General features: G+C 66.3%; 57 protein-coding genes (2 of these 57 running past the window's edge). 28 read left to right on the top strand and 29 right to left on the bottom strand.

Annotation, left to right across the window (positions count from 1 at the left end):
• Both LGY53_RS09205 and LGY53_RS09200 read right to left on the bottom strand, forming a co-directional pair.
• Window positions 1–599, bottom strand: partial view of a lipase family protein gene (locus tag LGY53_RS09205; protein ID WP_225726197.1) — the beginning only. The gene continues 682 nt to the left of window position 1, outside the view; only the first 599 of its 1,281 coding nucleotides appear in the window; its start codon is at window positions 597–599; its stop codon lies off the left edge, out of view.
• Window positions 600–698: 99 nt separating this feature from the next.
• Complete coding sequence (locus LGY53_RS09200; protein ID WP_225726196.1) at window positions 699–2,243, bottom strand: ATP-dependent DNA ligase; 1,545 nt, start codon at window positions 2,241–2,243, stop codon at window positions 699–701.
• A 94-nt stretch (window positions 2,244–2,337) separates the two neighbouring features.
• Here LGY53_RS09200 and ramB point away from each other — a divergent pair, with 94 nt between their 5' ends.
• A complete protein-coding gene (gene ramB / locus LGY53_RS09195) occupies window positions 2,338–3,744 on the top strand; it encodes an acetate metabolism transcriptional regulator RamB (protein ID WP_225726195.1) in 1,407 nt (468 codons plus the stop codon).
• Window positions 3,745–3,916: 172 nt separating this feature from the next.
• The gene (locus tag LGY53_RS09190) at window positions 3,917–4,558 is read left to right on the top strand and encodes a hypothetical protein (protein WP_225726194.1); all 642 of its coding nucleotides are present in this window, start codon (window positions 3,917–3,919) and stop codon (window positions 4,556–4,558) included.
• A 163-nt stretch (window positions 4,559–4,721) separates the two neighbouring features.
• Here LGY53_RS09190 and LGY53_RS09185 read toward each other — a convergent pair whose 3' ends face one another.
• On the bottom strand, window positions 4,722–5,954 hold the full coding sequence (locus LGY53_RS09185) for an MFS transporter (RefSeq protein ID WP_225726193.1): 1,233 nt from the start codon (window positions 5,952–5,954) through the stop codon (window positions 4,722–4,724).
• 74 nt (window positions 5,955–6,028) lie between these two features.
• On the opposite strand from LGY53_RS09185, the gene LGY53_RS09180 reads away from it, so the two are divergent.
• A complete protein-coding gene (locus tag LGY53_RS09180) occupies window positions 6,029–6,901 on the top strand; it encodes a TetR/AcrR family transcriptional regulator (RefSeq protein WP_225726192.1) in 873 nt (290 codons plus the stop codon).
• A gap of 14 nt (window positions 6,902–6,915) precedes the next feature.
• Here the strand turns inward: LGY53_RS09180 and LGY53_RS09175 are convergent, their stop codons facing one another.
• Together LGY53_RS09175 and LGY53_RS09170 are read right to left on the bottom strand one after the other, a co-directional pair.
• Window positions 6,916–8,745 (bottom strand): acyl-CoA dehydrogenase, encoded by a 1,830-nt coding sequence (locus tag LGY53_RS09175; protein ID WP_225726191.1) that lies wholly within the window; start codon window positions 8,743–8,745, stop codon window positions 6,916–6,918.
• 93 nt (window positions 8,746–8,838) lie between these two features.
• Window positions 8,839–9,729 carry a nuclease-related domain-containing protein gene (locus LGY53_RS09170; protein ID WP_225726190.1) on the bottom strand — a complete coding sequence of 297 codons (891 nt, stop codon included), beginning with the start codon at window positions 9,727–9,729 and terminating at the stop codon, window positions 8,839–8,841.
• 316 nt (window positions 9,730–10,045) lie between these two features.
• Between LGY53_RS09170 and LGY53_RS09165 the strand changes: the two genes are divergently transcribed.
• On the top strand, window positions 10,046–10,591 hold the full coding sequence (locus tag LGY53_RS09165) for a carboxymuconolactone decarboxylase family protein (protein ID WP_225726189.1): 546 nt from the start codon (window positions 10,046–10,048) through the stop codon (window positions 10,589–10,591).
• Between the two features lie 36 nt (window positions 10,592–10,627).
• Here the strand turns inward: LGY53_RS09165 and LGY53_RS09160 are convergent, their stop codons facing one another.
• From LGY53_RS09160 to LGY53_RS09150, 3 genes are all read right to left on the bottom strand, one after another.
• The gene (locus LGY53_RS09160) at window positions 10,628–11,413 is read right to left on the bottom strand and encodes a TetR/AcrR family transcriptional regulator C-terminal domain-containing protein (protein WP_225726188.1); all 786 of its coding nucleotides are present in this window, start codon (window positions 11,411–11,413) and stop codon (window positions 10,628–10,630) included.
• A gap of 33 nt (window positions 11,414–11,446) precedes the next feature.
• Window positions 11,447–11,836, bottom strand: a complete 390-nt coding sequence (locus tag LGY53_RS09155) for a VOC family protein (RefSeq protein ID WP_225726187.1) — start codon at window positions 11,834–11,836, stop codon at window positions 11,447–11,449.
• A 163-nt stretch (window positions 11,837–11,999) separates the two neighbouring features.
• On the bottom strand, window positions 12,000–12,848 hold the full coding sequence (locus tag LGY53_RS09150; protein ID WP_225726186.1) for an SDR family oxidoreductase: 849 nt from the start codon (window positions 12,846–12,848) through the stop codon (window positions 12,000–12,002).
• Between the two features lie 98 nt (window positions 12,849–12,946).
• Between LGY53_RS09150 and LGY53_RS09145 the strand changes: the two genes are divergently transcribed.
• From LGY53_RS09145 to LGY53_RS09135, 3 genes are read left to right on the top strand one after another with little or no spacing between them, the layout of a single operon-like run.
• Window positions 12,947–13,345, top strand: coding sequence for a helix-turn-helix domain-containing protein (locus LGY53_RS09145; protein WP_225726185.1), 399 nt, complete (start codon window positions 12,947–12,949; stop codon window positions 13,343–13,345).
• 42 nt (window positions 13,346–13,387) lie between these two features.
• Entirely contained in the window at window positions 13,388–14,566 is a 1,179-nt protein-coding gene (locus LGY53_RS09140; RefSeq protein ID WP_225726184.1) for a heparan-alpha-glucosaminide N-acetyltransferase domain-containing protein, read from the top strand.
• Between the two features lie 8 nt (window positions 14,567–14,574).
• Window positions 14,575–14,994 carry a PPOX class F420-dependent oxidoreductase gene (locus tag LGY53_RS09135; RefSeq protein WP_225726183.1) on the top strand — a complete coding sequence of 140 codons (420 nt, stop codon included), beginning with the start codon at window positions 14,575–14,577 and terminating at the stop codon, window positions 14,992–14,994.
• Between the two features lie 58 nt (window positions 14,995–15,052).
• Here the strand turns inward: LGY53_RS09135 and lpdA are convergent, their stop codons facing one another.
• The 3 genes from lpdA to LGY53_RS09120 form a co-directional block, all read right to left on the bottom strand.
• Window positions 15,053–16,453, bottom strand: a complete 1,401-nt coding sequence (gene lpdA, locus LGY53_RS09130) for a dihydrolipoyl dehydrogenase (RefSeq protein ID WP_225726182.1) — start codon at window positions 16,451–16,453, stop codon at window positions 15,053–15,055.
• An 81-nt stretch (window positions 16,454–16,534) separates the two neighbouring features.
• Window positions 16,535–16,759: a DUF418 domain-containing protein gene (locus tag LGY53_RS09125; protein WP_225726181.1), complete on the bottom strand. Its 225-nt coding sequence runs from the start codon at window positions 16,757–16,759 to the stop codon at window positions 16,535–16,537.
• A gap of 48 nt (window positions 16,760–16,807) precedes the next feature.
• A complete protein-coding gene (locus LGY53_RS09120) occupies window positions 16,808–17,776 on the bottom strand; it encodes a dipeptidase (protein WP_225726180.1) in 969 nt (322 codons plus the stop codon).
• 168 nt (window positions 17,777–17,944) lie between these two features.
• Between LGY53_RS09120 and LGY53_RS09115 the strand changes: the two genes are divergently transcribed.
• The 4 genes from LGY53_RS09115 (at window position 17,945) to LGY53_RS09100 (ending at window position 24,069) form a co-directional block, all read left to right on the top strand.
• A complete protein-coding gene (locus LGY53_RS09115) occupies window positions 17,945–19,993 on the top strand; it encodes a prolyl oligopeptidase family protein (protein ID WP_225726179.1) in 2,049 nt (682 codons plus the stop codon).
• A 172-nt stretch (window positions 19,994–20,165) separates the two neighbouring features.
• Window positions 20,166–20,777, top strand: a complete 612-nt coding sequence (locus tag LGY53_RS09110; protein ID WP_225726178.1) for a TIGR00645 family protein — start codon at window positions 20,166–20,168, stop codon at window positions 20,775–20,777.
• Between the two features lie 73 nt (window positions 20,778–20,850).
• Window positions 20,851–21,831 carry a LuxR C-terminal-related transcriptional regulator gene (locus LGY53_RS09105; protein ID WP_225726177.1) on the top strand — a complete coding sequence of 327 codons (981 nt, stop codon included), beginning with the start codon at window positions 20,851–20,853 and terminating at the stop codon, window positions 21,829–21,831.
• A gap of 108 nt (window positions 21,832–21,939) precedes the next feature.
• Window positions 21,940–24,069, top strand: coding sequence for a BTAD domain-containing putative transcriptional regulator (locus LGY53_RS09100; protein WP_225726176.1), 2,130 nt, complete (start codon window positions 21,940–21,942; stop codon window positions 24,067–24,069).
• 13 nt (window positions 24,070–24,082) lie between these two features.
• Here LGY53_RS09100 and LGY53_RS09095 read toward each other — a convergent pair whose 3' ends face one another.
• The 6 genes from LGY53_RS09095 to LGY53_RS09070 form a co-directional block, all read right to left on the bottom strand.
• On the bottom strand, window positions 24,083–24,943 hold the full coding sequence (locus LGY53_RS09095) for an alpha/beta fold hydrolase (protein ID WP_225726175.1): 861 nt from the start codon (window positions 24,941–24,943) through the stop codon (window positions 24,083–24,085).
• A gap of 36 nt (window positions 24,944–24,979) precedes the next feature.
• Window positions 24,980–25,612: a TetR/AcrR family transcriptional regulator gene (locus LGY53_RS09090; RefSeq protein WP_225726174.1), complete on the bottom strand. Its 633-nt coding sequence runs from the start codon at window positions 25,610–25,612 to the stop codon at window positions 24,980–24,982.
• A 15-nt stretch (window positions 25,613–25,627) separates the two neighbouring features.
• Window positions 25,628–26,071 (bottom strand): hypothetical protein, encoded by a 444-nt coding sequence (locus tag LGY53_RS09085; RefSeq protein ID WP_225726173.1) that lies wholly within the window; start codon window positions 26,069–26,071, stop codon window positions 25,628–25,630.
• A gap of 385 nt (window positions 26,072–26,456) precedes the next feature.
• A complete protein-coding gene (locus tag LGY53_RS09080) occupies window positions 26,457–26,672 on the bottom strand; it encodes a hypothetical protein (protein WP_225726172.1) in 216 nt (71 codons plus the stop codon).
• Between the two features lie 92 nt (window positions 26,673–26,764).
• A complete protein-coding gene (locus LGY53_RS09075; RefSeq protein ID WP_225726171.1) occupies window positions 26,765–27,088 on the bottom strand; it encodes a helix-turn-helix transcriptional regulator in 324 nt (107 codons plus the stop codon).
• A gap of 49 nt (window positions 27,089–27,137) precedes the next feature.
• Window positions 27,138–27,599, bottom strand: a complete 462-nt coding sequence (locus LGY53_RS09070; protein WP_225726170.1) for a MarR family winged helix-turn-helix transcriptional regulator — start codon at window positions 27,597–27,599, stop codon at window positions 27,138–27,140.
• Between the two features lie 122 nt (window positions 27,600–27,721).
• On the opposite strand from LGY53_RS09070, the gene LGY53_RS09065 reads away from it, so the two are divergent.
• Window positions 27,722–28,717: an SMP-30/gluconolactonase/LRE family protein gene (locus tag LGY53_RS09065; RefSeq protein ID WP_225726169.1), complete on the top strand. Its 996-nt coding sequence runs from the start codon at window positions 27,722–27,724 to the stop codon at window positions 28,715–28,717.
• Window positions 28,718–28,749: 32 nt separating this feature from the next.
• Here the strand turns inward: LGY53_RS09065 and LGY53_RS09060 are convergent, their stop codons facing one another.
• From LGY53_RS09060 to LGY53_RS09045, 4 genes are all read right to left on the bottom strand, one after another.
• Complete coding sequence (locus LGY53_RS09060; protein WP_225726168.1) at window positions 28,750–29,133, bottom strand: hypothetical protein; 384 nt, start codon at window positions 29,131–29,133, stop codon at window positions 28,750–28,752.
• A gap of 351 nt (window positions 29,134–29,484) precedes the next feature.
• Window positions 29,485–29,868, bottom strand: a complete 384-nt coding sequence (locus LGY53_RS09055) for a hypothetical protein (RefSeq protein ID WP_225726167.1) — start codon at window positions 29,866–29,868, stop codon at window positions 29,485–29,487.
• Window positions 29,869–30,076: 208 nt separating this feature from the next.
• Window positions 30,077–31,702 (bottom strand): chaperonin GroEL, encoded by a 1,626-nt coding sequence (groL, locus tag LGY53_RS09050; protein WP_225726166.1) that lies wholly within the window; start codon window positions 31,700–31,702, stop codon window positions 30,077–30,079.
• Between the two features lie 218 nt (window positions 31,703–31,920).
• Complete coding sequence (locus LGY53_RS09045; RefSeq protein WP_225726165.1) at window positions 31,921–32,166, bottom strand: hypothetical protein; 246 nt, start codon at window positions 32,164–32,166, stop codon at window positions 31,921–31,923.
• A 233-nt stretch (window positions 32,167–32,399) separates the two neighbouring features.
• On the opposite strand from LGY53_RS09045, the gene LGY53_RS09040 reads away from it, so the two are divergent.
• Window positions 32,400–34,469 (top strand): NAD(+) synthase, encoded by a 2,070-nt coding sequence (locus LGY53_RS09040; RefSeq protein ID WP_225726164.1) that lies wholly within the window; start codon window positions 32,400–32,402, stop codon window positions 34,467–34,469.
• Between the two features lie 170 nt (window positions 34,470–34,639).
• The gene (locus tag LGY53_RS09035) at window positions 34,640–35,314 is read left to right on the top strand and encodes a suppressor of fused domain protein (protein WP_225726163.1); all 675 of its coding nucleotides are present in this window, start codon (window positions 34,640–34,642) and stop codon (window positions 35,312–35,314) included.
• A gap of 10 nt (window positions 35,315–35,324) precedes the next feature.
• On the opposite strand, the gene LGY53_RS09030 is transcribed toward LGY53_RS09035, so the two are convergent.
• The 5 genes from LGY53_RS09030 to LGY53_RS09010 form a co-directional block, all read right to left on the bottom strand.
• Window positions 35,325–36,044, bottom strand: a complete 720-nt coding sequence (locus tag LGY53_RS09030) for a Clp protease N-terminal domain-containing protein (protein WP_225726162.1) — start codon at window positions 36,042–36,044, stop codon at window positions 35,325–35,327.
• Between the two features lie 92 nt (window positions 36,045–36,136).
• The gene (locus tag LGY53_RS09025; RefSeq protein WP_225726161.1) at window positions 36,137–37,225 is read right to left on the bottom strand and encodes an NAD(P)/FAD-dependent oxidoreductase; all 1,089 of its coding nucleotides are present in this window, start codon (window positions 37,223–37,225) and stop codon (window positions 36,137–36,139) included.
• An 81-nt stretch (window positions 37,226–37,306) separates the two neighbouring features.
• A complete protein-coding gene (locus tag LGY53_RS09020) occupies window positions 37,307–38,416 on the bottom strand; it encodes an RNA polymerase sigma-70 factor (RefSeq protein WP_225726160.1) in 1,110 nt (369 codons plus the stop codon).
• Window positions 38,417–38,531: 115 nt separating this feature from the next.
• Entirely contained in the window at window positions 38,532–39,449 is a 918-nt protein-coding gene (locus LGY53_RS09015) for a phosphatidylcholine/phosphatidylserine synthase (RefSeq protein ID WP_167478333.1), read from the bottom strand.
• Window positions 39,446–40,159, bottom strand: coding sequence for a phosphatidylserine decarboxylase (locus tag LGY53_RS09010; protein ID WP_225726159.1), 714 nt, complete (start codon window positions 40,157–40,159; stop codon window positions 39,446–39,448). The genes LGY53_RS09015 and LGY53_RS09010 overlap by 4 nt, the downstream gene beginning before the upstream one ends.
• 335 nt (window positions 40,160–40,494) lie before the next feature.
• On the opposite strand from LGY53_RS09010, the gene LGY53_RS09005 reads away from it, so the two are divergent.
• On the top strand, window positions 40,495–41,523 hold the full coding sequence (locus LGY53_RS09005) for a beta-ketoacyl-ACP synthase III (RefSeq protein ID WP_225726158.1): 1,029 nt from the start codon (window positions 40,495–40,497) through the stop codon (window positions 41,521–41,523).
• A 3-nt stretch (window positions 41,524–41,526) separates the two neighbouring features.
• Here LGY53_RS09005 and LGY53_RS09000 read toward each other — a convergent pair whose 3' ends face one another.
• A complete protein-coding gene (locus LGY53_RS09000; RefSeq protein WP_225726157.1) occupies window positions 41,527–42,207 on the bottom strand; it encodes an SIMPL domain-containing protein in 681 nt (226 codons plus the stop codon).
• Between the two features lie 35 nt (window positions 42,208–42,242).
• Window positions 42,243–42,701, bottom strand: coding sequence for an SRPBCC family protein (locus LGY53_RS08995; protein ID WP_225726156.1), 459 nt, complete (start codon window positions 42,699–42,701; stop codon window positions 42,243–42,245).
• A 173-nt stretch (window positions 42,702–42,874) separates the two neighbouring features.
• Here LGY53_RS08995 and LGY53_RS08990 point away from each other — a divergent pair, with 173 nt between their 5' ends.
• The 13 genes from LGY53_RS08990 (at window position 42,875) to LGY53_RS08930 (ending at window position 56,730) form a co-directional block, all read left to right on the top strand.
• Window positions 42,875–43,069, top strand: coding sequence for a hypothetical protein (locus tag LGY53_RS08990; RefSeq protein ID WP_225726155.1), 195 nt, complete (start codon window positions 42,875–42,877; stop codon window positions 43,067–43,069).
• Between the two features lie 94 nt (window positions 43,070–43,163).
• Entirely contained in the window at window positions 43,164–44,831 is a 1,668-nt protein-coding gene (locus LGY53_RS08985) for an FAD-dependent oxidoreductase (RefSeq protein ID WP_225726154.1), read from the top strand.
• 12 nt (window positions 44,832–44,843) lie between these two features.
• Window positions 44,844–46,334 (top strand): ATP-binding protein, encoded by a 1,491-nt coding sequence (locus tag LGY53_RS08980; protein WP_225726153.1) that lies wholly within the window; start codon window positions 44,844–44,846, stop codon window positions 46,332–46,334.
• Complete coding sequence (locus tag LGY53_RS08975) at window positions 46,331–46,684, top strand: UBP-type zinc finger domain-containing protein (protein ID WP_225726152.1); 354 nt, start codon at window positions 46,331–46,333, stop codon at window positions 46,682–46,684. The genes LGY53_RS08980 and LGY53_RS08975 overlap by 4 nt, the downstream gene beginning before the upstream one ends.
• 76 nt (window positions 46,685–46,760) lie before the next feature.
• Window positions 46,761–47,393, top strand: a complete 633-nt coding sequence (locus tag LGY53_RS08970) for a hypothetical protein (protein WP_225726151.1) — start codon at window positions 46,761–46,763, stop codon at window positions 47,391–47,393.
• A gap of 113 nt (window positions 47,394–47,506) precedes the next feature.
• Window positions 47,507–48,817 (top strand): hypothetical protein, encoded by a 1,311-nt coding sequence (locus LGY53_RS08965; protein WP_225726150.1) that lies wholly within the window; start codon window positions 47,507–47,509, stop codon window positions 48,815–48,817.
• Between the two features lie 110 nt (window positions 48,818–48,927).
• Complete coding sequence (locus LGY53_RS08960; RefSeq protein WP_225726149.1) at window positions 48,928–51,750, top strand: Na+/H+ antiporter subunit A; 2,823 nt, start codon at window positions 48,928–48,930, stop codon at window positions 51,748–51,750.
• Window positions 51,747–52,130: a Na(+)/H(+) antiporter subunit C gene (locus LGY53_RS08955; RefSeq protein WP_225726148.1), complete on the top strand. Its 384-nt coding sequence runs from the start codon at window positions 51,747–51,749 to the stop codon at window positions 52,128–52,130. The genes LGY53_RS08960 and LGY53_RS08955 overlap by 4 nt, the downstream gene beginning before the upstream one ends.
• Window positions 52,131–52,138: 8 nt before the next feature.
• On the top strand, window positions 52,139–53,719 hold the full coding sequence (locus LGY53_RS08950) for a Na+/H+ antiporter subunit D (RefSeq protein WP_255663690.1): 1,581 nt from the start codon (window positions 52,139–52,141) through the stop codon (window positions 53,717–53,719).
• On the top strand, window positions 53,716–54,273 hold the full coding sequence (locus tag LGY53_RS08945; protein WP_225726146.1) for a Na+/H+ antiporter subunit E: 558 nt from the start codon (window positions 53,716–53,718) through the stop codon (window positions 54,271–54,273). The genes LGY53_RS08950 and LGY53_RS08945 overlap by 4 nt, the downstream gene beginning before the upstream one ends.
• On the top strand, window positions 54,270–54,530 hold the full coding sequence (locus LGY53_RS08940) for a monovalent cation/H+ antiporter complex subunit F (RefSeq protein WP_167478347.1): 261 nt from the start codon (window positions 54,270–54,272) through the stop codon (window positions 54,528–54,530). The genes LGY53_RS08945 and LGY53_RS08940 overlap by 4 nt, the downstream gene beginning before the upstream one ends.
• Window positions 54,527–54,865 (top strand): monovalent cation/H(+) antiporter subunit G, encoded by a 339-nt coding sequence (gene mnhG / locus LGY53_RS08935; protein ID WP_167478348.1) that lies wholly within the window; start codon window positions 54,527–54,529, stop codon window positions 54,863–54,865. The genes LGY53_RS08940 and mnhG overlap by 4 nt, the downstream gene beginning before the upstream one ends.
• Before the next feature lie 134 nt (window positions 54,866–54,999).
• Complete coding sequence (locus LGY53_RS08930) at window positions 55,000–56,730, top strand: DUF6461 domain-containing protein (RefSeq protein WP_225726145.1); 1,731 nt, start codon at window positions 55,000–55,002, stop codon at window positions 56,728–56,730.
• A 43-nt stretch (window positions 56,731–56,773) separates the two neighbouring features.
• On the opposite strand, the gene LGY53_RS08925 is transcribed toward LGY53_RS08930, so the two are convergent.
• Window positions 56,774–57,516: the 3' portion of a PLP-dependent cysteine synthase family protein gene (locus LGY53_RS08925; protein ID WP_225726144.1), read on the bottom strand. 184 nt of this gene lie beyond the right edge of the window; 743 of the gene's 927 nt are visible here — the last part of the coding sequence; its start codon lies beyond the right edge, outside the window; its stop codon occupies window positions 56,774–56,776.

Here is a 57,516-nt window from a genome sequence, read left to right as displayed (position 1 = left end):
CGGATGGCGTCGAGCACCGCGTGCCCGGCCATCCGTCCCGCGGCGTACGCCTGCCGCGGTCCCTCGTGATCCGGAATCACCACCGCGTATCCCTTGGCCAGGGAGATATTGGTCTCCAACATCTTGTCGGACGAACCCTGCCGCAGCTTGTAGGACGGCGCGCATTTGTTGCCGAGCGAGTCGATCGCGGCGTTGTACGAAACCAACGGGCGCGGACCGGATCCCGGCCACGGCGCGACCGGGACGAGCAATGTCGCGACCACCGGCACCGGATTGTCCTTGGCGTCGGCGGACCGGATCAGCAGCTCGGTCGAGGTCACCGGGACCGTGCCGGATGGTGTTCCGCCCGGACGGGACGCGAGAACCGTTCCGGGAGCGAGCTTTTCGAATCCCAGCGGAGGCGAGTAAAAGGGATCGTCCAGCGGCGTCGGCAGGATATCCGCGGGAATCCTTGCGGGATTGAGTAATTCACCGACCGGATCGGCATGCGCACCGGGTGCGAGCAGTGCGGCCGCGATGGCCAGTACCGCCGCGACGGCCAGCGCCGCCGTGAAACTCCCGAATATCCGCGCGCCGCGCAGACACCTCACACTCCGCACGCGCCGAAACCCTCCAGAACCGAACCAACCGCCATTGCAGTGTGATCGGAGCGCGGCCGAATATGGAGCCCATATTTACAGTGGCACAGCGGAATTCGCTCAACCCGCGCCCGGCAGCAGCGCGCGCACCGCATCGATCGTGTCGACATCGGCCGGATCCTTGTCGGGGCGGTAGCGAACCACCCGGGCGAAGCGCAGCGCGACGCCGCCCGGATAGCGCGGGCTCACCTGCACGCCATCCAAGGCGATCTCGACGACCAGTTCGGGGCGCAGGTAGACCGCGTATTCGTCACGCGCACGTTCGTGCAGCGGGAATTCCGCTGTCTGCCAACGTAATAGCGCATCGGTGAGGCCCTTGAAGGTTTTGCCGACCATCACCGGCTCGCCGGTTTCCGGATCGCGTGCGCCGAGATGCAGATTGGACAGGAAGCCGGTGCGACGGCCGTAACCCCATTCGGCGCCGAGCACCAGCAGGTCGAGCGTATGCGTCGGTTTGATCTTCTGCCAGGAACGGCCGCGTCGGCCCGCCGCGTACGGCGCGGTGAGCGATTTGATCATCACGCCCTCGTGCCCGGCGGCCAGCGCGCCGTCGAAATATTCCGCCGCGGCCTCGCCATCGGGCCGGACCAGCGCGGGCATGCTGTGCGCCGCGGCGACCTTGGCCAGCGCGATGCGGCGCTCGTGTAGCGGTGCGTCCAGCAGATCTTGCCCGTCGAGGTGCAGGCAGTCGAAGAAATAGGGGTGCAGCAACAGGTCTCGGGTGGAGCTCGCGCCCGGCGGGATGAGGGTCGGATCCAGCACGGCGAACCGGCTCATCGTCTCCTGGAATGGGCGGGGGCGGCCGGAATCGTTGAGCGCCAACGTCTCTCCGTCCAACACCACGCTGGTGCAGTCCAGTTCCGCGACCAACCGCACCAGCTCCGGCACACTCGCGGTGATATCGCGCAGCGTCCTGGTGAACACCCATACCTGAGAGTCGTTGCGGTGCACCTGTATTCGCGCGCCGTCCATTTTGAGCTCGACGATCACCTCGCCGAGTTCGGCCAGCGCCTCGTCCAATGATGCGCCGGGCGAGGCCAGCATCGGCTGGATCGGCCTGCCGACCGTCAGCCGGAATTCGGCGAGCGCCGCCGCGCCGCCGCTCATCGCGGCCACGGCGGTGACCGGCAGTTGCCCAGAGAGCATGTAGGCTCGGCGCACCAGCTCCAGCGGAACGCCCGCCGCCTGGGCCACCGCCTCGGCCACGATCGCGGTGAGCGCGCCCTGTCGCAGCTCCCCGGTCAGCAGGCGGATGAAGAATCCCTGCTCGGCCTCGGTGGCCGCCCGCCACAATTCGGCGAGCAACTCCCTGCGGCGGGCCGCCGAACCCGCGCCCGATACGGCGGCCAACTCGGTGAGCGTCGCGTCGACCGCCGAAACCGTCAGCGTCGCAACGGCGGCCGGTTCCTGCGTCAATCCGGCCACGGTGCGCCAACCCGTGCCGATCCGGCCCTGCAACAGCTCACCGGACACCCAGGCCACCACCGCGGCGAGTTCGCTGGGCGCGGCCGCGCCCAGCAACCCGGCCAGCGCGGCGATCTTCGCCTTGCGTGACCTGGTCGCGCGCACATTCTCCGAGGCTTGCACCACGTCAGCGACCAACACAGCCTCGACGGTAACCCGGCGGGGTGACACATTGCTCGCCCCGGGTGTTAATCAGTCATTGGCACGGATGCGAAGGTCTCCATAAACTGGGCGCATGGCCAAGACATATGTCGGCGCGCGGCTTCGGCAGCTGCGCACCGAACGCGGGCTGAGCCAGGTCTCGCTGGCGCAGAAGCTGGAGATCTCGGCCAGTTACCTCAACCAGATCGAACACGATGTGCGCCCGCTCACCGTGCCGGTGCTGCTGCGCATCAGCGAGGTATTCGGCGTCGACGCGACCTTCTTCTCCTCCCAGGACGACACCCGGCTGATCGCCGAACTCCAGGAGGTCGTGATGGATCAGGAGCTCGCCATCGAGGCCGACACCCAGGAGATCGCGGATATGGTCTCGGCCCATCCCAGCCTGGCCCGCGCCATGGTCAATATGCATCGGCGCTACCGCAATACCTCCGCCCAGCTGGCCGCCGCCACCGAGGATCGTTTCGCCGACGGCTCGGGCAGCGCCGCGATCAGCAAACCGCACGAGGAGGTGCGCGACTACTTCTATCAGCGGCAGAACTATATTCACGAATTGGATACCGCCGCAGAGGAATTGACCGCGCGCATCCGTTTCCACGGCGGCGATGTGAGCAGTGAGGTCGCGCGCAGGCTGCGCGCGCACGAGGTGCGCATTGTGGAGCGCATCGACCTCGGCGAAGGCGTCCTGCACCGCTACGACCGGGACACCAGGCAGCTGGAGATCGCGCCACACCTGTCCGGCGGGCAGCGCACCTTCAAACTCGCCGCCGAACTCGCCTATTTCGAATGCGGCGATCTGCTCGCAAAGTTGGTCGAGGAGGGCAATTTCGCCTCCGAGGACACCCGCAAGCTGGCCATGCTCGGGCTCGCCAACTATTTCGCCGCGGCAACAGTACTGCCCTACACGCATTTTCATGAAGTGGCCGAGGATTTCCGCTACGACATCGAGCGGCTCTCGGCCTTCTTCACCCAGAGTTACGAGACCATCTGCCATCGGCTTTCGACACTGCAGCGGCCCAAGTTGCGCGGCGTCCCCTTTTCCTTCGTGCGGGTGGACCGGGCCGGAAATATGTCGAAACGCCAGTCCGCCACCGGATTCCACTTCTCCTCCAGCGGCGGCACCTGCCCGCTGTGGAATGTGTACGAGACCTTCGCCTACCCGGGCAAGATCATGACCCAGATCGCGCAGATGCCCGACGGGCGCAAATATCTGTGGGTCGCCCGCACCGTGGAGCGCCGGGCCATCCGCTACGGCCAGCCGAGCAAGATCTTCGCGATCGGGCTGGGCTGCGAGCTGCGCCACGCGGGGCGCGTCGTCTACGCGGACGGTTTCGACCTGGATGAGGTGCAGCCCACCCTCATCGGTGCGGGCTGCCGAGTATGTGAACGGACCAATTGTCCACAGCGGGCCTTCCCACCGTTGGGGAAAAAGCTTGATATCAGCGAGCACCGCAGTTCGGTCTCGCCGTATGTGCTGAAGTGAGCATAGGTAATCGGCTGCCATGACTTCTGGTGCCCACGAAATTGTGGTGTGCAGAGGATATTTCGCCGTATCGATCCGCCAGCCTAGACTGTCCTGGCTTACGCGGGATCGAAAACACTTCTCTCTCTTATGATCCCACGCGGGCAATGATGCGTCGAACCAGGGGATCACCATGAGAGTCAAGAAGATTGCCGCAGCGGCTATCTTCACCATCGCGGCCGTGGGCATCGCGGGAGGCGTCGCACATGCCGACCCGGCACCGGGATCGACCGACGCGGTTCCGTATACGGTGCACGGCGCCGAACACGGCGTCGCCTTCGAGATCTCGCGATCCGCCGACGGAAAGAGCCTGGCCGCCAACCTGTCCGGCGGCACATTCACGGTGACCGAATCCGCGTTGAACATCACCGATCCGACGGGTGCGGTCGTCGCGAGCGTACCGCTGAGCATCGAATTCGAGCAGGGCACCGTCGACCTGCGGCCACAGGTCGACGCGACCGGCACCCATCTCACGGCCGAACCGATCGGCGTCTGGCACCAGAGCTCGCCCAAAGAGCGCAGCTCCTGGAGCGGGGCCGCCCTCGGCGGCTTCATCGGCGCCATCATCGGCATGCTCGGCATCCTGGGCGGTCCGCTCGTCATCGTCACCTTCTTGGGCGGAGCCTTGATCGGCGGCCTCATCGGCTACGGAATCGGCGCGGCCATCCCCAATTCGGATGTGCCCGACCGCTGGGACTACATCGAACCGCAGCGGTCCGATCCACCGTCCATACCGGGCTGCTACCCGCGTAACGCCCTGTACCCCCACTGCTGACGAACGCCGTCATGTCTGCGCAGCAAAGCGATCCCCATCTTTTCTGCCACACCGCGCTCTGCCACGACTGAGCGGAATCGGCCAATATGACGAAGGCCCGCACCGGAATTGTGTTCCGGTGCGGGCCTTCGTCATTCGTCGACCAGCCGGTTCGGCCGGTGGCTCAGGCGGCCGGTATCGCTCTCCGCTGCAGGCGCATGCCGACCAGCGTCAGCGCGAACGCCGCGACCAACAGTAGCGCCAGCGTCCAGGCCAGGATCGAAAAGCCGTGCGGGGCAGCGGCCGCCGCGACGATCGGGCCGAGGGTGGCGCCGACGTAGAAGCTGAACATGGCGACCGAGGTTGCGGCGGCGCGGGATTCGCCGCCGAGCTCGCCCGCGCTCTGCAACACCGCGGGCCCGATGGTGCCGAGCCCGCCGACCATGACGGCCAGCAGCACGGTCAGCACCCCGAGGTGCGTGCCCTCGAAGGTGGCAACGACCATCGCGGCGGCGGCCACCAGCACGCCGAGCACGATCTGCGCCGGCTTCGTCAGCCGGGACAGCGGCACGGCGAGCAGCGGTAGCGCCACCATGACGGGCAGTGCACCGGCCCGCAGGGTGAGCAGTTCACCGGAGCTCTTGACCAGGCCGGTGAGCTCGATGCCGGTGTAGACGCCGACCATCACCGACATGCTGAGCGCACCCGCCGCCAGCATCGGCAGCAGCGCCCTGATCCGCAGCACCGCCGGGATGGCGGCATAGCTGTGCAGCAGCGGTTTGTCCGTGCCGGTCGGCTCGTCGTCGAGCATGACCGCGCGCTGGGCGAGGGCCAGTGCCGCGAAAACGATTGCGGAGCCGATGAATACGGTGCGCCAGGGGAAGGTGGCGACCACCGTCTGCGAGACGATCTGCGCGATCACCGTCGCGGCCAGGAACGAGGTGGCCACCGACATGGTCACCACGGCGCGATGTGCCGGGGCGATCCGGGTGGCGACGTAGGCCATGATCGCGGGCGGAATCGACCCGACGACCAGCCCCTGCACCACCCGCAATGCGACCGCGAGCGGCGCACTGAACGCCAGGCCGGTCAACAGGGTAACCACCGCGGCGACCAGCATTCCGGTCATCAGCACCCTGCGGTGTCCATAGCGATCGGAGAGCGGGCCGAACAGGACGAACCCACCGGCGTAGCCGAAGGCGAAGGCGCTGATGATCCAGGTCATCACGCCGGAGCCGACATTCCAGTCGGCCTTCATGGCGCTGAAAAGCGGTATCGGGACGTACATCTGACCGGTTGCCAGCAGTGCGGACAGTACGAGGACGGGTAGCGTGCGGCCGGTGTGTGCGCGGCGTGCCGCGCTCGTGCCGGAAACTCCGGCCGGTGCGGCCGGGAGTCGGATTGCCTGCGTTGCCATGCGGAGAACATTAGGGTTCCAACCGTTCGGTTGTCAACCAAATAGTTGGTTTATGCGATGGTAATGTCGATGCCATGACCACCGAGGCCGCGCCGAGCACACGGCGCAGTGATGCGACGCGGCAGGCGCTGCTGCGCGCCGCACGCGACGAATTCGCCCAATACGGCCTGGCCGGTGCGCGAGTCGATCGGATAGCCGAGGCGGCCGGGGTGAACAAGGAGCGCATCTACGGCCTGTTCGGCAGCAAGGACAAGCTGTTCGACGTGATCCTGATCGAGACCATCGATGAGTTCATGGAGATGGTCAACCCGTTGGCCGAGACCGATCCCGGTGAGTACGTCGCCAAACATTTCGACTACCACAGCAAGCATCCACAGCTGATGCGCCTGATGCTGTGGGAGGCGCTGCATCGCGGCGACGACGAAGCGCACGATATCGATGGCAAGCGCGCCCGGCACTACCAGCAGAAGTTCGCAAGCGCCAGCAAACAATTCGGCGTCGACCCGCGTAACGGCGGCCTGCTGCTGCTCGCGCTGTGCGGGCTGTCGAACTGGAATCTCGCGATACCGCAGGTGGTCCGGCTACTGCTCGGCCCCAGCGCCGCCGATGACAAGGCGGCCACCCGGGAATTCATGAAGGAATTCGCCAGGGCCGCGATGCGCGATCCGGCGCTGTTCACACCCGCGAAGGGTGGGGACAGCCCGAATTCACCGGAACCCGAGCCGGATTCGGCGGCCGACAGCGCACCGGTCAACGATATGACCAGCGCGGTCGACAGCGCCGCGGAGCGACTCCGCCTCGCCCAGGCCGCCGCCGACGCGGCCCGCGACGAACTCGCCGCCGCACTGCGCGCCGCCAATGCCGCGGGTGCGAGCGCGAATCAGTTGGCGCGCCGGGTATCCGGCACGCTTTCCCGTCCGGTCGTACTCAAACTGCTTGCGGAATAACGCTATTCGCGCGACTAGAACGCCGCCTCGTCCAGGTTCATGATGTCGTTGTCGATCGCGGCGAGAATGCCCTTGACCGCGGCCAGCTCCGGCAGCACGTTCTTGGCGAAGAAGCTTGCGGCGGCGATCTTTCCGCTGTAAAAGGCGCGGTCCTTCGCCTCCGGCTCCGCCGCGAGCGCCGTCGCGGCCACCTCGGCCTGCACCAGCAGCCGCCACCCGATGAGCAGATCGCCGACGGCGAGCAGGAAGCGCACCGAACCGAGCCCGACCTTGTACAGCTCCTTCGGATCCTGCTGGCCCGCCATCAGATAGCCGGTCAGCGTGGCCGCCATCGCCTGCACGTCGCCGAGGGCGGTGCGCAGCAGCTCCCGCTCGGCCTCGAAGCGACCGGTCTTGGTCTCCAGGAAGGCACCGATCTGTCCGGTGACGTGCCCGATGGCGACGCCCTTGTCCCGAATGATCTTGCGGAAGAAGAAATCCTGCGCCTGGATGGCGGTGGTGCCCTCGTAGAGCGAATCGATCTTCGCATCGCGGATGTACTGCTCGATCGGATAATCCTGCAGATAACCCGAACCGCCGAGCGTCTGCAGCGATTCCGTGAGCAGCTGATAGGCCCGCTCGGAGCCGACACCCTTCACGATCGGCAGCAGCAGATCGTCCACCCGATGCGCCAATTCCGCATCCGCGCCCGAAACCAGCTGTGCCACATCGGCGTTCTGATGGGCCGCGGTGTAGAGGTACACCGCGCGCAGGCCCTCGGCGTACGCCTTCTGCGTGATCAGCGAGCGGCGCACATCCGGGTGATGGGTGATGGGAACGCGCGGGGCGGCCTTATCGGCCATCTGGGTCAGGTCCGCGCCCTGCACCCGCTGCTTGGCGTAGTCGAGCGCGTTCAGGTAACCGGTCGACAGCGTGCCGGAAGACTTTACGCCGACCATCATTCGGGCGTTCTCGATCACCTTGAACATCTGCGCGATGCCGTTGTGCACATCGCCGACCAGCCAGCCCTTGGCGGGCACCGAGCCGCCGCCGAAGGTGAGTTCACAGGTGGGCGAGGACTTCAGGCCCATCTTGTGCTCGACATTGGTGACGTAAACGCCGTTGCGGTCGCCCAATTCGAGCGTTTCGTGATCGAAGAGGAATTTCGGCACATAGAACAGGGATAGGCCCTTGGTGCCCGGCCCGGCGCCCTCCGGGCGGGCCAGCACCAGATGGAAGACGTTCTCGGCGGTATCGCCGACATCGGCGCCGGAGATGAACCGCTTGACGCCCTCGATATGCCAGGAGCCGTCCTCCTGCTGAATCGCCTTGGTGCGGCCCGCGCCGACATCGGAACCGGCGTCCGGCTCGGTGAGCACCATGGTGCCCTGCCAGCCGCGCTCCAAACCCGCTGTGGCCCAATGCTTCTGCTGCTCGTTACCGACCTCGAAGAGCACCGCGGACATCACGCCGCCCATATTGAAGAAGCTGGCCGACGGATTCGCGCAGGTGATCAACTCGTTGACCGCCCAGACGACGGCGTTGGGCGCGGGCGTGCCGCCCATTTCCTCGGGCAGGCCGAGCCGGACCCAGCCCGCCTCCTGTACCGCCTCGACGGTTTTGCGCAGCGGTTCCGGCACCGAGATGGAGTGGGTCTCCGGATGGAAGATCACCGGCTCGCGATCGGCCGCCGCGAACGAGTCGGCCACCGGGCCTTCGGCCAACCGCTTCACCTCGGCCAGGATCTCCCGCACGGTGTCGGAGTCGAGATCACCGTAGGCACCCGCATCGAGGAGCTTGTCCAGCCCGAACACCTCGAACAGGTTGAACTCGATATCCCGGACGTTCGCCTTGTAGTGACCCACGGGTCCTCCTCGGTGTTTTTGACGTCGTACAAACGAAGACTGCCGCACCGTCATCCCGCTACGCAACCGTAGGCCGCCGCGCGTTTGCCGAATTCAGCAACCGGGTTGGAAGGGCCAGCACTGGACTGGCCGGTAGGGCGCCGGTGACGGTGTCGGGCTCGGCACGACGCTGGTCCGCTCCGGCGCGGGATGGGCGGTATCGGTGGCCAGCGCCATCGCGACGACGCCCACCATGATCAGCAGGCCGACCACGGCGACGCCGGTAATCAGCCAGGACAGGATGCGCTGCGCATCGGACGGCGGTCGCGGTGTCGAAGGTTCGCGCGGTTTCACCTCACGCGCAATGGAAGTCGGCGATTCGGGGGCGACGGTCTCGAATCCGTCCGCGATCAGTTCATCGCGCGAAGGCGCATCGCCGCTGAGCCCCAACGCTTTACACGCCGAGACCACGCGATCGGCGGTCCAGTTGCGCGGTCCGGCGGAGAACCCCTCGAGATAGATGCGCAGATCGGTGGCGTCGGAGACATTGCCGACCACCACATCCAGCCCCGGCCGCAGGTTGGTGCGGGCCGGCCGCACCACGACACCGCGGAACGGCACCAGCACCACCGCACCGCATACATGTCCAGGGTCGAGCAGCGCCCGTTCGAGCGCGCTGCGCACCTCGAAGACCGATTGCTCGAGTTCGTCGGTGGGGCTGCCGGTGCGGGTGTCGTCCAGATCGGCCGGGGTGTCGCTGATCGTCCACGCACCGTCGGCGGCGATATTGAGAATGCCGCTCTGCCTGCGCCGGAAGCCGAGCACATGCAATACGGTGAGCCCGCGGGGAGTGAACACCACCGCGTCCACCCGCCGTGTTCCTCGGTTGTCGCCGACCCGCAGATCGATGAGCGCCAATGCCGGAGTGGGATATTTCCGCAGGCAGTCGACGAATTCCTGCTCCGCGCCGGAGATATCGGCTCCGGGCTTCACCCGCACGAGCATGTTCGCCCGCCTCCCTGCGTATTCCGGCCGGACTTGTAGGCCGCGAGAAACGCCTCGGCGGTCGGCGGTTCGGTTGCTGCGGAGTCGGCCCGTCCCCGGTGAGTGACCCGTGTACTCACGAAATTGATCCTAACGATGGAAATTCCGGTGTGCGCGGGTAATTCGGAGCGGAGCCGCCGGACAGACCGCCGCGAACCTCGGCGGCTCGTAATTCACCGGCCACCGGGTAGGCTCCGATTCTGCGGCGGACGCTCCGCCGCTCGACGTGATTTCGTCCGGCGCGCAGGCGCGGTGAACGCGAAAGAGGCGTACTGACATGGTTTCGACGCGGCAACCAAGAATCGCACCAGGTCGGCTCCGGGAGCTCGGACCGATCAACTGGGCTGTGTGGCAAGTACTTTCGCGCGCGATAGGCACCGACGACGCGCACCTGTTCAGTACGCTCGGCCGCACCGGCGGCCTGTTCCGCGGCTGGTTGCATTTCTCCGGCAGGCTGATGCCGGGCGGCAAATTACCGAGGCACGAATCCGAACTGGTCATCATTCGCGTCGCGCATCTGCGCGAATGCGCGTACGAGATGGACCATCACATCCGGCTGGGCAAGCGCGCCGGGATCACCGAGGAGATACTGGAGCGGTTGCGCACCGGCCCGTCCGCCCCGGAATGGTCGGCCAAACACCGCGCCCTGCTCACCGCCGTCGACCAGCTGGTCGGCACCCGGGATATCGACGATGCCACCTGGGCCGAGCTGGCCGCACACTACGACGAGCGCATGCTCATCGAAATCGTACTGCTGATCAATCAATACGAGGGCTTGGCGTCCACCATCACCGCGCTGCGCATCGAGCGCGACGGAATCTGACCGCATACCAATAGTTTCCGCACCGACGAGAGCCGATCACGTTCCGGGGGAACGCTTTTCGATCAGCTTTTCGAGGCCGTCCAGCACCAACCCCAAACCGAACTCGTATGCGTGATCGGCACTGTACGCACCGCCGTACGCCTTTCCGGCCGCGGCGCCCACCCGCGCGCCCAACGGATACGCCGCGGGATCAATGACCTCCGCGAGCAGTGGCGCGGCCCGCTCCCACCATTGGTCATCCGATATGGCGCTGTCAGCGACGGCGGCGGCGGAATCGATGGCGATGCGCGCGACGGAATTCACGAAGCCGAGCACATGGGTGAGCGCGGCGTCCATGGTGACATCGTCGAGGCCGAGGCCGTCGAAGGCATGCAGCTCGTATTCGTATTTCGCGGCGACACCGGGGCCGAGCGGCGGACGGGTGGTCGGCAGGTAGGCCACCCAGGGATGGCGGGTCAGCAGCGCGCGATTCGCCGCGGCGATCAGCGCGACCCGCTCCCGCCACGGCATTCCGTCCATGCTCGGTCGCGGCATTTCCCCGTAGACGGCGTCCAGCATCAGATCCACCAGCTCGGCCTTGCCCGGCACATAGGTGTAGGTGGACATCGGTGTGAGCCCGAGTTTCGCGGCCACCGCCCGAATGGTCAGCGCGCCGATGCCGTCGGCGTCGGCGATTCCGATGGCGGCGGCGATCACCGCGTCGACGCTGCTGCGCTGTTTGGGGCCGCGACCGGATTTCGGATTCCGCTCGACCCGCCACAGCAATTCCAGCGTGCGCACCGGATCGCCGGAGCCGCTGCGTTCCTTGGGCTCGCCCGCCACCGCATCCTCCTCACCTCGGCCCGGGAATCCGCGCTATCGCGGCGCGGGTTCGGTCCATTCGAGTACTTCGACCACGATGCCGTTGGGATCGGTGGCCTGGAACAGCTTTTCACCCCACGGCTGCTCCATCAGCGGCAGTGTGATGTTCGCGCCCGCCGAGCGCAGCCGGGCCTCCTCGGCGGCGACATCGGCGACGGTGAAGGCAAGGGCCATACCGCGGGTCGCGACGTCGCGCTGCTCCTCGGGCAGTACCGCCAGACCGCGGCGGTGGATGGCGATGCCGACGGCGCGATCGGCGTGGGTCAACGATACGAAACCGTCTGCCGCGATGGCCTCTTCGTAGCCGAAGAGGTCGACGAGGAACCTTTTGGTCGCGGCCACGTCGTCCACGGTCAACGACACGGTGCTGTCAACAATGCGCATTCGATGCCTCACCCTCCCCGGCAAGCCGGGTCTCTTCGAAAATTTCTTGTACAAAGTACACCATACATAGTACAGAATTTTGATCGATGCGCACGGACGACGGCAGCGAGGCCCCTGCCGTGCAGGAACCTCGCTGCGGTGTAACGGTTTTCGTCGATCGAAATCAGCCGAGCGCGGCGCGGAACACCTCGACCGCCGGGGTCGACGGACGGCCGAGCAGCTTCTGCAGATCACCGGAGTCCACATCGAGGATTCCGGAGTCGATACCCGCATCGGCGTCGGCGAGCGCCTCGGCGTACGCGTCCGGCAGTCCCGCAGCCTTCAACGCTGCGGCATAATCGGCCTCGGACAGGTTCTCGTACCGCACCTGCTTGCCCGCGGCCTGCGAAATCTCCTGCGCCAGTTCGGCATAGGTGAGTCGCTGGTCGCCGCCGAGTTCGTAGATCCGGCCCGCGTGGCCGTCGGTGGTGAGCACCTTCGCCGCCGCGTCGGCGTAGTCGGCGCGGGCCGCGCCGGCGACCCGGCCCGTTCCGGCCGCACCGTGCAGCACGCCGGTCTGCACGGCGTGCGCGAGCCCGCCCAGGTAGTTCTCCCAGTACCAGCCGTTACGCAGAATCGTGTGCGGCACAGTGGTTTTCGCGAGCTCGGCCTCGGTGCCGATATGCTCCTGCGCCAGGATCAGCGGGTTCTCGGTCGCCTTCGGAATGCTGGTGTAGACCAGCAGCTCGAGCCCGGCCCGCTCGGCGGCGCGAATCACATTGGCGTGCTGGGCCACTCGGGCTCCGAATTCATTGCCCGAGACGAGCAGCAGCCGATCGACACCGGCCAGCGCCCGATCCAGCGCGGCCGCGTCGTCGTAGCTCGCCTGGCGGACATCGACGCCGCGCTCGGCCAGATCGGCCACCTTCGCCGGATCGCGCACGATCGCGACCGGCTGTACTCCCTCGCGCAACAACGCCTCGACGACCAGGCGACCCAGCTGTCCGCTGGCTCCGGTGACTGCGACGGTCATGACATCCTCCAGATTTATGACGGTTCGACTAGTACTAACTATTCGTAAGCACTATGCATTCCGGAACCACTTTGGTCAAGTTGGGTACTATCGATGTCATGAGCACACAGCGCACCCTGCCGATTGAGGCCGACGACCCCGCGCTGGAAGCCGATGTTTTCGCAAAGAACTGCACGTCACGGCCGGTATTGCAGAATGTGGCCAGCCGCTGGGGCATCCTCGCCCTCGTCGCGCTGCGCGAGGGCCCCTACCGGTTCAGCGCGCTGCGCCGCCGGGTCGACGGTGTGAGCGAACGCATGCTCTCGCAGACCTTGCAGGCCCTGGAACGCGACGGCATGGTGCACCGCGAGGTGCACGAGACGATTCCGCCGCGCGTCGAATACACCCTCACCGACCTCGGCGCCCAGGTGGCCGAACGGCTGGAGGCGCTCATCGTGGTCGTCGAACAGAATATGGACCAGGTGCGCGCGGCCCAGGCGGCCTACCGCCGAGAATGACGCTCACGATTCCTTAATCCGAACTCGGGCACAGTGCTCGGCATGGCTGCCGAAACCCTCCTACCGACCTCGCGGCGGTGGACAAGGTTCATGTCGACGGCCGCGGTCGACCCCACGCGGATCTCCGCCGTCGACACCGCCCGCGGACTCGCCGTCATCGGGATGATCGCGGCGCACACACTCGACCTCACCGACCTCACCTGGTCCGATCCCGGCCACTGGTACGCGGTCGTTTCGGGACGGTCATCGATCCTGTTCGCGGTGCTCGGCGGGGTTTCGCTGGCGCTGCTGACCGGACGGACCCGGCCGCCGAGCGGACCGGATCTGATTGCGGCGCGGCTGCGCGTCATCGTGCGAGCCTGCCTGCTATTCCTGCTCGGCGGAATCCTCACCGCCACCGCGCCGAGCGCCGCGGTGATCCTCGAGTATTACGCGGTGATGTTCGTGCTCGCGGTGCCGTTGCTCACCTGGCGGCCGCACAGGCTCCTGCTGGCCGCGGCGATCTGGGCGTCGGTCACCCCGGTGCTGGTGTGGCGGCTGCTCGGCGCGCTGCCCGAAAGCGCAAGTGCCACAGGCGGAATCGTCAGTCTCGGGATCACCGGAGTATATCCCGCCGCTATCTGGGTGGCCTTCGTCCTCGTCGGCCTGGCCATCGGGCGCAGCGACCTGAGCGCGGCATCGACCCGAAAACGGTTGCTGTTGGGCGGATCGGCCGCCGCACTCCTCGGCTACGGGTGTGCGTGGCTGGCCACCTGGCTGTGGCACCCCGCGAGTTACCTCGCCGGAGACGAATCATCGCTCTCCGGCACTTCTCGGCCGCCGAATCCCGGTTTCACTACTCTGCTGAACGCAGAGCCGCATTCCGGGACCACGTTCGAGATCGTCGGCTCGGTCGGTGTCGCGGCGGCGATACTCGGCGCGCTGCTTCACCTTCCACCGGTGCTACATCGAATCATGTTGCCGCTCACTGCGATCGGAGCCATGCCGCTCACCGTCTATGCCGCACACATTGTTTCGCTCGCGCTCTGGGAGCCGGAGGACGATCCGCGCTTCCTGCTGACCTCGATCGTCATCGCCGCGCTGTTCGCACTGCTGTGGCGCCGATTCCTCGGCCGCGGCCCGCTCGAATGGGTGATGTTCCGGGTGAGCGCCGCGGCCGTCCGCCAAACCCGGGACACGCCAACGGCGAACGGGGAAGGCCGGACCGCCGCTGCCGGTTGAATACGGCCATGGACATTACGACCGCACTCGATTTCGCGCGCGAACAGCGCCGTTCGGTGCTCACCACCATCCGCCGCAACGGCCGCCCGCAGCTGTCCAATGTGCTGCACGTGATCGGCGACGACGGCATCATCCGCATCTCCATCACCGCCGACCGAGCCAAGTACCACAACCTGGTGCGCGATCCGTGGGCCGCGCTGCACGTCACCCGCGCGGACTTCTACGCGTACGCGGTGTTGGAGGGTGACGTCGAGCTGACGCCGGTCGCCGCCGCCCCCGATGACGCGACGGTCGAGGAATTGATCGCCTACTACCGCGCGGGTTCCGGCGAGCATCCGGACTGGGACGAATACCGCAACGCGATGGTCCGAGACCGCAGGGCGCTGGTGAAGTTCACCCCGACGCACGCGTACGGAATGCTGCCGTAAACGAAAAGGGCGGCGGCCCAACCTATTCGGTTGAGCCACCGCCCCGATCGAGCCGTGCTCAGAAGTTGATCATATGCCCGGCGAGGCCGTGGAAGGCCTCCTGCAGCGCCTCGCTGAGGGTCGGGTGGGTGTGCACATTGCGGGTGAGCTCGTTCACCGTCAGGTCCCACTTCTGGGCCAGGGTCAGCTCGGGCAGCAGCTCCGAGACGTCCGGGCCGATGAGGTGGCCGCCGAGCAGTTCACCGTACTTGCCGTCGGAGACCAGCTTGACGAAACCGGTCGGGTCGCCGAGGCCGTGCGCTTTGCCGTTCGCGGTGAACGGGAAGGTGGCGACCTTGACGTCGTAGCCCTCGTCGCGCGCCTGCTGCTCGGTCAGGCCGAAGCTGGCGACCTGCGGTTGGCAGAAGGTGGCGCGCGGCATCATCCGGTAGTCGCCCAGCGTCACCGTCGGCGCGCCCGCGATGGTTTCGGCGGCGACAACGCCCTGCGCCTCGGCGACGTGCGCGAGCTGCAGCTTGCCGGTGACATCGCCGATCGCGTAGATGTTCGGCACGTTGGTGCGCATATTGTCGTCGATCGCGATCGCGCCGCGCTCGGTGGCCACGCCGGTGTTCTCCAGGCCGTAGCCGTCGATGCGCGGGGCGAAGCCGACCGCCTGCAGCACCTTGTCGACCGTCACCGTCTCCAGCGCGCCGGTCTTGTTGTCCTTGATGGACACGGTCACCTTGGCGCCGTCGTCCTCGATGGACTGCACGGCCGCACCGGTGGTGATGGTGATGCCGAGCTTCTTGTACGCCTTGGTGATCTCCTTGGAGACGTCGGCGTCCTCGTTCGGCAGCGCACGATCCAGGAATTCGACGATGCGCACGTCGACGCCGTAGTTCTTCAGCACGTAGGCGAATTCCATGCCGATCGCGCCCGCGCCGACGATGAGGATCGAACCCGGCAGATCCCGGGTCAGAATCTGCTCCTCATAGGTCACCACGTTGGCGCTGAGCGAGGTGCCGGGCAGCAGTTTGGTGACGGTGCCCGCGGCGATGATCACGTTGTCGAATGTGATGGTCTCGGTGCCGCCGCTGTTCAGCGCGACCGAGATGGTGTTCGCGTCGACGAAGGTGCCCTTACCGTCGAACTCGTCGATCTTGTTCTTCTTCATCAGGAAGTGGACGCCCTTGACCCGGCCGTCCGCGACCTTGCGGCTGCGGTCGAACGCCGCGCCGAAGTCGAAGTTGACGTCACCGGAGATGCCGAACGTCTTGGCTTCCTTGGTGAAGATATGTGCGAGCTCAGCGTTGCGCAGCAGGGCCTTGGAAGGGATGCAGCCCACGTTGAGGCACACACCGCCCCAGTACTTCTGCTCGACGATCGCGGTACGGAGGCCGAGTTGTGCCGCGCGGATGGCGGCGACGTAACCGCCAGGACCGGCACCGAGAACGACTACGTCGTAATGGGAAGTCACATGTCCGAGCCTAACTCTGTCGGATGGCTTCCACCCACCGGTCCCCCGGCCCGCTGTGGATCGGGCCACACCCGATCCGGGTCAGCGCGGGGCCTGGACCGGATGACGCATGGGTACGAGGGTCAGCCAGGTCGCGCACCGCCACAGCCATTCGCACGGACCGTACCGGAACCGGCGCAGCCACCACGCGTAGAAAACCGCCTGCGCGACGACGAAGGCCTCGGTGCATCCGAAGGTCACGGCGGGATAGTTCCAGCCCGCGACATCGAAGGCGGCGGCGAATGCCGCCGACGCGGCGGCCTGCAACAGCTCGGCCGCAGCGCGCAGGACCGCCGCGAAGCTCAGCCCGGTGGCTCAGCGCCAAACCTGTTGGGCCACCCTGGCGAAGTTGCCGCCGAAGACCGCAGCGCGGTCGCCCGCGCTGAAGCCGCGCTCGGCCAACGCCTCGTCCAGGCCCGGAAAGCCGCCGCGGCCGAGCAGATCTTCCGGGGGAACCCATTGCAGTGGGCCCCATTTGGTGATCGCCTCGGAGTACGCCTGTGGATTGTTCCGCAGTTCGTCGTTGAAATCGTCGGCGTCGAACGAGAAGTCGGAGCCGATGCCGATGTGATCGATGCCGACCAACTCGACGCCGTATTGGATATGCGCCGCCATGGCCGCCACCCGTTCGGCGCGTTCCTCGGGAGCGTTGTGGCCCAGGAAGATTCCGACGCCGTTGATGCCGATCACACCGCCGGTATCGGCGCAGGCGCGGGCCTGCTCATCGGTGATATTGCGCGGATGGTCCCACAGCGCGGCGAAATTCGAGTGGCTGTAGATCATCGGCAGCACGCTGCGCTCGCACATCTCCAGACCGCTGCGGCGCGAACAGTGTGAGCCGTCGACGAATACGCCGATCTCGTTCAGCGTGGCCACCAGGTCTCGGCCGTACCCGGTGAGCCCGGTGTCCTCGGTGTCGAGGCAGCCGCCGCCCGCCGCGTTGGCGTAGTTGTAGGTGGGTAGCAGCGAGCGCAGGCCCAGTCCGTGGAACATCTCCACGTTGTCGAGCTTGCCCGCCAACGGCCCGCAATCCTCCAGATCGAAGGCGAGGGTGATCTTGCCCGGCGGCAGATCGCTTGGCCCGCCGACCAATTGGAATCTTCCGTCGGCCACCGCGTCCTGCCGGAACCGCTGCGCGAGCGCCACCGAATCCGCGGTGGACTGCGGCGAATACCCGATGTTCACCGATACATACGACCCGAGCGGATAGCGGGCCAGTTCCGCGATCCGCGCCGATGGCTGTAGCGGCAGGCAGCAGTGCTGCTCCCAGAGAAACGGCGGCAAAGTGGAACCTCCTGCTCGGAACGCCCCGATCTTACCGAGCGCCGCCGCGCGCGAAAGGGTTCGCGAAACCGCCGCCGATCGCCCACTTCGCACTCAGCGAACATGACCGATATCACAGCAACTCCCCGTTTTCGGCGTTTCGAGATGTGGCTTGGCAACAATGTGCAGATGACCCACGTTGACGAGAGTGTGACCGACCCTTACCTCTGGCTCGAGGAAGTGACCGACGAGCGGTGCCTCGATTGGGCCCGCGCGCACAACGACGTGGTAATCGACCGGTTCGCGTCGTCGGACCGGTTCACCGAGCTCGAGCGCCGAATCCTGGCGATGCTCGATACCGACACCAAAATCGCCTACCCGGGCCGCCGCGGACGCTGGTTGTACAACTTCTGGCGCGATGCCGAACATCCGCGCGGCCTGTGGCGGCGCACCACCTTCGAGGAGTACGCGAAGGAGACCCCGGAGTGGGACGTGCTGATCGATCTGGACAGCGTTGCCGCCGTTGAGGAGGAGAACTGGGTGTGGGGCGGGGCGGGCGTGCTGCGGCCCGAACAGAGCCGCGCGCTGATCAGCCTCTCGCGCGGCGGCGCGGACGCCAAGGTGATCCGTGAATTCGATATGGAGACAAGGGAATTCATCGACCCGGCGGACGGTGGCTTCTACCTGCCCGAGGCGAAATCGCAGCTGAGCTGGATCGATCTCGACACTGTCTATGTCGGAACCGATTTCGAGCCCGGCTCGCTCACCGATTCCGGCTATCCGCGCATCGTCAAACGCTGGCGGCGCGGGACGCCGCTCGCCGAGGCGGTCACCGTATTCGAGGGCGAGACAACCGATGTCGCCGTCTCGGCCGGCTACGACCGGACCCCGGGCTATGAGCGGCACTACGTCGGCCGGGCCACCGACTTCTTCAACGAGGAGGCGTATCTCGTCGAATCCGACGGCACGCTGGTCCACATAGACGCGCCCAGCGATGCCAGTAAGTCCTGGTACAAGGACTGGCTCACCATCCGGCTCAAGACCGACTGGGAGGTTGGCGGCGTCACGTATCCGGCGGGTGCGCTGCTGGTCAGTGATTTCAACAAATTCCTTTCCGGCGCACGGGAATTCGAGGTGCTGTTCACGCCGGACGCACATACCGCACTGCACGGCTACGGCTGGACCGAGAACTATCTGCTGCTGATCACCCTGGAGGATGTACAGACCAAGCTGTACGTCCTCACCCCCGGAACGTGGGCCATCGAACCGCTCGCCGACACACCGCCGATGGCCACCACCAGCGTGCTGAATCTGGACCCGCTCGAGGGCGGCGACGAATTCATGCTCACCACAAGCGGTTTCACCACCCCCGGCACCCTGCTGGCCAGCTCGGTCGGCGGTAGCACCACCAAGCTGAAGCAGGAACCGGGCTTCTTCGACTCCGACGGCATCGAGACCGAACAGTTCTTCGCCCGCTCCGACGACGGAACCATGGTGCCGTACTTCGTGATCCGGCATCGCGACCACCGCGACAGCCCGCGCCCGACGGTGATGTCGGGCTACGGCGGCTTCGAGGTCTCGCGCACCCCCGCCTACAGCGGCGCGTCCGGCATCGGCTGGCTGGAGAACGGCGGCACCTGGGTGATGACGAATATCCGCGGCGGCGGCGAATACGGTCCGCTGTGGCACACCTCGGTGCAGAAGGAGAACCGGCATAAGGTGTACGAGGATTTCTCCTCGATCGCCAAAGACCTTGTGGCACGCGGCATCACCACACCCGACCGGCTCGGCGCGGTGGGCGGCAGCAACGGCGGCCTGCTGATGGGCGTGATGCTCACCCGCTACCCGGAACTGTTCGGCGCCATCGTCTGCCAGGTGCCGCTGCTCGATATGAAGCGCTACCACCTGCTGCTGGCGGGCGCGTCCTGGGTGGCCGAATACGGCGACCCGGACAAGCCGGAGGAATGGGCCTACATCTCGAAATACTCGCCGTACCAGAAAGCAATGGAGGCCGATGCCGCCTACCCGCCCATCCTGCTCACCACCTCGACCCGCGACGATCGCGTACATCCCGGGCATGCCAGGAAGATGGCCGCGCTGCTGGAGGCGCAGGGGCATCCGGTCTGGTACCACGAGAATATCGAGGGCGGCCACGGCGGCGCGGCCGACAACAAGCAGTCCGCGTTCCAGGCCGCGCTGATATACGAATTCTTCACCCAGATGCTGATGGAGAAGTAGCCGTCGGCCACCGCGGCGGCAATAGCGGATCGTCGATTTATCCATCGATTATCCGTTCATTGCCGCCGTAGGCCGTCGACCGGCATTGCCCGCGCACGACGGAAGTCCGAATGATATTTCGGTGATGAGTTGATTTCCCGGACACCCGTTGCGGTGTGCTGTACTTCGGCTCATGGATTCACCGAACAAACAGCAGCAAGTGTCGCGAACTCACTTGGGCTACTTCATATTTCTGAGTCGCTGGCTTCAGCTACCGCTGTACGTCGGATTGATCGTCGCGCAGGCGGCCTACGTATGGCAGTTTCTCCGTGACCTCTGGCAGCTGGTGGCCGGGCTGTTCGAGCACGGCGGTGAGGCCGAAACCAACATCATGTTGGCCGTGCTCGGCCTGATCGATGTGGTGATGATTTCGAACCTGCTGATCATGGTGATCGTCGGCGGCTACGAAACATTCGTCTCGCGGCTGCGGATCGACGATCACCCGGACCAGCCGGAGTGGTTGGCGCAGGTGAACGCGAATGTGTTGAAGGTGAAGCTGGCGATGTCGATCGTCGGCATCTCGTCGATTCACCTGTTGAAGACGTTCATCGGTCTCACCCAGGACCCGAATCCGGGCGGGCATATGGCGAGCTACCTGTGGCCGACCGTCATTCACTTCACCTTCGTGGTTTCGGCGCTGCTGTTGTCGAGCATCGATCGGATCATGCCGCATCCGTCGACGCACGCGCACCACCGGCAGACCAACGGTCATCACCGAGAGCTGGAGTCGGTTGCGCTGAACTGAGGTACCACTCGACGAGGGTCCGCGCTGTCCGTGATCAACTATCAGGTCGATCGGACAGGAGGTAGCCACAGGTATGGTCGACGCGGCAGCCGAACTCGGGCATGACGATGTAATCGGCGTCTACCAGGCTTTGGTGCGTAATCCGGAGTGGGGTGCGGCGGAGTTGCGCGACCATCTCGGCATCACCGAGGGCCGCGTTTCGGCCGCGCTCGCGGCTCTGACGGATATGACCCTGTTGCGCCGCTCGGTCCACGATCCGCGGCGCTGGCATGTGATCGATCCGAAAACGGCTTGCGAGAGCGTATTTCGCCGCAGACAGGAAGAGTTGCTGCGGCAGCAGCAACTGATGTTGACCGTCGAAAAGATGATTGCGCGGCAGTCGGCGCACCCCGAATCCAACGGCGTATCGAATCAGCACGAAACATTGGTCGGGATCGATTCCCTGCACGCCTTTCTCGGCCAATACGCCAACGAGGTGCAGACCTCGTGGTACGCCGCCACCCGAAATGCCGTCCCGTCCGAGGTCATGGCGGCGCCCATCCTCGAACAACATCTCTCCGCGCTGTTCCGCGGTGTCGAACTGCGCAAAATCGTTCCGGAAAGCGCCAGGCACGATCCGGTTACCCGGCACTATGCCGACCTGCTCGCGCGGGTGGGCAACGAGATTCGCACCGTGCCCGCGCTCTCGCTCGAGCTGATCGTGCTCGATTCCACCGTCGCACTGATCCCGCTGAACAATGACGACATATTCAACGGAGTAGTCGTATTGCGCGAGCCGAGAACCGTGGCCGCCCTCGCCGCATGTTTTCAACAAGCCTGGGATATCTCCGAGCCGTTCAACCGAATCGCGGCGGCGGATGACACGCATCTGAGCGCGCAGGAGCGCCAACTGTTGCGCTTCCTCGCCGAGGGGATGACCGATGAGGCAATTGCCCGGCGGTTGGCGATATCCGCACGCACCAGCCGCCGCGTGACGACGGGTCTGATGCGGCGGCTCGGCGCACGGAGCCGATTCGAGGCGGGCGTGAAAGCCGCTCGCCTCGGGTGGGTTTGACATCTGGCCGGAAGCGTCCAGGCCGTTTCCGGCCAGGGCTGGCATATTCCATCTTCGCGACTCGCTTGGGCAACCTTTAGAGCCGAAGATGTGCGATAAGGGGTTGCTGTGTCGTTTGTATACGTGGGTTTGCTCGGCCCGCTGGAGGTTTCGATCAATCGAGTCGTCCACCTCGGCCCGCAACAGCCGAAGCAGCAGGCAACCCTGGCCATGATCACCAATCAGCCGGGACAGACGATTTCCGCGACGAAGCTGATCGATGGCATCTGGGGTTCCGGCGCGCCGCAATCGGCGCGGAGTTCGTTGCGCAACTATGTTTCCTCGCTGCGCGCCACGCTCCGGCAGCACGGTTGTTTCGATGCCGACGTGCGATGGGTCGGCGGCGGATACCGATTCGACGGGGAACTGAGCACCGATGCCATGGCCGCCGACGAGCTGGCGGTACAGGCACGCCGCGACCGGATGAACGGGCGACTCGGCGATGCGGCGGACAAGATCGCCGAGGCGTTGCGGCTGTGGCGCGGCGAACCGCTGTCCGGTGTGCCGGGTCCGTGGGCGGAGGGCGAGCGCGCGCGGCTATATCGAACGCGAGATATGTTGCGCCAGTGGCGCATTGAGATACAGATCGAATCGGGCGACTATACCGATGCCATCTCCCGGTTGGCGGCGCTGGTCCGAACCGAACCACAGTGCGAAAAGTGGTGGTTGCTGCTGACGACCGCGTTGGCGCAGAGCGGGCGGCGGCTCGACGCACTTGGCGCCTACCGCGACGCCCGGCGCTGGTTCGTGAAAAACACGGGGCTGGAACCGAGTCCGGAGTTGTCCGATCTGCACCGCCGCCTGTTGAACGACGACCAGCCCACGAGCGAACACCGGCCGGACACCGTGGCGCCCGCCACTCCCGCACTTCCGGTGCCAGCGCAATTACCTGCGGGCACAGTCGATTTCATCGGGCGGACCACCGCAGTCGAGCAGCTCGTCGCGGCGGCGACGCCCGGAACCATTATTTCCGTGACAGGTCTGGCCGGAGTCGGCAAGAGTGCGCTCGCAGTCCATGTCGCACATCGATTGCGGGAGAGGTTTCCGGACGGCCAGCTCTACGCCGACCTCCGAGGCCCCGTGGACGTCACGGCCATACTGCGACGCTTCCTGAGCGCCTTCGGAATTCAAGACTCCGAAATACCGGACAACGTCTTCGAGCAATCGACCATGTTTCGTTCCGTCGTCGCGGGCCGCCGGGTGCTGATCGTCCTCGACAACGCCGACGCCCCCGGACAGCTCGAGTGGCTACTACCCGGCGCGGCCGCGAGCTCGGTCCTGGTCACCAGTCGAGGCCCGATCACCGCGACACCTACCGCACTCCGGTTGCCGCTCGGCTCCCTCACGCAGGAGGAGTCGGCGGCGCTGCTGAGCCGGACCATCGGCGACGCCAGACCGACCGCCGAATCCGCCGCGTTCAGCCGCCTGGTGAGTTTGTGCGGCGGGCTGCCGCTGGCCATCGGCATCATCGCCACCCGGTTGGCGGCGCGGCCGTCCTGGCCGATATCCGGTGTCGTCGAGCGGCTGTTGGACGGCCGAGATCCGCTGCGGGAGTATCGGTTCCAGGACATGACACTGGAGGCGGCATTTCGATCCGACTATCAGCGGCTGGGCGCCGAGCAGGCTCGGGCCTTCCGACTGCTCGCGCATGCCGAGGTACCGGACCTGACCAGCTTCGTGGCATCGATCGTCCTCGATCGCGAAATCGGTGCGGCCGAGGCGCTTTGCGACGATCTCGTCGACCGGAGTTTGTTGGACAGCCCGGATCCCGGACGGTACCGGTATCACCCGCTGGTTCGATCGTTCGCGCGCGGATGCAGCGATGCCGAGCCCGGCATCGACGTCGTCACATCGCTTTTGGCCGGCTATTCGGCGCTCATCCAGCCGCGACGCCGCGATGCCCGGGCCGACCGATGGGTCCTGCCCGCCGAATCCACGCGGACACCGCCGATCGTGGCGGGCGGCGAGGTATTTCCGGCCGCCGAATATCGGAACCTTGTCGCCGTATACGGTTTCGCGCTGCGGGGGACGGCCCGGCAGCGGCAACTCGCCGCCGAAGCGGCGCCGGTCATCGCCGAACTGATCGGCACCGCCCAGTTGGCCGTACTCGATCAGCGGGCGCGATACGGCGGCGAGTGGACTCGGTATCCGGACAGCACACCGGACGTCGGCAACGAAATCGACTCCTGCGCCTCATGAATCGGCTGCGCGGTCAGCGATCGCGCAACCACTTCTCGATCTGATCGATCGTGGTCTTCGATTCGGTGATCCAGCCGTTGTGTCCCAACGGTTCCGGCTGCCGCCACCACGTAATCTCGGCCTGCGGCAGCTTTTCCACCAAATGTTCGGCCGAGCTCTGCGGGGTGAGGTCGTCGCCGGTCATCGTGATGGCCAGCACCGGAAGCTTCAGCCGGGCGATCCGCTCCTCGTAGTCGATATCGGCGCCCACCGGCACGAACCGCCCGGTGCGGGCCAACCGCGCCCAGTCCGAGATCAGCACCTTGGACTGGCGGCCGAATCCCGCCTGCCCCAAGCGATCTCCCGGCCAGAACCCGGCGAGGTTCGCGGTCAGCGAGACGGCGGCCGTGCCGAACAACATGCCGGGACCCGAAATCCCGCGATAGCCACGGTAATACGGCGTACCCGAGGCGACCAGGACCAGCCCGCCGAGCCGACCGCGGATGCGCGAAGCATACATCACCGCCAACTGCCCGCCCATGCTGTGGCCGAGCAAATACGGTGTGCTGTCCGGGAATCGGGCACGCACCACCTCGAACATCGCCGGGAAATCCACCGAAACCAGTTCGTGGTAGCCGTAGGCGCTGGCGGCGCTCGGCTTCGGCCTGCTGTCACCGTTGCCGCGCAGTTCGCCGATCGCCACGTCGAAGCCGCGCCGCGACAGTCCGAGCGCGAATCCCTCGTAATACCCGCCGGGTACGCCGAGCCCGGGCACGATCACCACGACCGGGCGCGGTGCGTCGGGGGTGACCGGGTGACGATGGGCGCCCCCGGCCGGGATCAGCCGTACCGGAACGGTGCTTCCGTCCGGCATCTGGATCGGAACTGTCTCCATGTCGCGCACGCTACCGCGTCGGGTGCCGGCCGGGCGTCAGGCGCCGACCGCGCCCATGATCACCCGGCTGAGCACGCGGATCACATCGTCCAGCGGCGGCCGCGGATCCGAACCGCTCCAGGAATCCACCACGTAGTTGACCGCCCCGATGATCGCGAGCACCCGCATTTCGTAGTCACCGGGCGGGATTTCGCCCTGCATGGCGGCGTCCTCGGCGGCACTGGCGAGCAGCGAACCCCAGACCCGGCGCAGCTCGAGGCGGAACTTCTCCACCTTCGGCCCGGCGCCGACCACCTCGACCAGCGCGACGCGCGCCTTGCGTGGATCGGAGCCGATCGACTCGACGTACGCGCGCACTGCGGCATCGATGATCTCCAGCGCACTCGCATCGGCCTTCGCCGCGAGCGCCGCGGCCACCGCGTCGCGCGATTCCTTGTCGATCTGCTCGTAGAGCTCGAGTAGTAGGGACTCGCGGCCGGTGAACTCCTCATAGAACTGTCGCGAGGAGAGCCCGGCGTCCTTACAGATGGCGCCGACCGAACTATTCGCGTAGCCGTCGCGTGCGAAGACCGTCAGGCCCGATTCCAGAAAACGCGCACGCCGCTGACGTTGCCGGTCCTCAACGGGTTGCCCGGCATACATTCGTCCCGTATTCGCATCCTGTGACATTGGGCCAGACAATACCTAAGCCCTACAGTTCCCCGGCACCGATCCGGGTGTTCCTTTCAACCGATACGCAATCGGGCGATAGCCGAAAGTTGGCGGCGCAGTTGCACACTCGGTATTTAACGGACCAATCAGACGTAACCCCTTGGGCTTAGGCAGAGCTGTTCCGTCGAAAACGACAAAGTTGGTTGATGTCACTGGAGGTTTGCCAAAAAGGTGATAGTGAGCGATCACATCAATTATGGAACCTTTTTGAAGGAACTCTTTAGAACAATTTCTGGCGGTCTGAACATCAAACTCTGTGACACGATTCGATAAGTATTTGCTGACAATACGGACACGGTGCGCGCGTTGTTCGCGGGCGATAGCTGTTGGTGTGCACGCGAACTCAGCTGCTGCCGCCGCCGCAGCCGCCGCCACCCCCGCCGCAGCCGCTGCCGCCCCCGCAACCGTGGTGGCCACCGCCACAACCGTGATGTCCGTGATGGCCGCCGCCGTCCGGGGGGTAGTAATTCGAAGTCGAAGCGGAGCCGCCCGCAGTCCACATTCGCCCACGAGCCGCTCGACCGGACCCTGGCGTCATACGCGCCACGTACACGGCTATACAGCCGAACATGGCGATCACGGCCACCACGCCGGCCCATCTATAACCAAATGCCTGGAGCAGCAACATGACTGCTACCAGTACCAAACCACCGAACAGCAGCAACTTTTTGAACATCGTTCCTCCCCGGACGATTCGGCCACTGCGGGCCGCTTCGCTGATAGTGCCCAATTCTGCCGGGCCCGAACCATCCATCGGGCCATCAGTTCTCGGGGCAGCCAGCGAGCCCTCGCCGGGCGCGGATCAGATTCTTTCGCCCGGACCCCAGATCCGCAGCCGACGCGAGATCTGCGCGAATCCGACGATATCGACCACGAGTGCGAGGAAACCGATCGTCACCAGAATCACGAAAGCCAGTGCCGCCCAACTGATATCGAATGAAGCCACCACGGCCGCCGGTGCGGCGAGCCCGAAGGCCACCCGCCAGACCAATTTCGGTTTGTCCTCGATCGCCAACACCGCAGGCCTCCTTCGCCACAGCGCCGCTTCAGCCTTCACCCCATCGTCCCAGCGAAACCGGCCGGACGGCAACGCGAAGCGATGTCAGGCCCTCATCGAATCGCCGCGGGATGCTCGATCGAGATGGCGGTGAGCAGACCCGGAAAGCGCTGATCCAGATCGTCGCCGCGCACCTGTACCAAGCGGTTGCGACCGGAGGCGAAGGTGCTGATCACCCCGGCGTCCCGGAGCACCTTCCAGTGGTGCGAGAGGGTGGCGGCGGTGATCTCGACGTCGAATCGGTCCGGACCGCACCGCATCGGCTCGCGCTGGCCGAGCAGTGCGCGCACCAATTCCAATCGCACCGGATCGGCCAGCGCACCGAGCACCCGCACCAGATCGAGATCCGCACTGTCGGGCTGGGGCAGCAGGCGCACTTTCTCGCTCCGATCGATTCGACGACAGTCGCGATGGTACCGATTCGTCCTACGTGGCAGGGCTTTTCGTTTCCGGCCTGATCGAATCCAGTAGGTCCGCGCAACGAATCAGCAAGTCTTCCAAGGCCGCCCGCTCGGCATCGGTGAATTCGGCGGCGAGCGCACGCTCCACCCGGATCGCGCGCGCGTCGGCATCCGCCATCACCGCCCGGCCCGCCTCGGTCAGCCTGGTCTCCAACACATTCCGGTGCCAGGCGTGCGGCGTGCGTTCGATCAGACCTCGGTCCTGCAGGTTGGCCAGGATCGTATTCATCGTCGGCGGGGTGACCCCGCACAGTCGGGCCAGCGCCGCGGCCGAGATACCCGGGTTCTCGGTGAGGTAGAGCAGGGCCGCGTACTGCGGAACCGTCACACCCGCCGGCTTCAGCGCGCTCGTCTTCGCGGTTTGCAGCGACCGCTCGGCGCGCTTGATGAAGCTGCCGATGCGCTCCGCGGCGGGCATCGAGGTCATCTCCGCATGGTATCCGCCCATCCCATGATTAGAGTCTTGACTGTTATTAGAACTCTAATCTATGTTCGTACACGTTCGAAGATGCGTCTGCATTCGACTTAACTGAGAACAAGAGGAAAACCATGTCCCACCTGCTGCGTCGCGGCCTGGCGAGCATCGCGATCGTCATCTGTGGCCTGACCGATCAGGCGATCGCCACCGCGGCGAATGATCCATCCATCGCGGTCGCGTACACCTTGCCCGGCGACCGCGCGTACCCGGAGAGCATCGCCGTCGACCCGCGCAACGGGGATACCTACGTCAGCTCGTACACCACCGGCGCGGTGTTCCGCGCGGCCTCGGGCGCGACCACGGCCGAGACCTTCCTCGCGCCGGGCGCCGACGGTCGTAATACCGCCAACGGCGTCAAGGTGGATCCCGCGGGCCGCCTGTGGGTTATCGATTCGACCGCCGGAGTTTCGGTGTACGACACCGTGACCCACGATCGGCTCGCCCGATTCACCGTCGCCGCAACGAATCCCTTCTTCGTCAACGACCTGGCCTTCACCGACGACGGCACCGCCTACCTCACCGACAGCAAACGGCCGGTCGTATATCGAGTAACCCCAGGGCAATTCGCCGAGGCCGCGGCCAACGGCGGTTGCGGCGAACTGGATCCGGCCATCGATCTCGGCGCCGTCGTTCCGCCGCACGGACCGGATGCCTTCACCCTCAACGGAATTGCCGTCGACCCGACCGGCCGCTACCTGCTGACCGTCGATATGACCGGCGGCGGGCTCTTCCGTGCGTCGCTGAACCCCGGCGACCCGAATCCGGTACGCAAGGTCACGCTGAACGGCGGTGATATGCAGGCGGCCGACGGAATCGAACTGCGCGGCGAAACCCTTTGGGTCGCACACAACTCGACCAATTCCATCTCCCGCTGGCGACTGTCCGACGACGGCGCGACGGCCACCCAGGAGCAGCGGTTCACCGACCAAGCCCTCAGCGTCCCAACCGGACTGGTGCACGTCGGCGACCGACTGCTGGTCACCGCGTCACAGTTCGACAAGGGCGGACCGATGGGCCAGGGCACCCCGACCCTGCCGTTCGCCGTGCTGGACGTCTCCGGCATCTGACCCGAAAGCCGGTGTACTGCACCGGCTTTCGCTCAGTAATCGCAGAGCTTGATCCAGTCGCGGTTGTCGTATGTGTTGTCCGCGACGAACAACCCCGCCCCGCTCACATACGGCACCGCGAGATCGAGATTCCCCTTGCGATAGACCGCCCACTTGTAGTTCCGCCCGTAGACGAGCGCCGCATCCTCCATACTCGAGAGAAACCCGTTGAAGTTGAAATTGTGGTTCTCGTTCCCGAAGGTACCGTCGGACTGCAGGTACGCGTACTGGTAGGTGTACGCGTAGTAATACCCCCAATCCGAAAGCGTCCCAGAGCAACTCCCGGAATTCGAGCTGGAGAACGCATCACCCCGCGCCACCCCGGCCCCCATCCCGACCACCAACACCCCCACCAGCCCCACCAAAATCCGTCGCATATCTCCCCCATAGGCTCCCGCCCCGTCAGTACCCCCCAAACCTAGTAGCCCGCCCTGATCAACGGCCAGCTGTTTCCCTAAAACCCCAGCACCCGAACCCTTTCCGAGTAACCGTCCGCACGATTTCGAGGGATTCATCCGTCTCCAACGGTCCGCGCAGCCTCCGCAACAACTCGGGCTCCGCATAGATTTCGGCGGTCGCCCGCCACTCGACCACCGCTCGATCGAACTGCGCCGATCCAGTCACCGAATCATCCTGTGCACAAGCCAGCAATTCGGCGGCACACTGAGCGCGTGCTTCTTCGGGAAGCCAACCAAGCCAAGGGAATTCGTTGTCGAATCGCTCCACGTTCAACGATCACCTGCCGAGCGAGCGGGAGCGCAGTCCTCGCCTGCCGCGGTTCGCAGGAAATCGATCAGATCGTCGATCCGGTAGCCGAGCAAGGGGGCGCGCTCGATCGCCATGAGCAGGAGCTGCCCCAAAATCTTTGCGCCCCAACCATCGAGGCCGTCGGAACACCATTCTTCGACCTTCTCCACGCCGAGGTCGGACATCATAAGCCCGTGGTCGGCGCGGATCTCGGCACACAGCTCGGCGACCGCATCGAGCAAGGTCGGGGCCTGGCGCTCGCATTCGAGCGCGAAGTAACCGCCCGCATCCTCGACCTGGCACCCGCTCGGCGGCGCCGCCTTGATCCCGTCGAAACGCGCATCATCGAATTTGATGTCCCACAAGCCGATTGGGCAGTACGTCAGACCGACCCGAAACCATGCGAACCCCTCCCTAGCTCGATCAAGTAGCACTCGACGGGTGCAGGGTACTGTGCTCGGCACGGTCGCATCGACGAATTTCGAGGGCTTTCGGGGGGCGGCGGAGAAAGGCCGAAGGCCGGTCCACCTGAGTGGAACCGGCCTTCGGATTCGGAAGGGGTTGGGGGTGGACTCAGAAGTCCATGCCGCCCATGCCACCGGTCGGGTCGCCGGCGGGAGCGGCGGCCTTTTCCGGCTTGTCGGCCACGACGGCCTCGGTGGTCAGGAACAGCGCGGCGATCGAGGCCGCGTTCTGCAGGGCAGAACGGGTCACCTTCACCGGGTCGGCCACACCGGCGGCCAACAGGTCCTCGTACTCACCGGTGGCGGCGTTCAGGCCGTGACCGGCGGGCAGGTTGGCCACCTTCTCGGCCACCACGCCCGGCTCCAGACCCGCGTTGAACGCGATCTGCTTCAGCGGCGCCGACAGCGCCACCTTCACAATGTTCGCGCCGGTCGCCTCGTCACCGGACAGGCTCAGCTTGTCCAGCGCCGGCACCGCCTGCAGCAGCGCAACGCCACCACCGGCGACGATGCCCTCCTCCACGGCCGCCTTCGCGTTACGCACCGCATCCTCGATCCGGTGCTTACGCTCCTTGAGCTCGACCTCGGTCGCCGCACCGGCCTTGATCACCGCGACGCCACCGGCCAGCTTGGCCAGCCGCTCCTGCAGCTTCTCCCGGTCGTAATCCGAATCCGACGCCTCGATCTCGGCGCGAATCTGCGCGACCCGGCCCTTGATGGCCTCCGCGTCGCCCGCGCCCTCGACGATGGTGGTCTCGTCCTTGGTGACGACCACCTTGCGCGCCTGGCCGAGCAGCTCGACACCGGCGGTCTCCAGCGAAAGGCCGAGCTCCTCGGTGATGACCTCGCCACCGGTCAGGATGCCGATGTCGGCGAGCTGCGCCTTGCGGCGGTCGCCGAAGCCGGGCGCCTTGACCGCGACGGACTTGAAGGTGCCGCGGATCTTGTTGACGACCAGGGTCGACAGGGCCTCGCCCTCGACGTCCTCGGCGATGATCAGCAGCGGCTTACCGGCCTGGATGACCTTCTCGAGCAGCGGCAGCAGGTCCTTGACGGTGGAGACCTTCGAGCCGACGAGCAGGATGTACGGATCCTCGAGGACCGCTTCCTGACGCTCCGGATCGGTGACGAAGTAGCCGGAGATGTAGCCCTTGTCGAAGCGCATGCCCTCGGTCAGCTCCAGCTGGAGGCCGAAGGTGTTGCTCTCCTCGACGGTGATGACACCTTCCTTGCCGACCTTGTCCATGGCCTCGGCGATCAGCTCACCGATGGAGGTGTCACCGGCGGAGATACCGGCGGTGGCGGCGATCTGCTCCTTGGTCTCGACCTCCTTGGCCGAATCCAGCAGCGTCGAGGTGATCGCCTCGACGGCCTTCTCGATACCGCGCTTCAGACCCAGCGGGTTCGCGCCGGCTGCGACGTTACGCAGACCCTCGCGCACCAGCGCCTGGGCCAGCACGGTCGCGGTGGTGGTGCCGTCGCCCGCGACATCATCGGTCTTCTTGGCGACTTCCTTGACCAGCTCGGCGCCGATCTTCTCGTACGGATCCTCCAGCTCGATCTCCTTGGCGATGGAAACACCATCGTTGGTGATCGTGGGAGCACCCCACTTCTTCTCCAGGACAACGTTGCGACCCTTCGGGCCCAGCGTCACCTTCACCGCGTCGGCGAGGCTGTTCAGACCCCGCTCGAGACCGCGACGGGCCTCTTCGTCGTACGCAATTGTCTTGGCCATTGCGTTGGAATCCTCCACATGTATATGGGGCTGACACACAGGACGACCGCAGGTTGGATCGTCCCAGTTACGCTGGCCAGGTTCGGTGCCCGCGACGGACGACCGAGGGTGTCGATGGAACCCGGTCTCACCGTCCCGACCTGGCACTCACAGGTCAGGAGTGCCAAAGCCATTTTTAGCACTCGGGGGTATCGAGTGCAAGGTCCGGGCTCGGCGGATCAGTGCGTGCGGGCGTCGTCGACCCGCAGGACCAATGCGACGAAGGCATCGGCCCTGCGCTCCTCCGGCGACCGGGGTTCGCCGGATTCGACCGTGACCAGCTCGGCGTCGTGCAACAGCAGCTCCGCCTCGACCCTCATGATCGCCCTGATGAACGGCGGCGCCACCTCTGGTGGCAGGTCGCCGTTGATGATGTACTCGCCGTCCGGACCCGATTCGGTGGAGACGTAAGACAGTGCCCGCATAAGATCTGCGCGCCGCTCCCCTGCAATTAGGTCGGAGTCCCTGTCGTCCGCCATAGCCACATCTTAGCTATTGGCAAACGGCCGGGTGATGACGATCCGTGCAACCGTCCAGGAACAGCGCGGGTCGGCGACTCGATGGCGGCCGAGGTCAGGCGTAGATTTCCGGGCGAACCACGATCATGTTCGACACGCGCCGCGGCGCGAGCGTCGGTCGACTACCGAAAGGGGTCCCCGTGCCCGCTCTCCCCTTCGATTCGCTCTACCGGCACGGCTTCGCGCGGGTGGCGGTGGCGGTGCCGCGGGTCCGCGTCGCAGATCCGGCGTTCAACGCCGAGGCGACCCTGGAACTGGCCCGGCGGGCGGCCGACGATCACGCGGTGCTCACCGTCTTCCCCGAACTCGGCCTGTCCAGCTATACCGCCGACGACCTGTTCCACCAGGACGCGCTCGACGACGCGACGGCCGCCGCGCTGCGCGCGATCGTCGCGGCCAGCGTCGATATCGATACGGTGCTCGCGGTCGGCGCGCCGGTGCGCGCGCAGGGCCGCCTGTTCAACTGCGCGATCGCGATCTATCACGGCACGGTGCTGGGCGCGGTGCCCAAGAGCTATCTGCCGAATTACCGGGAGTTCTACGAGAAGCGCCAATTCGCCGCCGCCCGTGAGGTTTTGACCGACCAGGTGACGATCGCGGGGCAGCGGGCGCCGTTCGGCTCGGATCTGCTGTTCACCGCGACGAACCTGGACGGGTTCACCATGCATATGGAGGTCTGCGAGGACGGCTGGGTTCCGCTGCCGCCCAGCGGTTTCGCCGCGCTGGCCGGCGCCACCGTGCTGGTGAACCTGTCGGCGAGCAATATCGTCATCGGCAAAGCCGACTACCGGCGCGCGCTGTGCACCTCGCATTCGGCCCGCTACCTCGCGGCATACCTGTATTCCGCTGCGGGACACGGGGAATCGACCACCGACATGGCCTGGGACGGACAGGCGCTGGTATGCGAGAACGGCGATCTGCTCGCCGAGGGCGAACGTTTCGCCGATCATCCACAGCTGGTCACCGCCGATATCGACCTGCAGCGCCTGGCCGCCGACCGGATACGCACCACCAGCTTCGCCGATAACGTGCACGACCACCGCGAACGACTGAACCGGTTGCGGCGCATCGAATTCGAACTACCGGTGCCGTCCGCCGCCGTACCGCTGCGGCGCGAAATACCGCGCTTCCCCTATGTTCCCGCCGATCCGGCCGCCCGCAACGAGCGCTGCGCGGAGGTGCATCACATCCAGGTGGAGGGGCTGAGCACCCGCTTGCGCGCCACCGGATCCCAGCACCTGGTGATCGGCGTATCCGGCGGCCTGGATTCCACGCAGGCACTGATCGTCGCGGCCAAGACGATGGACCGGCTCGGGCTGCCGCGCACCAATGTGCTCGCTTACACCATGCCCGGGTTCGCGACCAGCACCCGAACCCACACCGACGCACACCGTTTGATGTCGGCGCTCGGTGTCAGCGCGGCCGAGATCGATATCCGGCCGTCCGCGACGCAGATGTTGCGCGACCTGAATCACCCTGCCGCGGATGGTGTTCCGCAATACGACATCACCTACGAGAATGTGCAGGCGGGTGAGCGGACCGCACATCTGTTCCGGCTCGCGAACCAGCACCGCGCGCTGGTGGTCGGCACCGGCGATCTGAGCGAACTCGCGCTCGGCTGGTGCACTTTCGGCGTCGGCGATCATATGGCGCACTACAGCGTGAATGCCTCGGTGCCGAAAACCCTGATCAAATACCTGATCGCGTGGGCGGTGGACACCGAGCAGTTCGGTGCGGAGGCGGGCGAGGTGCTGTCTTCCATTCTGCGAACCGAGATTTCGCCGGAGCTGATCCCGACAGGCGCCGACGGGACGGATGCCGCACCCGGCCAGAGTTCGGAGGCTGCCGTCGGCCCGTACGAACTGCAGGACTTCCACCTCTACTACCTGCTGCGCTTCGGTTATCGGCCGAGCCGGATCGCCTACCTGGCCAGGCACGCCTGGTCGGATCCCGAGCGCGGCCGCTGGCCGGATCTGGTCGAGCAGCACAACGCATACGATCTTGCGGCGATCAAGTACTGGCTCGCCGAATTCCTGCGCCGATTCGTGCAGACCAGCCAGTTCAAGCGGTCGACGCTGCCGAACGCGCCGAAGGTCGGATCCGGCGGATCGCTGTCCCCGCGCGGTGATTGGCGCGCCCCGAGCGACGCATCGGCCGCGGCCTGGTTGGACGAACTTGCCCGCAACGTACCCGATCACCGTGACAACTGATTTCGTTCGTACATGGGTAACTCGCCGGGTACGGGCTGACTCATCCAGCTACATACAGTCGGCCGCCAACGCGAGTCTCGCGGCAGTCGAGTCTGGCCTGAAGTCACGGGGAGGCGGGGGAGCCGCGTCTGTGTTGGGCCGGTGTTCGCGGGACTGTCTATCGTTACGTGGTGAGTGAAGCACCGGGCTGGAGCGCCATCGACGCCGCGCTGCGAATCCTGTACGGAGAGACCGTTCCCGCGCACTGGACGCCGCAACAGCCCTGGTCCCTCGGCGGGCCCGACCCGCTGGACGGCATCAGCGCCTACCCGCGCACCGATCCGGTATCGCATTGGCACTACGTCACATACGGGATGTCGGAGCTGTACGAGAAGGAGTGGGACGATCCGGACGTATCCGGTTGGGGATTCGAATTCACCCTGCGCCTGGCCCGGCCGACGTCCGACGCCGACCCGCCGCTATGGGCGGCGGGTTTCCTACAAACCTTGGCGCGCTATGTAATTCAGTCCGGGAAGTGGTTCGAACCCGGTAACACCATCAAGGCGAACGGACCGCTCGATCCGGAGCGGCCCGATTCGGCCATCCAGGCCTTTACCTTCGTCGTCGACCCCGAGCTGGGCTCGATCGACACGCCGCACGGCGCTGTGCGTTTTCTGCAGGTGGTCGGGCTGACCATGCCGGAATACCGAGCCGCGTTGGGCGGCAAGGCTCTCGGCCTCCTGCGCGATTTCGAATCGCGAATTCCCTTGTACGTCACCGATCTCGATCGAGCGACCTTCGTGAACGACCCGAAACCCCAAGCCCGCTGGCCGCGTTGGGGTGGCGGGCTGCGCGGTCGTCCGTGATCGAATCCGGTTATTGCTTGGGCTTCATGAAGGCCGCGAGCATTTCGCCCACGTCCTTCTCCACCTTGGCCTTGGTGACGCCCAGATCGGTGACCAAACCGGATCCGTTCTCGAATTCGAGGATGGCGAGCAGGATGTGTTCGGTGCCGATGTAGTTGTGCACCAGGCGAATCGCCTCGCGGAAGGTCAGCTCCAGCACCTTGCGGGCGTCGGCGCTGAACGGTATGAGCACGGGAACCTCATCGGCCCTCGGCGGCAGCGCCGCGGTCGCCGCGTCACGCACCGCCTCCACGGTCGCTCCGGCGGCAACGAGTTCCTTGCAGGCGAGACCGTCCGGCTCACTCAGCAGACCGAGCACCAGATGCGGGATGCCGATCTCGGCGTTGCCCGCACCGTGCGCGGCCTGCTGCGATGCCACTATCACCCGGCGCGCCCGGTCGGTGTACCGCGCGAACCCGCTGCTCAGGTCCATGGCCGTCGTATCGCCAGGTTCCTTGGGCACGAACCGCTTCTGCGCGGCCTGCTTGCTGACGCCCATGCTGGCGCCGATATCGGTCCAGGACGCGCCGGAGCGGCGAGCCTGGTCGACAAAGTGGCCGATCAGGTGATCGGCCACTTCACCGAGGTGATCCGCGACGACCACCGCGTCGGACAGTTGGTCGAGCGCGTTGTCGGGGCGGGCTTTTTTGATGCCGTCGATCAGATCGTCGAGGCGGATATGCGATGTCATGCGTCAACTCTAGGTTGACGCCCTGAGGGCGTCAACCGAAGGTTGACGCGTACTGCGCCCCGTTCGCGGACGGCGAACGGCATACAAACGAATCAGGGACGAGCGGTAGCGAACGCACCCCGGACGATCATCTCCTTGACCCGAGCCGCGATCCGCCCGGTGAGCACCGTGCGACCCGGTGCGTCGTCGGCATGCAGCGCCTGAATCACCCCATCCTGCCGACCGAGGCTGATGCACTGAATCAGATAGCGGAACTTCAACTTTCGCGGCTCTCGCCCATCAAGACCCGCGATGACGGCATCGGCGGCGTGCTTGCCGGTCGGCAGCGCGGTGGCGCAGGCCATCCGCAATTCCCGGCCGCCGGGCCCGGCGATCACCGCACTGTCCCCGGCGGCGTACACATCGGGATGGGAGACCGAACGCAATGTCGCGTCGGTCAGCACCCGGCCGGTGCCGTCGACGGCGATACCGGCCCGCGCCGCCAGATCCGGCACCCCGAAACCGGCGGTCCACACCGTCGCCGCGGCCGGGACGACGGACCCGTCGGCCAGCCGGACACCATCCGCGAGCACCTCGACAACCTTTGCACCGGAACGAATTTCGACACCCAGATGGGTCAGCGTGCGTTGGACGTGCGTCGCCGCCCTCGCCGATAGCCAGGCGCCCGGCATCTCCGAGCCGAGCAGGATCACCCGCGAATCCGGTTGCGCCTCGGCGAGTTCGGCGGCCAACTCGATCCCGGTCGACCCCGCGCCGACCACCGCGATCGGCCCGCGCGAAAGCCGCAGCCGTGCAACATCTTCCGGAGTGGCCAGCGCGAAGGCGTGCTCGGCGGCGCCCGGAACGCCGGACAGATCCGCCGTGCTGCCGAGCGCGTAGACCAGCGCGTCGTAATCGAGCGCTTCGCCGTTGTCCAGCAGCACCCGGCCGCCCGCGGTGTCCAGCTCGACGGCCCGCGCATGCACGAACCGAATCTTCTTCGGCTCCAATAATTCCCGTATACCCCACTGGGAGATTCGCTGCCCGGCCGCCGATTGGTGCAGCCGGACCCGCTCGACGAATTCCGCGCGGGCATCGACGACGGTGACCTGTGCGTCCCGCGCCTTGCTCACCAACCTGCCCGCCGCGGCCAGCCCGGCGTACCCGGCGCCGAGAACGATGATGCGATGCTGTCCGGTCATGATGTGGCTCCTTCCGATTAGCCGACACCGACCAGACCGGACAGCTCCCCCAATACTGACAGCCTTGATCTATGAGCCCCGTCACGCCCAGACGCGCGCCAGGTAGGTGAGCTTCTCCGGATTCACCACCAACCGCAGCTCCCCCACCTGATCGCCGTCCAACTCGACCGCGACCACCATCATCGGTACGCCGTTGACCAGCACCACAACCGAGGGCGCGCCGTTGATCTCGAGCACCTCGAGCACCATGCCCGGCACCTCCCAGCGGAACAGCCCGGCCAGGTAGCGCGCGACACTGTTGGCCCCGACCACCGGCCGCCGCGCGGCATTGATCACTCCGCCGCCATCCGCGATGGATACCGCGTCGGCCGTGAGCATCCGCTCCAGCGCCGTGATATCGCCGGTGCGCGCCGCCTTCAGGAATCGTTCGATCAGCTCGCGGGCGTACTCGTCGGGAATCTCGAAGCGGGTCCGGCCCTCCCTGACCCGCTGCGCGGCCCTGCGGTAGACCTGCTGCGAATTGGCCTCGGTGACGGTGAGCATGTCGGCGATCTCCCGGTGCGCGTAGCCGAACGCCTCGCGCAGCACGAACACCGCCCGCTCCACCGGGCTCAGCCGCTCCAGCGTGGTGAGCAGCGCGAGCGAAACCTGTTCGCGCTCCTCGACGGACTCCAGCGGACCCAGCTCGCCCCGCGCGGTCGGCACCGGCTCCGGGAGCCATGGCCCGGCATATGTCTCGCGCCGGGCCCGCGCCGAGACCAGCCAGTTGCGGCAGATGTTGACCACAACGGTGGTCAGCCACGCCTCGGCGGAACGGATTTGGCGACGGTCGGCGGCGTCCCAGCGCAGGTACGCCTCCTGTACGGCGTCCTCGGCCTCCATCGCCGAACCGAGCATGCGGTAGGCCAGCGCGAACAGCCGGGGCCGATGCGCCTGGAATTCGCGCAGCCCATCCGCTTCCACGTGTACCTTCTTCCGATCCCGCCGTCCCGGTAAGACCGTACCGCTCGGCATGATCGCCGCGCGCGGGTGTCTCAGTGGTTCACCGTTGAAGCGGCCGACATCGAAAAAGCGTTGCTCGCGCAGGCCGAAGACGACACCGCGCACTAGATCCGGCAGCGTCGGCCGCCGCCAGACCCACGCCTCGAAACCCCCCAGCCGCAGGCCCCCCAGCGCTGCAAGAGCATTCATACCGAACAGCCTGGTATGCGGCGCTTTGAGAATCCTTAACAAATGCCAGTAACGCCGACCTCACCGGCACAAAGTTCCAGGCGACCGAATTGCCGGGCCTTGCAACGAGATCCGGTCAGTACCGGATCTCGTCGGGCCTGCGCTGTTTGTTGCCCGGACGGCGCAGCCGCAGCCGCGCACTGGAACCCCGGATGGTCGGACGCCGGATAACCGGACGCCGCGGATCGGCCCGGCGCTGGGCCCGGCGCTGGGCGCGCCGCTCGGCGGGCTTGTGCTGCCAGGTCTCCGGACGCGCGGCCACCCAGCGCTGGGAGTGCCAGGCGAAGGGGATATGCCCGAGATACAGCAGCACGAGCACCAGCAGCAGCACGATCGGATAGGTGACCAACGCCGCAGCCGCCAGCGCGACCAGCACCAGCAGCCCGGCCGCGGCCTGCGGCGCCACCGACACCGACTTCATGGCCAGCGTCGGAATCGTGCTGACCGCGAGCGCCGCCGCGAACACCGTCCACGCCGCGGTCACGTAGAACCCGGCCCACCAGCCGTCGCCGAATTCGACGAACATCGCGATCGGCACCATGGCGATCAGCGCCGCCGCGGGCGCGGGCACGCCGACGAAGTACTCCCGCGACCAATCCGGCCGGGTGTCGTCGTCCATCAGCGTGTTGAACCGGGCCAGGCGCAGCACCAGGCTCACCGCGAACACCAGCGCGACGATCCAGCCCGCGCTGTCCTTGTTCAGCAATCCGACATATAGAACGAGTGCGGGCGCGACGCCGAAAGAGATGGCGTCGGAAAGGGAATCGAGTTCCGCGCCCATCTTGGTGGTCGCGTCGAGCATGCGGGCCAGGCGACCGTCCAGGGTGTCGAGCACGGCGGCCGCGCCGATCATCGCCAGCGCGAGTTCGAATTTGCCGTCGAGGCCGAACTTCACCGCGGACAGTCCGGCGCACAGCGCCAGGATGGTGACGATGCTCGGCAGCAGCCGGATGCTGCGCCGCCGCCGATTCGATGCGGGCACGGCCTCCATCATGACAAGTCGGCCAGCACGGTTTCGGCCCCGATGGTGCGCTGGCCCGGCTGAACGAGCAGTTCGGTGCCTGCGGGGAAGTAGGTGTCGACCCGGGAACCGAAGCGGATGAGGCCGTAGGTATCACCGATGGTGAGTTTGTCGCCTGGTCGCGCATCGCAGACGATGCGCCGCGCCAGCAGGCCCGCGATCTGCACGACGACCACCTGCTGCCCGGATTCGGTCTCCAGCACCATGCTGTTGCGCTCGTTCACCGAACTCGCCTCGGGCAGATCGGCGGAGCGGAACTGGCCGGCCTGATGCAGCACCTGACGCACGATTCCCGACACCGGGACACGCTGGACGTGCACGTCGAGCACGGACAGGAAGATGCTCACCCGCGGCAGCGGTTGCTCGCCGAGCCCCAATTCGGCGGGGGGCGTTGCGGTATCGACCAGCGCGACCTCACCGTCGGCCGGCGCGACGACGACGCCGGCCCGGTTCGGCGGCACCCGGTGCGGATGCCGGAAGAAGCAGGCGCATGCGGCCGCGGCGAGCAGACCCGTGCGGCGCAGCCACTTACGCCTGCCGCCGAGCACGGCGACCGCGAGCGGTGCGGCGACGAACGGCAGCCCGGCCGGATGCAGCGGGGGGATCGCGTTGCGCACCAAATCGACGACGTGGCCGACTCCGGTGCGTTCCGGCGTGCCGGGCGGGGTGGGGCGGCGTGCCACAGGCTCCTCTTTCCTCATGGTTAGAACTGGCGCAAGCGTTCACCCTACGCCGAACGGCGCCCGTAGCACGCGTCGGTCAGCGCCGGAAATCACCCGATACGCCGGGAACGAGAAGGCCGCCGCCGCCAAAGGTTAACGCCGCGTACAGCAAGCGTTGCGCGAACGCGGGTATACCCGGGCAATGTAGGAATAGGCACTCGCATCCGGGGTCCCGCGGGCTAATATGAGGGGGCCTCATGTCTACGGGTTCGTAGGTATCGGGCCGATGAGGAAATCAATTCCAGGCTTCGGGGTACAACCCGGCGGCAGGGCCGCAGGTACATAGGAGACGGACCATGGCTGCTCGAATCGCCCAGACAGCAGGGCAGGAGCACACCGCGATCCTCGGGCTCGGCGTATACCGCCCGGCCCGGGTGGTCACCAACGACGAGGTGGCGGGCCCGATCGACTCGAGCGACGAGTGGATTCGAACCCGGTCCGGAATCAAGACCAGGCGCTTCGCGTCGGAGTCGGAAACCATCCAGAGCATGAGCGTCGCCGCGGCGCGTGGCGCGCTGGAATCGGCGGCCGTCGCGGTCGATCAGGTCGATTGCGTGATCGTTGCCACCTCGACGCATCTGCTGCTGACGCCGGCCGCGGCGCCGCAGATCGCGACCGAGCTCGGCATGAACGGCGCTGCGGCATTCGACATTTCGGCGGGCTGCGCCGGTTTCTGCCATGCGCTGGCGCTGGCCTCGGATCTGGTGCGGGCGGGCACATCGAATCACGTGCTGGTGATCGGCGTCGAGAAATTGACCGACACCATCAACCCGCGCGACCGGTCCACCGCCTTCCTCTTCGCCGACGGCGCGGGTGCGGTGATCGTCGGCCCGTCCGAGGAGCAGGGCATCGGCCCGACCGTCTGGGGTTCGGACGGCACCCAGAGCCACGCGATCCGGCAGGACAAGAACTGGGTCGAATTCTTCGCCGAGATCGAGGAAAAGGGGCTCGGCGCGGTGCGGCCCTACCTCACCATGGAGGGCACGGCCGTATTCCGTTGGGCCGCACACTCGTTGGAGAAGGTCTGTCGCGACGCGATGGACCGCGCCGGCCTGGCCCCCGAGGATATGGACGCGATGATCCCGCATCAGGCCAACGGCCGGATCATCGAAATCATGGCCAGGACACTGAAATTGCCGGAGCACTGCGCGCTGGCCAACGATATCGAGGAGACCGGTAACACATCGGCCGCGTCGATTCCGCTGGCCATGGAGGCGATGCTGCGCAAGAACGAGGCGAAGCCCGGCGACACCGCGCTGCTCATCGCATTCGGCGCCGGGCTGTCCTACGCCGCCCAGGTGGTGAAACTGCCTAAGTGGCAGTAGTTTTCAGCCCAATGCCCAGGTGACCTTCACGGTGAAGGTCACCGTCTGGGTGCCGGGTTCGAGCGAAAACGATTCGGGCGCGTTGGCCGACTGCGGCTTCGGGTTGTCGCTGGTGGCCTCGTTGATGGTGACCACGTCCTTCAGCTTCAGCCCGGCCAGTACGGCATATTGTTCGGCGCGGGATTTCGCGTCGGCGAAGGCGCGGGCGCGCGCGTCGGAGATCAGCTTGGAGTTGTCCTCCAAGGCGAAAGACACACCGCGCAAACGGGTTTCGTTACCGCCGGCCTTTATCGCACCGTCGAGGACCGCGGAGGCCTTCGACAGCTCGCGCACCACGACGTGCACCATATTCGTCGCGCGGTAATCGGTGACGGTGTGGCCGTCCGGCGTGTACTGCGGCTGGATCGACAGATCGGTGGTGCGGATGTCCTCTCGTGCGACGCCCGCGGCGACCATGGCATCGGTCATCGCCTTGGCCCGGTCGTTGACGGTGGCGATGGCGCCGGAGACATTGTCCGCGGCGACCTCGACACCCAGATCGGCATTCAGGGTGTCCGGTGCGCCGCGCACCTGACCGGTGCCGACCACGGTGACATCGCGGTCGGCGGGCGTCGCCGATTTGCCGCATCCGGTGCAGAGCATGGCCGCACCGGCCACCACGGCCACGAACGGCATGTATCGCATACCCGGAACTTACGCGCCGAATCCCGCGGAACCGGTCAGCCGCGCGCCTCCGCTGCGGATTTGATCTTGCCGAGGGTTTCGGTCATGCCGCGCACCAGATCTGCCTCGAACGACTCCTCACCACCGAACCCGATATCGATCGACTTGCGGACCAACTGCGGAATCCCCTTGGGCGCAAGGTCGCGCCGCTCGACGAGCCGGGTCCCGGCCTCGGTCGGCTCCAGGGTGTAGCTCCAGGTGGTCCGGTTCTCGTTCATCCGGAAGGCGAGGGATTTGTTCGGCTCGAACCGGACGATGCGCGACGACGTCGGCCAATACTTTTTGCCGTCGGTGTTCAGATTGATCGTCCAGGTGCCCGCCTTGACCCGGCCGAGCGGGAGCATGCGCACGCATTGCGGGCTGAATTCCGGCATGCGTTTGAGATCCGCGAGCACGGCCCACACCCGTTCCGGCGGCGCGGCGATATCGACGGCGACTTCGAGATTCTTGGGCAACGCTGCCTCCGGGGGACTCGGTGCTTCTGCTGTCGCGATGATAATCGGGAAGACAGTTGGGTCACATTTTCGCATGTTGTGAAGGCCCCTTGTAATACACGGCGCACAATGGCTGATAGACGAAGCACCAGACACTGCCACCAGCTTTCCCGTCAAACGTGAGGTGATCGGCCGTGAAACTGCGCTCACTCCTCCATCGCAGGCAGTCGGACAAACTCCCACTGCTCCCCGCAACCGAATCCGAAGACGGGCACACCGTCCGTGGCATGTTCTCCCTCCGTGAACAGAAATCGAGCGCCCAGGAGGAGCGTCTGGAACGCCTGCTCACCCCGAAAGAGCTGGATCTGGTGCGGGAGAACCGGCTCTGAGCGCCGAGCAATTCACGTCCACACGATGGCCCGTTCGCGCCGGGCTGACGAAACGCCGGCGACGCGCCGTCGGCCGAGACTCCATACTCTTTAGGTGACTTCACCCGCTGCCACGAAGCCGGCCATCCTCAGCGTCGACGACGATCCGGGGGTTTCCCGCGCGGTCGTCCGCGACCTGCGCCGCCGTTATGGGGCCGATTACCGGATTCTGCGCGCGGAATCGGGCGCCGCGGCGCTCGACGCGCTCCGTGAGATGAAATTGCGCGGCCAGCCGGTCGCCGTGCTGATCGCCGACTACCGGATGCCGGGTATGGACGGCATCGAATTCCTGGAGCAGGCAATGGACCTGCACCCGTACGCACGGCGCGTACTGCTGACCGCCTACGCCGACACCAATGCCGCCATCGACGCGATCAACGTCGTCGATCTGGACCACTACCTGCTCAAGCCGTGGGATCCGCCGGAGGAGAAGCTCTATCCGGTGCTCGACGGGCTGCTCGACGCCTGGCGCAGCAGCGAACAGCGCCCGGTGTACGAGACCAAGGTGGTCGGCAACCGCTGGTCGCCGCGCTCCTCGCAGGTGCGGGAGTTCCTGGCGCGCAACCAATTGCCCTACCGCTGGTACCTGGCCGACGAGCCCGAGGGCGCGCGGCTGCTGGAGGCGGCGGGCGCCGATCCGGAGCGCTGCCCGGTGGTGATCACCGCGACGGGTGAGGCGCTCGTACAGCCGAGCGATGGCGAATTGGCCGAGAACGTCGGGCTTTCCACCACGCCGACCGGCGATTTCTACGACCTGATCGTGGTCGGCGGCGGGCCCGCCGGACTGGGCGCCGCGGTGTACGGCGCGTCCGAGGGCCTGCGCACGGTGCTGGTCGAGCGGACCGCGACCGGCGGCCAGGCCGGGCAGAGTTCGCGCATCGAGAACTATCTCGGCTTTCCCGACGGGGTGTCCGGCGCGCAATTGGCCGACCGGGCGCGGCGGCAGGCGGCCAAATTCGGCGCCGAGGTGATCACCACCCGCGAGGTGGTGGGGCTGGAGGTGAACGGGTCGGCGCGCACGGTCCGCTTCGCCGACGGCGGGCGGCTGTGCGGGCACACCGTGATCATCGCGACCGGCGTCGATTACCGGCGCCATCCCGCGCCCGGCGTCGACGATTTCACCGGGCGCGGCGTCTATTACGGCTCGGCCATGACCGAGGCCGCCGAATGCGCCGACTGCGAGGTCTACATCGTCGGCGGGGCGAATTCGGCGGGCCAGGCCGCGGTATTCCTGTCCCGCAATGCCCGCACGGTCCATCTGGTGGTGCGCGCGGATTCGCTGGAGAAATCCATGTCGCACTATCTGATCCAGCAGATCGCGCAGATTCCGAATATCGAGGTGCACACCAGGACGGAGGTGGTGGCCGCCGACGGCGACGATCACCTGCGCCAGATCGTGCTGCGCAATAACGACACCGGCGTGGAAGAAAAAGCCGATGCCGAACGGTTGTTCCTGTTCATCGGGGCCGCACCGCAGACCGAATGGCTCGACGGCATGGTCATCCGCGACTCGGCCGGATATGTGGTGGCCGGGCCGGACCTGATGGTCGACGGCAACAGACCGGCGGGCTGGGAGCTCGCCCGCCCGCCGCATCACCTGGAGACCAGCGTGCCCGGTGTCTTCGTGGCCGGTGACGTGCACGCCGACTCGGCCAAGCGGGTCGCATCGGCGGTCGGCGAGGGTGCGATGGCGGTCATGCTCGTGCACCGGTATCTGGCTTAGGGAAGGGTTTCAATGACTTCTAATGAGATTGCCCAGCGCAGTAGCCGTTTGGTCTGCGACCCGGCCGAGCTGCGTTCCCTGTTCCTATTCGAGCACCTCGACGACGAACAGCTGGACTGGCTGTGCCGCGACGGCCGGGTCGAATACATCGAGCCCGGAAAGGTTTTCGCCGAGGGCGATCAGGCCACCTGCTTCTATGTGCTGATGGACGGCGAGGTGGTGCTCACCAAACTGTCCGGGGGCACCGAGATCGAACTGGTGCGCACCCAGCACCACGGTTCGTACGCGGGCGCCTGGCAGGCGTATATCGGCGACAAGGCGGACCAGCACTACACCGCGTCGATGTATGTCACCCGCAAGTCGCGGTTCTACGTCCTGGACGCGGCGATCTTCGCGCGCATGATGCGGGAATGGTTCCCGATGGCCGTCCATTTACTGGAGGGCGTCTTCTTCGGCAACCGGAACACCAACGCGCGCATCAGCCAGCGCGAGCGTCTGCTCGCGCTGGGCTCGCTCTCGGCCGGACTCACCCACGAGCTGAACAATCCGGCCGCCGCCGCGGTGCGCGCCACCGCGGGCCTGCGCGACCGGGTCGCCGGGATGCGGCACAAGCTGGCGATGATGGCCGACGGCAAATTCGATCCGAAATCCCTTGTGGCCATGGTGCAATTGCAGGAGGAGGCGGCCGCGCAGGTGGCCAAGGCCCCCGATCTGACCCCGATGGAGGCCGCCGACCGCGAGGATATGCTCGGCGACTGGCTGGAGGAGCACGGCATCGAGGACGCCTGGAATCTGGCGCCGAATTTCGTGCAGGCCGGATTCGACGTCGATTGGCTGGAGAAGGTCTCGGCCACCCTGGAAGGCTGCGAGGCCAAGGTTTTCCAGGGGGCGATCCGATGGCTGAACTACACCATCGAGACCGAGCTGCTGATGAATGAGATCGCCGACTCCACCACCAGGATTTCCTCGCTCGTCGATGCGGCCAAACAGTATTCGCAGATGGACCGGGCGCCGTTCCAGGTGGTGGATATCCACGATCTGCTCGACAGCACGCTGGTGATGCTGAGCCGTAAGCTCGGCGACGGCATCGAGGTGGTCAAGGAATACGACCGCACGCTGCCCCAAATTCCTTGTTACGCAGCGGAATTGAATCAGGTATGGACGAACCTGATCGATAACGCGGTGTACGCGATGCAGGGCTCGGGCACGCTCACCATTCGCACCAGACGCGAAACCAATTGTGTCGTAGTGGAAATCGGCGATACCGGGCCCGGCGTGCCGCCGGAGGTGAAGAATCGGGTCTTCGAACCGTTCTTCACCACCAAGCCGATGGGCGAGGGCACCGGGCTCGGTTTGGATATCTCCTTCCGCATCGTCGTCAACAAGCATCACGGCGATATCCGGCTGGAATCCGAGCCCGGCAACACCAAATTCACGGTTTGGCTGCCGCTGGACCGCCCGGCGGACAACGGCGCCGAAGCCGAGGATGGAGGTCAGCAGTGACACAGGAGCTGGACGGTATCGATCCGACGGTGCCACCGAGCGGTACCGGATGCGTGGAATGCGAAGCGGCACAAGGCTGGTGGGTGCATCTGCGACGGTGCGCCCAGTGCGGGCACATCGGCTGTTGCGACACATCGCCCGCGCAGCACGCCAGCAGGCACGCCAAGGAGACCGGGCATCCGTTCATCCAGAGCTACGAACCCGGCGAGGACTGGTTCTGGGACTTCCGCACCGAGGAAATGTACGGCGGTGGGCCCGAACTGGCACCCCCGCACAGCCACCCCGCCGATCAGGGTGTACCCGGCCCGCGCGGGCGGGTGCCCGCCGACTGGCAGGCGCACATCCACTGAGGTTCAGCCTCCCGACACGATGTCAATGGTGCTGGCATGAAGGCGAAATCCCAAGTGCGCCAATACGATCGAGCTGGTGAATAAAGATCGTATGGCCAACCGCCGCTCGTTCGTCGTCGGCTCCGCCGCGGCGATCACCGGCGCCGGGGCCGGATTCGCGGCGGGCAGGTTCACCGGAGCGGATCCGGATATCTCGGCGGCGACGGGCTCTTTCAAGATCGTCGACAATCGCGGCAAACAGCGGTTCCTCTTCGAATCCCGCAAGCCGCCGATCATCCTCGGCGGCAAGACATATCCGGCGGAGCAACGCAGCGGTCCGGATGCCTCCTACATCCTGTTCAACGACGAGAACGGCGACGAGAAGGGCGGCATCGTCGCGGCAAGCGATGGCACCCTGATCTCGCTCGACTACCCCAACGGCGACGCCATCCACTTGCATACCCGGTGGCACGACAGGTCGGGCGCCGCCTCACTCCTGATCAACCATTTCGGCGATCCGACGACTCCGCCCGAACAGGCGAAGCATCCGATGGGGCTGCTCCTCTACGCCGACAGCGAGAACGGAACGGGTCTGACCCTGTGCGATCCACAGGGCAGGCCACGGATTCGGCTGCGCGTCGCGATGGACGGCACACCCTCCATCGCATTCCTCGACGAACAGGGCGCGGTGGTGAACGAACTCCGGGGTGGCGATAGCAAATCGCAATAATCTAGCAAAACCAGCACTGACCGGGGTTTCCTGACATAACGTCGATCGAGACATGGGTCAGCGAAGTGATAGCAATCACAGGTTGAACGCAGACCCGCAGGTATGTTCGGAACGTGCGACGGATCGGCGAGACGGTGGACGCGGTCGCGGCCTTCCTGGGAGCGGCGGTCGCAGGCATTGCGCTGTTCCTGCCGATCAGCTTCAGCTGGACCGGCGAGACCACCCCGTACCGGATCGCCAGCCTGATCAACAGCGTGCCGCGCGGCGCGGCCATCGGATTGATCGTCGCGGTCGCGGTCTGCGTCGTGGTCGTCACCTTCACCCGGACCTCGGCGGCCTGGTTGGTCGCGACGGTCGGCATGATCGGGATGTTCGTCAATCACACCGCAGGCCGCCATGTTTCGAATGCGGACATGCTCACCACGCAGAACTATCTCGACTCGGTGTGCGCCGGAATCGTGCTCGGCGCGCTCGGCGCCGCGGTGTTGCGCAGGCGGATACCCGCGGCGGCGTTCGCGATCGGCAGCGCGGGCTTCTTCGTCTTCGGCGATCTGGCCGACATCCTCGAAATCTCCGACCAGGACCCGTACTCCGTGCTGGAGACCCCGCCGCGCTGGCTCATCGCCATCGCCATGGCGCTGCTGATACTCGGCACGCTGCGCAACCGTTCGCGGGTCAAACACCCCGACGCGGTGCGGATGGCGCTGGATCTGCCGCTCGCGCCGATCGTCGCGGCCATGGTGCTCTCGCTGGTGGTGCTCGCCACCTCGGAATGGCTCGCGCGCCAATTCCAGAACTCGCCGGATGCCGGGCACGGTGTCGATATCGGGCTCGCGGTGGCCGCGACCCTCGCGGCGGCGACCGTCGCCGCGATGCTGCTGCCGGGCCGGGACGGCACCGGCGTCTATCTGGCGGTAGCCCTGGTGGCGGCGGCGGACGCGATCGGCGGCGCACCCCGGCCGGGGTGGAGCATCTTCGCGCTACTCGCCCTGACCTCGCTCGGCATGTTCATCGGTACGCGGCTGGCATCGACCGCGATGGCCGCGCTGCTGATCGCCGGGCTCGCCGTCTACGCGATGCTGCTGCCCGACATACACGACAACACCGTGCTGCATATGACCGGCAGTTCCGCACTCGCGCTCACCGCGGGCTACTGCTGCGGCGTCGCGTGGCCGCAGTACGCGCCGAGCGGGGTGCTCGGGCTGACGGCGCTGTATCTGCCGTCGATCGTCACGGCGCTGCCGCTGGAGCGGGCGGCCTGGCCGGTGCCCGACGCTACCGCACACGGCACCAGGCTCGGGCGGACCGCGCTCGCGGTCGCCATCGGCTGTGCGGTGGGTTTGGCTGTGCTGCACCGCATTCGGCCGCGACACCGGCCGACGCCCGCGACGCCGGTAGCGGATGAGTCATTTGCCGATACATAGCGACACTTCGCGGAGATGGCCGACGCCATAGTCGCCCGATGCGCGAATCCACCTGGTTTTTCTTACGATTGTCCTGGACAGCCCGAGATACCGACCAGCCGGAGTGAAGTTTGCTCATTATCCTGCTCGCACACGCGATCGCCGCACTGGCCGCGCCGCTGTGCGTGCGGGCACTGGGACGCAACGCCTTCTACCCGCTAGCGCTGGTGCCGCTCGGCTGCCTCGGCTGGGTGATCGCGAATTGGGGTGATACCCAACAGGTTCGGCTCGCGTGGGCGCCGAGCATCCAGATGAACGTCGACCTGCGCTTCGATTCGCTCGCCGCCATCATGTGCGCGCTGGTGCTCGGCATCGGCGCGCTGATAATCGCTTACTGCGCACGATATTTCGAGGACGACGAGCCCCGTTTGGGGCTGTTCGCCGCCGAGCTGGTCGGCTTCGCCGGAGCCATGTTCGGACTGGTCACCAGCGATAATATGGTGCTGCTGTTCATCTTCTGGGAAACCACGACCGTGCTGTCGTTCCTGCTGGTCGGGCATAACGCGGAGCAGCCGGTGAGCAGGCGGGCCGCGATCCAGGCGCTGCTGGTGACCGGCGCGGGCGGGCTGGCGATGCTGGTCGGCATCATCATCGTCGGCGAGCGCAGCGGCAGCTATCTACTGTCCGACCTACTCGCACATGGCAATCCGCCGACCGGTGCGGCCATGGACGTCGCCGTCGCGCTGCTGCTGATCGGCGCGCTGAGCAAATCGGCGATCGTGCCGCTGCACTTCTGGCTGCCCGGCGCGATGGCCGCGCCGACGCCGGTGAGCGCGTACCTGCACGCCGCCGCGATGGTGAAGGCGGGTGTGTACCTGGTGGCGCGGCTGGCGCCGGTATTCGCCGGCAACCCGCTCTGGCATCCGATCGTGCTGACCCTCGGGGTGGCATCGATGCTGCTGGCCGGGCTGCGGTCGCTGCAGGTCACCGATCTCAAGCTGGTGCTGGCCTTCGGCACGGTGAGCCAGCTCGGATTCCTGCTGGTGCTGGTCGGGATCGGCACGCCCGAGGCGGCGCTGGCGGGCACCGCGCTGATCGTTTCGCACGCGCTGTTCAAGGCGTGCCTGTTCATGGTGGTCGGGATCATCGACCATTCGGCGGGTACGCGGGATCTGCGGCTGCTGTCCGGGCTCGGGCGGCGAGCGCCGGTGCTGTGCGGTGCCGCGGCGCTCGCCGCGCTGAGCATGGCCGGATTGCCGCCGATGATCGGATTCGTGGCCAAGGAGAGTGCGCTGGACTCGATCCTGCGGGCCGATGGTCTCGCGGATCCGGCCCGGATCCTGCTGTGCGCCGGGGTGGTGCTCGGCTCGGTGCTCACGGTCGGCTACAGCGCGCGATTCCTGTGGGGTGCGTTCGCGGACAAGCGAATTCGCGATGATTCCGCACCATGGCATGCGCCCGGCGCGCTATTCCTCGCGCCGCCAGTGGTTTTGGCCGTAGCGAGCCTGGCGGCCGGACTCGCCGCCGACTGGGTGAGCGACCGCCTGGCGCCATACGCGAAAACCCTGCCCGGCGAGCTGGTTTCCCATCTCGCGCTCTGGCACGGCTTCGGCACGCCGCTCGCGCTGACCATGGTCGTCATCGCGCTGGGTCTCGTACTGTTCGAAATCCGGGACCGGCTGGGCGAATCCGCGAAACCGCGCCTCGGCAATGCCGACCGCGCCTACGACGCGACGCTGCGCGCGATGGACAATCTCTCGCTGCGGATGACCAGGGCGACCCAGCGCGGCTCGCTTCCGCTGAGCCAGACCACCATCCTGATCACGCTCATCGTGCTGCCGACGGTGCTGCTCGCCACCGGCACACGCACCGGAATCGAACTGCGCCTGTGGGATTCGCCATTGCAGGCGGTGATCGGCGCGATCATGGTGGTGATGGCGATCGGCGCGACGGTCCTGCGCAACCGCCTGGCCAGCGTGCTGTTCGTCGGGGTCACCGGCTACGGCTGCGGCGTGCTGTTCGCGCTGCACGGCGCGCCGGATCTGGCGCTCACCCAATTCCTGGTCGAGACGCTGACGCTGGTGATCTTCGTGCTGGTGCTGCGCGCCTTCCCCGCCGAGATCGAGGCGAGTCGCACCGGGCGGTTCAAGAAGCGCAGGGCGCTGCTGGCGATACTGGTCGGCGCGGTGGTGTCCGGCCTGGCAGCGTTCGCCGTCGCGGCCCGGTCGGCGGAGCCGATCTGGCACCGGATCCCGCCCGCCGCATACCAATTCGGCGGCGGCAAGAACGCGGTCAACGTGCTGCTCGTCGATATCCGCGCCTGGGACACCCTCGGCGAGATCTCGGTGCTCGTCGTCGCCGCGACCGGCGTCGCATCGCTGGTATTCCGCAGTCGCCGGTTCGGCAGCCTGCCGAGGGCGGTGGAATCGCCCAACTATCGACCCGACATGGTGACCTGGTTGACCGCCGGACGACTGCTCGACCGCCGGTATCGGTCCATCGTCCTGCAAATCACCACCAGGCTGGTCTTCCCGACCATCATGGTGCTCTCGGTGTATTTCTTCTTCTCCGGCCACAATGCGCCGGGCGGCGGTTTCGCGGGCGGACTGACCGCCGGATTGGCGCTGGTGCTGCGCTATCTCGCGGGCGGGCGCTACGAGCTGGCCGAGGCGCTGCCGATCGAGGCCGGTCACCTGCTGGGCGCCGGCCTCGCGCTGGCCGCGGGCACCGCGACCAGTTCGCTGCTGCTCGGCGCGCCGCCGCTGTCCTCGGCCGTCGTCGCGATCACGCTACCGGTGCTCGGCCAGATCAAACTGGTGACCGCGCTGTTCTTCGATCTCGGCGTCTACCTGATCGTCGTCGGCCTCGTACTCGATGTGCTGCGCAGCCTCGGCGTCCGGCTCGGCAGCGAGCTGGACACCGAAAATGTTGCGGCGAAAGGGGTTTCGCGATGACGGCGAATCTCACCCTGCTGCTGGTGATCGGCGTGCTGGTGGCGTGCGGGGTGTATCTCATCCTGGAACGCGCGGTGTCGAAGATGCTGCTCGGCATGATCCTGTTCGGCAATGCGGTGAACCTGCTGATCATCACGGTCGGCGGGGCATCGGGGCGGCCGCCGATCTTCGGCGACTCGAATCCGGATCACCGCGCGATGGCCGATCCGCTGGCCCAGGCCATGGTGCTCACCGCGATCGTCATCACCATGGGCATCGCCGCGTTCGTACTGGCCCTCGCTTACCGCTCATACGCGCTGACCACCACCGAGCAGGTCGAGAACGATCCGGAGGACCGTGAGGTCGCCACCCGGCGCGCGGCGGAGGATCCGGAAACATGATGGGCCCCATGGCGATACTGACGCCGCTGCCGGTGCTGGTTCCGCTGCTCGCCGCGGCGGTCACGCTGATCGCCGGGCGCAGGCCGCGCACCCAGCGCGTCGTCACGCTGCTCGCGCTGAGCTCGGAGGTGATCGTCAGCGGCTGGCAGCTGTATCTCGCCGACCAGCACGGCATTTCGGTGCTGCAGGTCGGCGGCTGGGAGACGCCGATCGGCATCACCCTGGTGGTCGACCGCCTTTCGGCGGCGATGCTGGTGGTCTCGGCCATCGTGATGCTCACCGTCATGGTCTACGCGACCGGACAGAACATCCGCGACGGCGACGACAAGCAGCCCACCTCGATCTTCCAGCCGACGTATCTCGTGCTGAGCGCGGGCATTTCGCTCGCCTTCCTGGCCGGCGACCTGTTCAACCTGTTCGTCGGCTTCGAAATCCTGCTCGGCGCCTCATTCGTATTGCTCACCCTCGGCGGCACCAGGGACCGGATCCGGGCAGGCGTTTCGTACGTGATGGTTTCGATGGTGTCGTCGCTGATCTTCCTGTGCGGCATCGCCTTTGCCTACGCGGCCGCGGGCACGCTGAACATGGCACAGCTGGCACTGCGAATGGACACCGTGCCGGGCGGAATTCGGGCCGCCATCTGCGCGGTGCTGCTGGTGGCGTTCGGGATCAAGGCGGCGGTGTTCCCGCTCTCGAACTGGCTGCCCGACTCGTATCCGACCGCGCCGGCGCCGGTCACCGCGGTGTTCGCCGGATTGCTCACCAAAGTCGGTGTGTACGCGATCATCCGGACCAGCACGCTGCTATTTCCGGACGGCCACTTCGACGCGCTGCTGATGATTTCCGGGTTGCTCACCATGCTGCTCGGCATCTTCGGCGCCATCGCGCAGAACGATATCAAGCGGCTGCTCTCGTTCACGCTGGTCAGCCACATCGGATACATGATCTTCGGGGTCGGGCTCGCCAATCAGGAGGGGCTGGCGGGCGCGGTTTTCTATGTGGCGCACCACATTCTGGTGCAAACCACGCTGTTCCTGGTGGTCGGCCTGATCGAACGGCAGGCCGGGTCGGCCTCGCTGCGGCGACTGGGTGGGCTGGCCGCGGCGAGTCCGGTGCTGGCCGGGCTCTTTCTCATCCCAGCGCTGAATCTCGGTGGTATACCGCCGTTTTCCGGATTCATCGGCAAGTTGGCGCTGCTGGAGGCCGGTGCCGCCGACGGCAGCGTGCTGGCCTGGGTGCTGGTCGCCGGATCGGTGATCACCAGCCTGCTGACGCTGTACGCCGTCGCGCGCGTGTGGAGTAAGGCGTTCTGGCGGCCGCGCGCCGAGGCGCCCGAAGGCCATCTCGCCGCCGCGGCGCCGCCGACGCTGGTGGAAGACGACACCGATGTGCTCTACGACGAGCGCGACGATCCGGGACGAATGCCCTTCTTCATGCTGGCGTCCACGGCGGCGCTGGTGGTGGTCGGTCTGGCGTTGACGGTACTGGCCGGACCGCTGTTCGACGTAGCCGACCGGGCGGCAGCCGACCTGCGCGATCGATCCGTGTATATCGGTGCGGTGCTGGGTAATCCGGGTGGGCCGTCGTGAATCGCCTTGCGCCGAGCCGCGGCAGACTTGTCCAGGTCGGCGTGCTCTGCTGGCTCGCCCTGGTCTACGTCGCGCTGTGGGGCGACTTCAGTGTCGCGAACACCCTTGCGGGCCTTGCCATCGGCGCGGTGATCATGCTGGCGCTGCCGCTGCCCCGAGTGCCGGTCGCCGGCCGGGTGCATCCGCTGTCGCTGCTCGTACTCATCGCGGTGAGCGTCTATTACGCGCTCGAATCCAGTCTGCAGATCGCGTGGTTCGCGATTCGTCCTGCGCCGCCGCCGATTTCGGGTGTGCTACGCGTCCGGCTGGAGATCAAATCCGAACTGGTGCTCGTGCTATGCGCCGATCTGCTCAACGTCATCCCCGGCACCATGGTGCTGGAGATCGACCGGGAGCGCCGCTTCGTCTACGTGCACGTCCTCGACGTCGGCAGCGAGGCCGCGGTCGAGCATTTCTACCGCACCACAAAGCGTTTGGAGCAACTGCTCATCGCCTCGTTCGAACGTCCCGTCGAATGGGACGAGAACGCATGGCAGAAGGAGAACCTGTCATGACTGTCGTCGCCGTGGTGGCCGCGATCCTGTTATCGGCGGCGGCCATCCTGACCAGCTACCGGATATTGACCGGCCCGAGCACACTGGACCGGGTGGTCGGCATCGACTCGCTGACGGCCATCGCCGCGGCGGGCCTCGCGGTGTGGGCCGCCTACACCGACGATGCCACCGTGGTCCCGGCCATCGTCGCCGTCGCGCTGGTCGGCTTTCTCGGCTCCGCCGCCGTATCCCGCTTCCGGGTCAGGGATGACCGATGATCGTCCTGGACTGGCTCGCCGGCGCGCTCATCCTCACCGGCTCGACCCTGGCGCTCACCGCGGCCATCGCCCTGGTCCGCTTCCCCGACACCTTCTCGCGCATGCACGCCGCCACCAAACCCCAGGTGATCGGGCTGATCCTGATCCTGGCCGGGGCCATCATCGAATTGCGCGGCCACGGCAATATCTGGGCGCTGGCCCTCGTCGGGCTCTTCACCCTGCTCACCGCCCCGGTGATCGCCCACTTGATCGGTCGCACCGCCTACCGCGAACAACGCCACCGCGACGGGCTGCTGCGGGTCAACGAATTGGGCGACGAACTCGATACTCCATAAGGAGTATCGAGGTCGAAGTTGTTGCCAGACAGGCGATATCGGCTCGGCCCACCGTCGAGCCAGATCCTGCGATATCCGAAATATGCAGGCTGGCAAGTACTTTCAGTCGTGGGAACAGGGCACAGTATTTGCCGATGTATACCTTCGATTCACTTCCCGCGCGCACACTCGCCGAATTCGCCGACGCGATCGGCAAGTCGATGCCACTGGTCGTATCGCGTATCCCTGCGGGTCCAGCCGAGGAGTTGGGTCGTATCGGGCTGGCGGCCAAAATTTCGGATCTACTCGCGCCGATCATCCCGGATGAACCGCGGGATAGCCGGGCCGTGCGGGCGATCGGGCATCCGCTACTCGACCGGATCCTCGAGGCGCTCGAGCCGACCGTGCGTGAACTCGATGTAACCGCTCCGTCGGAGATCACCTCGATGCTGACGCCCCAAGGGGGCATGTACGGCGTGACCAGCTTCGGCGGGGAGAGCAACGCGAGCCTCGGCCTGAAAAGATTGGAGGGCAGACGCCCCGGCGCATTCGACCTGCTGGAGGCTTGCGTGCGCGCACTCCTTCGACATCCCGGCATCGCCGAACTGTGTACCGTCGTCGCGACCGGCGAGGAAGAGATCACCGCCCGCCATGGCGCGGCCTACTTGGCCCTGACCACCACGGCGTCGACCGCGCTGTTCCGCGGCCTCCCCATGGCCGACTCGATAATCACACCGGCGATCATCGGTGCCGCCGCGGCTGCCGCGGCTCTGATTCTGTCCGAAGTCCCTGCGCCCAAGCGTTATTCGGCCGCAGCGCCGGAGAAGCGGCACACCGAATACCTATATCCGCGGCAGGCCAGCGGACACGTTCTCGTCCGTGATTATCGGTTCGCGCTCACCGAAGGCAGTTTTCCCACCGATATCGATATCGATGACACCGCCTTCGCGCGCAATGGACTCGTCGTCGCGGTGCCCGGCGGCGTGGTTATCCGGACGGGCGGCACGGACTGCGGGATATTGGTGCGGCTGCATGTGTTCGCCGGACCGCCACCGAAGGTGGACCTGGAGCTATGGGAGGAAATCGTCGACATCAGCTGGACGGCGGCCACGAGATCCGCCGTCGTACTCGGTCCGGCGGAAAACTTTCCGGACCATGGCCTCGATAAGACCCCGAGTACGACGCTGCCGTCGCCGGGTGACTATCGGCTGCGCGTGCACGCATACGGCCGCGATGGTGATGGCGATGATCAGGAGTTCTACAAACTGGTGCTCTGGGCGGCGCCCGCCGAGCCGGAGGTCGTCCACCAAACCCTCGACCGGCTCGGCCATCGGCTGCGCGGCGAACCCGAACCACCTGCCGCGCCCGAGGCCGAGCATCGCTGGGTCGAGAACAGCAGCGTCTATGAGGCGGCTACCTTCACTCTCGTCACCGGCCTGACCGCGCACGAGGTCCTCGAGGCGTTCGGCGCCGACCCTACCGCGCCCGTTCCGATCGATACCCTCACCGAACAATGGGTTGCGGTGCTGGAGACCGGCTCGGTGGTGCTGGCCGTCGAGGACAACGGATTTCGGGGTTCAACCGAAGCCGTACTACGCAGGCTGTCCCGAAAGGGTAAGGCCGCGAGCATGTTCTGGAACGTCGACGCCATGTCGTACCTCGGTCTCGCCGAAAACGGCCGAATACTGGCATATTTCGAGCCCGGCGATCCAGAGGGGCAGACCAACCCCGAACTTGCCGAGGTGTTCGACGGCCTGGACTTCACCCATCGCATCGAAGCCAAGGGCCTCACCGCGATCGCCCGCTTCGTCGGCCACACCATCACCGAAGACGACCTGACCCGCACATTCGCGCCTGGCGTCGGCTATCGAATCGCGAAGGACTAGCTTCTGGTTTCCGCGTACCGGCGCAGCGAATCCACCTGCTGATTCATTCGCGTTGGTACACAGCAGTTCTGAGATACTTCAGCCCCGAATCCACCAGCAGGGTCGCGATCCTGGCGGTCGGGCCGAGGCGACGGCCGACCTGAATCGCGGCGAGCACGTTCGCGCCTGACGACGTACCGGCGAACAGACCCTCCTCGCGGGCCAGGCGCCTGGCCATGTCCTCCGCGTCGGGGGTGGCGACCGGAACGATCTCGTCCGGCAGGTCTGGATCCCACATCGGTGGGACGTAACCGATCCCGATGCCCTCGATGCGGTGCGAGCCCGGCAGGCCACCGGACAGCACGGCCGACTCGGCCGGTTCGACCGCGACCACCCGCAACGCGGGATTGTGGCGCCGCAGCGGGGTCGTGGTGCCGCGTATCGAGGCCGCTGTGCCGATCGAGTGGACGAACACGTCGATCCGTCCCTCGGTCTGTGCCCAGATCTCCTCGCCTAGAGGGTGATAGCCCGCGATGCTGTCGGTGTTGGTGAGCTGGTCGGTCCAGTAGGTGTGCGGCTGTCGGCTCAGCTGCTCGGCCTTCTCGATCATGGCGAGGATCAGCGCCTTGGTGATCAGTCCCCGGTCGCTGGGGATGACCGTGAGCTCCGCTCCGAGAGCCGCCATCTGGACCAGTTTGTCCTCGCTGAACGCATCCGAGGTGACGATCCGCAGGCGATATCGCTTCGCCGCACAGACAAGTGCCAGGGACGCGCCGGTACTGCCGCCCGTGTACTCGACAACCGTAT

Origin of the sequence: Nocardia sp. JCM 34519.1 (assembly GCF_020361265.1) — a bacterium.
GTDB classification, from domain to species: Bacteria; Actinomycetota; Actinomycetes; order Mycobacteriales; family Mycobacteriaceae; genus Nocardia; species Nocardia arthritidis_A.
Note: the sequence above shows the minus strand (reverse complement) of the source record. Positions and strands in the feature narration are given on the sequence as shown.

Excerpts from the sequence above, each read along its gene's own strand:
- LGY53_RS08940 (WP_167478347.1), top strand. The coding sequence starts at position 54,270 with ATGACTGTCGTCGCCGTGGTGGCCGCGATCCTGTTATCGGCGGCGGCC.
- LGY53_RS09025 (WP_225726161.1), bottom strand. The coding sequence starts at position 37,225 with ATGACCGGACAGCATCGCATCATCGTTCTCGGCGCCGGGTACGCCGGG.
- LGY53_RS08950 (WP_255663690.1), top strand. The coding sequence starts at position 52,139 with ATGGCGATACTGACGCCGCTGCCGGTGCTGGTTCCGCTGCTCGCCGCG.
- LGY53_RS09135 (WP_225726183.1), top strand. The coding sequence starts at position 14,575 with ATGGACATTACGACCGCACTCGATTTCGCGCGCGAACAGCGCCGTTCG.
- LGY53_RS09060 (WP_225726168.1), bottom strand. The coding sequence starts at position 29,133 with ATGCGACGGATTTTGGTGGGGCTGGTGGGGGTGTTGGTGGTCGGGATG.
- LGY53_RS09140 (WP_225726184.1), top strand. The coding sequence starts at position 13,388 with ATGGCTGCCGAAACCCTCCTACCGACCTCGCGGCGGTGGACAAGGTTC.
- groL (WP_225726166.1), bottom strand. The coding sequence starts at position 31,702 with ATGGCCAAGACAATTGCGTACGACGAAGAGGCCCGTCGCGGTCTCGAG.
- ramB (WP_225726195.1), top strand. The coding sequence starts at position 2,338 with ATGGCCAAGACATATGTCGGCGCGCGGCTTCGGCAGCTGCGCACCGAA.
- LGY53_RS09115 (WP_225726179.1), top strand. The coding sequence starts at position 17,945 with ATGACCCACGTTGACGAGAGTGTGACCGACCCTTACCTCTGGCTCGAG.
- LGY53_RS09165 (WP_225726189.1), top strand. The coding sequence starts at position 10,046 with ATGGTTTCGACGCGGCAACCAAGAATCGCACCAGGTCGGCTCCGGGAG.
- LGY53_RS09095 (WP_225726175.1), bottom strand. The coding sequence starts at position 24,943 with ATGGAGACAGTTCCGATCCAGATGCCGGACGGAAGCACCGTTCCGGTA.
- LGY53_RS09045 (WP_225726165.1), bottom strand. The coding sequence starts at position 32,166 with ATGCGGGCACTGTCTTACGTCTCCACCGAATCGGGTCCGGACGGCGAG.
- mnhG (WP_167478348.1), top strand. The coding sequence starts at position 54,527 with ATGATCGTCCTGGACTGGCTCGCCGGCGCGCTCATCCTCACCGGCTCG.
- LGY53_RS09020 (WP_225726160.1), bottom strand. The coding sequence starts at position 38,416 with ATGAATGCTCTTGCAGCGCTGGGGGGCCTGCGGCTGGGGGGTTTCGAG.
- LGY53_RS09185 (WP_225726193.1), bottom strand. The coding sequence starts at position 5,954 with ATGGCAACGCAGGCAATCCGACTCCCGGCCGCACCGGCCGGAGTTTCC.
- LGY53_RS09070 (WP_225726170.1), bottom strand. The coding sequence starts at position 27,599 with ATGACCTCGATGCCCGCCGCGGAGCGCATCGGCAGCTTCATCAAGCGC.
- LGY53_RS09000 (WP_225726157.1), bottom strand. The coding sequence starts at position 42,207 with ATGCGATACATGCCGTTCGTGGCCGTGGTGGCCGGTGCGGCCATGCTC.
- LGY53_RS09190 (WP_225726194.1), top strand. The coding sequence starts at position 3,917 with ATGAGAGTCAAGAAGATTGCCGCAGCGGCTATCTTCACCATCGCGGCC.
- LGY53_RS09155 (WP_225726187.1), bottom strand. The coding sequence starts at position 11,836 with ATGCGCATTGTTGACAGCACCGTGTCGTTGACCGTGGACGACGTGGCC.
- LGY53_RS08980 (WP_225726153.1), top strand. The coding sequence starts at position 44,844 with ATGACTTCTAATGAGATTGCCCAGCGCAGTAGCCGTTTGGTCTGCGAC.
- LGY53_RS09150 (WP_225726186.1), bottom strand. The coding sequence starts at position 12,848 with ATGACCGTCGCAGTCACCGGAGCCAGCGGACAGCTGGGTCGCCTGGTC.
- LGY53_RS09005 (WP_225726158.1), top strand. The coding sequence starts at position 40,495 with ATGGCTGCTCGAATCGCCCAGACAGCAGGGCAGGAGCACACCGCGATC.
- LGY53_RS08955 (WP_225726148.1), top strand. The coding sequence starts at position 51,747 with ATGACGGCGAATCTCACCCTGCTGCTGGTGATCGGCGTGCTGGTGGCG.
- LGY53_RS08930 (WP_225726145.1), top strand. The coding sequence starts at position 55,000 with ATGTATACCTTCGATTCACTTCCCGCGCGCACACTCGCCGAATTCGCC.
- LGY53_RS09170 (WP_225726190.1), bottom strand. The coding sequence starts at position 9,729 with ATGCTCGTGCGGGTGAAGCCCGGAGCCGATATCTCCGGCGCGGAGCAG.
- LGY53_RS09090 (WP_225726174.1), bottom strand. The coding sequence starts at position 25,612 with ATGTCACAGGATGCGAATACGGGACGAATGTATGCCGGGCAACCCGTT.
- LGY53_RS09105 (WP_225726177.1), top strand. The coding sequence starts at position 20,851 with ATGGTCGACGCGGCAGCCGAACTCGGGCATGACGATGTAATCGGCGTC.
- LGY53_RS09180 (WP_225726192.1), top strand. The coding sequence starts at position 6,029 with ATGACCACCGAGGCCGCGCCGAGCACACGGCGCAGTGATGCGACGCGG.
- LGY53_RS09110 (WP_225726178.1), top strand. The coding sequence starts at position 20,166 with ATGGATTCACCGAACAAACAGCAGCAAGTGTCGCGAACTCACTTGGGC.
- LGY53_RS09145 (WP_225726185.1), top strand. The coding sequence starts at position 12,947 with ATGAGCACACAGCGCACCCTGCCGATTGAGGCCGACGACCCCGCGCTG.
- LGY53_RS09030 (WP_225726162.1), bottom strand. The coding sequence starts at position 36,044 with ATGACATCGCATATCCGCCTCGACGATCTGATCGACGGCATCAAAAAA.
- LGY53_RS09065 (WP_225726169.1), top strand. The coding sequence starts at position 27,722 with ATGTCCCACCTGCTGCGTCGCGGCCTGGCGAGCATCGCGATCGTCATC.
- LGY53_RS09015 (WP_167478333.1), bottom strand. The coding sequence starts at position 39,449 with ATGATGGAGGCCGTGCCCGCATCGAATCGGCGGCGGCGCAGCATCCGG.